Raw genomic sequence first — 57,041 nt, forward strand, 5'->3', positions numbered from 1 at the left:
GGGCCAATCATGCGCAAGAAAACTGATCCGATGACGAAAGATCCGGTTCTCGGCGTCGCCCACAGCGAAATTATTAGCAATGTCCCCCGGGGTGCTTGCGACTGTCACGTCCATGTCTTCGGAAATGATGCCGAGTTTCCGATGTGGAACGGCCGTTCCTACACGCCGCCGCCGGCGCCCGTCGAAGCTTTGGCAGCTCATCAACGCGCCTTGAGCTTCGATCGCGTTGTTATTGTCCAGCCGAGTATCTATGGAACCGACAATCGGTGCACACTCGACGCAGTTGCCAAGATCGGCCCCGGTGCGCGAGCGATCGCAGTGGTGGATAACGAGACGCCTTCGCGCGACCTTCAAGACCTGGCACATGGCGGCGTTGTAGGTATGAGGCTCAATCTGGCGGCCGCCGCGGCCGCAGATCTCGACAGGATTCGAAAGCAACTCTATCAAGCGATTGAAATCGCGGAACCTCTTGGGTGGCATGTCCAGATCTTCACCGAGCTCAAGATCGTGGCTGCGTTGGAGAACGATTTCAGACAGGCACCGACGCCTTTGGTGATCGATCACTTTGGCCGCGCGAACGCTGGTGAAGGTATCGAGCAGCCCGGCTTCGACGTCTTGCTCGATCTTGTCGCAGCGGGGCATGTATATGTGAAACTCTCCGCACCCTACCTCGTGTCGTCATCTCCAACGCAAGACGACGTTATGCCGCTCGTTCGAGCACTGGTTCGCGCCAATAGCTCCAGGCTCCTCTGGGGATCGAACTGGCCACATCCAGGTGCCGGCACCGGGATCCCTGCGGAAGGGATCGTTCCTTTCCGCCCGATCGATGACGGGGCAGCAATCGACAATTTCGCCTCGCAGCTGAACGACCAAGAGGTCTTCAGGCGCATTCTCGTAGACAATCCGGCAAAGCTGTTCGGCTTTTCGGATACGGATGGATTGGTCCCATGAAAAAGGCTCCCGAAACGTTGAGAAGCGCCAGATGGTTCGCTCCTGACGACCTCAAAGGGTTTGGACATCGATCGCGCATCATGCAGATGGGCTACGATGTGGAAGACTGGGCCGGGCGGCCTGTCATCGCGATCATCAATACATGGTCAGATATCAACCCCTGCCACGCCCACTTCAAGACCAGGGTCGACGATATCAAGCGGGGTGTGTTTCAGGCTGGTGGCTTTCCGATAGAGCTGCCTGCGCTTTCGCTGTCAGAAAACTTCGTGAAGCCCACGACCATGCTTTATCGAAACATGCTCGCTATGGATACCGAAGAGCTTATTCGATCGCATCCAGTCGATGGCGTGGTGCTTATGGGCGGCTGTGACAAAACCACGCCCGGATTGATAATGGGAGCGATCAGCGCGGGCGTCCCGGCTATCTATGTTCCTGCGGGACCAATGCTCCGCGGCAATTGGAAAGGCAAGACGCTTGGCTCCGGTTCGGATGCCTGGAAGTTCTGGGATGAACGCCGTGCCGGGAACATTACCGACAAGGACTGGCAGGATATCGAGGGTGGCATCGCAAGAAGCCATGGCCACTGCATGACCATGGGTACGGCGTCAACGATGACGGCCATCGCCGAATCGATAGGCATGACGTTGCCCGGCGCATCGTCTATCCCGGCCGCTGACGTCAACCACATCCGCATGTGTGCCGAAGCCGGGCGCCGCTGCGTCGATATGGTCTGGGACGATCTCACACCTTCCAAGATCTTGACCCGCAACGCCTTCGACAATGCCATTGTGGTTTCGATGGCCATGGGCTGTTCGACCAATGCGGTGATTCATCTGGTCGCCATGGCACGTCGCGCAGGACACGATGTGACCCTCAACGACTTCGACCGGGCAAGCCGCATCATCCCCGTCATCGCCAATGTCCGGCCGAGCGGAGATACTTACCTGATGGAGGACTTCTATTACGCCGGCGGGCTGCCAGCGCTTATGAAGCGTCTGGAGGCCAGTCTGTTTCTTGAAGAACGCACCGTCAACGGCAATACCATCGGTGAGAATATTGCCGGCGCCGAGGTCTACAATGACGATGTCATCCGGCCGCTGGACAATCCGATCTACGCCGAGGGCGCGCTGGCGGTCCTCAAGGGAAATCTTGCCGAGGACGGCGCGGTCATCAAGCCGAGCGCCTGCTCCCCGCAATATCTCAAGCACACCGGTCCAGCTCTCGTCTTCGATGATTTTCCTGCCATGAAGGCCGTCATCGATTCTGATGATCTCGAGGTGACCGCAGATCACGTGCTGATCTTGCGCAATGCGGGACCTCAAGGCGGGCCAGGCATGCCTGAGTGGGGCATGCTTCCAATACCGAAAAAGCTTGTGAAGCAGGGTGTCCGTGACATGGTGCGCATTTCCGATGCGCGGATGAGCGGGACCAGTTATGGAGCATGCATCCTTCACGTGGCGCCGGAAGCATACATCGGCGGCACGTTGGCCCTTGTCAGGACTGGCGATATGATCTCGATCGACGTCCCCAACCGGACGATCAAACTGGAGCTAGACGATGACGAGATCGCTCGCCGCCGCGCCACATATCAACCGCTCCCGCCACGTTTTACCCGAGGGTACGGAGCAATGTTCTCGAAGCACATTCAGCAAGCTGACAAAGGCTGCGACTTTGACTTCCTGGAATCGGCTTACGGCGGCCCGACCGATGAGCCCGCGATATTCTGATTGCGGTTCCAATCGGCTTCAGCTGTCGCAACGGGAAAAGTCCCGGCGCATCGAGCGCCGGAACCGAAGGATTCTTGATTAGCCGGCCTGCTCAGGCAATCGTTTCGAACAACGCCTCAGAGAAGATCGCAGGCTCCTCCCACATGGGATAGTGGCCGCATCCCTTCAGCACGCGGAGTTCGAAATCAGGGAACCAGGAACCGATCGTCTCGCGCAGCCGTTCCGGCACCGCACCTGGATCCTTCTCGCCGACGATCACACGCACTGGCACGCGAGCATTCTGAATTTCTTCGGCAAATCCTTTGCCGGTCCACGATGCCATATAGGCTTCCAGCACGTCGGGACGGGTGCCAGCGAGGCTGGTGTCGCGCAACCTTTCGACCCAGTCATCGGATCGGATGCCGCCGGTGTTTGCACTGATCAGCTTCTTTCTTGCGTCGGGGTCGCGCACCGCGGCCAGCAAAAGCTCCCTGCGCTGGTCATCAATCCTTGCACCCGAAGCTGGCACAGGTGCCAGCAGGATCGCCGAAAGAAGCCTCTCCGGAATATCAATGGCCAGACGCTGCGCCGACATCCCGGCCATTGAGTGTCCAATAACATGAAAGCGGTGCCATCTAAGTCGATCGGCGCAGGCGACAATGTCCGCTGCAATCTGCTCGACAGTATAGGGGCCGTCTTCCTGAATCCGACTGCCATAGCCGCGCGCATCCAGAAGCGCGAAGCTGTAGCGTTGCTTATCGATCAGCGGCAGGAACGGATCAAACAGACGGTGATCGCCCATCCATCCGGTCACCGCTATTATCTGAGTTGTGCCATTCCCGACAACCTGTGCCGGCGAAACGTTTACTGTCATTTTTGATTTTTTCTCCCGTTTCAGTATGTGCTTTTGCCGCCTGATTGCTTCGTGGGCTCGGTTGCCCCGGTTGACCTTGATGCGCTCCTCAGATCACGGAACGTTTTGACACTCGCGGCAGCTGCGCCCGCCAACAACCTGACATCGTTCGAGACCGTGACCATGTCGAATCCCCATTCTGCAGCTTTGGCTGCATAGGTTGGCGTTCCGCAATGAAGTGCCGCGCTGATCCCGGCGCCGTGCGCCGCACTCAAGATCCGCTTGATGTTCTCGATCAACTCTGGTTCTTCCCGATCGAAACCGGTCGGGTATTTCATGCCCGTGAGCCCGATCGTCAGATCGGCAGGTCCGATATAGACACCGTCGAGACCGGGTGTCGCGACGATCTCATCGAGATTTCTCATTGCTTCCGCTGTTTCGATCATCGCAAAGCAAAGTACCTGATCGTCTGCTTCCTGGCCGTAATTGGCGCCCGCCGAGATAGCGGCGCGGGACGGTCCAAAGCTACGAACTCCTTTCGGTGGATAGCGAACGTAGGACACGAGCCTTTCAGCCTCGGCTCGCGAATTGATCATCGGGCAGACAATGCCGTAAGCGCCGGCATCAAGAGCCTTCATGATCAGGGCAGGGTCGAGCCAAGGAACACGAATAAGCGGGACGACGCCGCTTGCTCGCATCGCCTGCAGCATGGAGACCGCCGCCTGGTAGTCGACAATCCCGTGCTGCAGGTCGATCCCGATACTGTCGTAGCCTTGCTCGGCCATAATTTCCGCCGAAAAGGCATTGGCGATTGAAAGCCAGCCGTTGAGGACACAGCCACCCTCCGACCAGATCGTTTTGATGGCGTTGGCCTTCATTGATAGCGGCTCCCTAATACTCGACCGTATTTCTTGACGACATCCAGATCGGGCTCGAAGCCGATTCCGGGTTGGTCCGAGACGCGGATCATGTCGCCGTTACGAATACCCTCTACGTCGGCAAGCCAGGCTTCCGGTTGAACAAAATTGTACTCCAGCGCGGTGATCGATGGACGTGCAGCCGCAACCTGTAGCGAGGCATAAAAGCCTGGGCCGAAGTATGGGGAATGCGGCATGAGCGTCGTATTGGCCGCATCTGCCAGATCCACAATTCTCAGATACTCGGAAATCCCGCCAACTTTGGTCATGCTCGGCTGCAGAAAATCGACAGCGCCTGCGTTCAAAGCTTGCTCGATCTGGAAGCTTGTGCACCAGTTTTCACCGGCGGCGATATTCAACCCCTTGCCGCGGAGCGCAGCCAGTGCCGAAAAATCCTCAGGTGGGTAAATCGGCTCTTCCAGCCACGTGAGAGCGAGCGCCTTCAGTTCGGCAAGGTTGTTCTCAATGAATTCGCGCGACCAAGCACAATTGACATCGACGCAGATATCCGTGTGATTTCCCACCGTCCTCCGGCATGCGGTGATCGCAGGCAGCGTGATCTCATGCAGTTTGATGCGGTTGAAACCCGCGTCCGTCACCTGCTTTGACGCATCGACCACGAGGTCGTGCTCAGCATACCGAACCAGGCTGGCGTAGAAGGGAATTTCGTGGCGGACCTGGCGCTCTCCTGCCAGGAGCTGATAAAGCGGCTTTCCGGCTCGTTTCGCCTTGAGATCCCATAGAGCGATGTCAACACCGGAAATCGCGAAGATCGTCACTCCGTAACGCCCGAACATATGTAACTGGCGCTGCGTCTTTGCATTCCACGCTGGAATGTCATCGATCTCCGTCCCTACCAGAAGCGGCAGGATCAAGCGATCGATCACGGATTTGGTGGCGTCTATCAGCGAATAGCCAAAGCCTTCACCCCACCCGACATTTCCGAGCTCGTCCTCCAATCGCACAAGAGCAAATTCCAATGTCTTCCAGGCGGTAGGCATTATGCCGACCCCCGTTCCGCGCAGTGCAAAGGGTATCTCGACAAGAAAAACTTCGGCCGATATGATCTTCATATATATTCCTCCCCGTGATTAATCTCTTGCTCTAGTCACGCGTCGGTGCGGGCAGCGGGTTAACGGCAAAAAAACCGCCCACTTTCGTCGTCGCCTCGGCGGGCAATTCCGATAGCGATCGAAACTCCTCGGCTCTGTGGTCACCGGCGAAATCCTGCGGCCGATAGCCGAGCTGCTCGGCGCGGATGTTGTCGAACACGGCGTTCGGGCAGTTCGACACGGAATAGACGACGTCACATCCGATCTCGGGATGCATTAATCCGATCTCGATCAGCTGGACCATGTCCCGTCCACTGGTCCAGATCCGTTCGCGCCGGCCGTCCACCACTTTGGGATCAGCATTGCCTATGCGCAGGAGCATGGTCTTGATGCCGTAGCGTTGGGCATACATTGCGCTGGCAGCTTCGCCAAAGGCTTTGCTCAGACCATAATAGCCATCGGGCGCGGGCGTAACAGAATGGTCATATTGACGAGCGGAAGGATACTGACCAACAATATGATGACTGCTGGCGAAAACGAACCGGCCCACTTTCGATGCCCGGCACGCTTCAAGCAGATAAAGAACAGCGCGATAGTTCGGATCAAGCGTATCCTCGAAGTCGACATCGGGCCCGACCAATCCGGCGAGATGCACAACGCCATCGACACCTCGCACGACCTCCCGGCAGAACGCCGCGGATGTGAGGTCACCGATGACTTTCTCCTCTCCGACCTCAGTGGCAAAGTCATTCCGCCCCGTGACCCTGAGCATATAATTATCCTTCATCAGGGGACGGATCAGTCGGCCGACATTTCCAGCGGCTCCGGTAATCAGGATCGTTTTCATGGTGTTGGCCTAGTGCAAGAGCTGTCTGAGGAAGGCCCGCGTACGCGCCTCCCTGGGATTGTCGAAAAACGCGGCGGGCCGCGCGGTCTCCACGATCTTTCCATCTGCCATGAAGATCACACGATCGGCGACCTGTCGTGCAAATCCCATCTCATGGGTGACGCAAAGCATGGTCATTCCGCTCTCAGCGAGATTGACCATGACGTCGAGAACCTCCCGGATCATTTCCGGGTCGAGTGCGGAGGTCGGCTCATCGAAGAGCATGATTCTCGGCTTCATCGCGAGAGAACGGGCAATAGCGACGCGCTGCTGCTGGCCGCCTGAAAGTTGTCCTGGATACTTGTTAGCCTGTTCAGGGATCCTCACCTTTTCAAGGAAGCCCATCGCCACATCGTTGGCCTCGGAACGCGACATGCCCCGCACCGACCTGAGCGCCAGGGTGCAGTTCTCGAGGATCGTCTTGTGTGGGAACAGGTTGAAGTGCTGAAACACCATTCCGACCTCCCGGCGAACGGCTTCAATCTGCTTCCGTTCGTTGGTCAACTGAACGCCCTCGACCAGAATCCGCCCCTTCTGATGTTGCTCGAGATGATTGATGCAGCGGATCATCGTTGATTTGCCCGATCCCGAAGGCCCCGCGATGACAATCCTCTCTCCTTCCTTCACCTGAAGGCTGATGTCCGTCAGGACCTGGTGGTTGCCATACCACTTGGAGACGTTGTCGAACTCCACGGCGCAGTTGGCAGACTTTTCGGCCATCGAAAGCTCCATATTGGTCACGCCTGCACGACAACCGGCGGCTTACTAGCCGGCGCGACACGATGGCGGAGATGTCGGGTAAGATACAATTCGAGAACGCCCCACAGCCGACGGATCGTTTCCACCATCATCAGGTAGAGAACAGCGGCCCATATATAGACCTGGAAATCAAACGATCGCGAGAAGGCCAGCTTCGTGGCCTGCATCAGCTCAGGAACAGTGATAACGCTTGCGAGGGCCGAAGCCTTCAACGAAAGGATCAACTCGTTTCCAAGCGGGCGCAACGCAATGATCATCGCTTGGGGGAGAAGGATCTGGAAGAACGTCGTTGTTTGGCTGAGGCCAAGTGAGTTTGCGGCTTCAAGCTGACCGCGGGGCAGGGAGCTCAGCGCGCCCCGCAGGATTTCAGCCTGGTAGGCGATAGTGTTCAAGGTGAAAGCGAAGAGCGCGCAGAAATACGCATCCCGGAACAGCCACCAGACTCCAAGGGCTGTCAGTTCAGAACGGATCTGACCTGCACCATAGTAGATCAGGAATATCTGCCCGAGCAGCGGGGTTCCGCGAAAGAAGACGATATAGGCCTTGGCCAAATAGCGAGGAATTGCATAGCTGCTGTTGCGCACAATGGCGAGCGGGAGAGCAAACACCGCGCCGATAAGCGCTGAGGTCAGGACAAGCTGGAGCGTGACAACGAGGCCCCAGAGGATTTTCGGACCGTAATTCGACAAAAGCTCGAAATTCATCAACGGCCTCCCACAATCCCGCGATTGGATCGCGCTTCAAGCAGGCCTATGGCGCCCGACGAAATCATCGAGACGGCGAGATAGATCAGACAGGCGACGGCATAGAAAAACAGCGGTTCCTTGGTATTCGCGACGGCAAGATTAGTCTGACGCATTAGATCCGAAAGCGAGATAATGGAGACCAATGACGTATCTTTAAGGAGCACGAACCAAAGATTGCCCAGGCCGGGGAGGGCAAGCCTCCAGAGCTGCGGGCCGATGACGCTTGCAAAAGTGCGCCACCGCGACAGACCAAGGGCTGCGGCAGCCTCGTGCTGCCCACGCGGAATCGAGCGCAGCGCAGCCACAAATGTCTCGGAGGCGAAGGAGGCGAAAACGATACCGAGAGCGATCATACCAGCGATAAATCCGCTGAATTCTCCAAAAGGGACACCGAACAGCAGTTGTGAAACACTTTGCAGGACCATTCCGCCGCCGTAGTAGATGATGAACAGCGTGAGCAATTCCGGCAGCGCGCGAAATGTCGTCGCAAAGACAGTTGCCGCGCCGGCAAGCCATTTCCGCTTGCCGTTGATCAACAGTGCGAGACCCAAGCCGAGCAGAAGTCCGAACGGAAGCGTGGCGAGCGCCAGCCTGATCGTCAACGAAAGCCCTTCGAGCAGCGGTCCGCCCCAACCTTCAGGGTCTAATGAAAGTAAATGAAGAAGATCCACCCGTCGTCTCCCGAAAAGATCAATGCCCGGCCATTGCTGGCCGGGCGCCAGGATGATCGGTCTCAATAAATCGAGAAGGGGAAATACTTCGCATTGATGGTCTTGTAGCTACCATCGGCGAGGATTTCCTTCAGCGCGGCATCGAGCTTCTCACGCAGTGCCGTATCCTCCTTGCGGACACCAACACCCTTGCCGGCGCCAAACAACGGGTCACGCAGATCGTCGCCGACCAGTTCGCAGCAGGACCCGTCCGACGACTTCTTGAGCCATTCGTCGAGCAGGATCTTGTCGGACAGGACAACATCAAGGCGACCAGCGGCCAGGTCGGCGCTTGCATCATCAACGGTTGTGTAGGTCTTGATCGTGGAATCTTTGTATTTCGCTTCAAGGAAATTCTGCTGCGTCGTCGACCCCTGGACCCCGATCGTTTTGCCGGCGAGAGCGGCGGGCGAGATATCGGTGACCTTGGCATCCTTCGGAGCCATGAACTTCGCAGGCGTGTCGTAGTATTTCGCGGTGAAGTCGATCTTCTTCTTGCGCTCTTCGGTGATGTTCATCGAAGCGACAATGGCGTCGAACTTGTGCGCGACAAGAGCGGGGATCATGCCGTCCCATTCCTGAGTGACGATCTCGCACTTGAGCTTCGCCTTTTCGCAGAGCGCGTTGGCGATGTCGACGTCAAAGCCGGTCAGCTTGCCGCCTTCGACATAGTTGAACGGAGGGTAGACGCCCTCGGTGGCGATCTTGATTGTGTCTTCCGCGTGCGCGGTAGAAATCAGCGTGAGCGCCAGCGCGCTGGCAGTAGCGATAAGCGAGAGTTTCATGTCATTCCCCTTTAGGAAGGTTAAGGATGGCGCGGGTTTTCCCGTCTTTTGTTTTTGCGTAGGCCCGAGGGCCTACGAGAGTTCGGCGAGTACCTCGTCCAAAGCGGACAAGAAGAGGTCGGCGTTTTCCACGGTGAACGGCAAGGGAGGACGAATCTTCAGGACATGCCCGAATGAACTCGAAGCGCTGATCAGCATGCGCTTTTCACGAAGTCCATTCACAACGCCAAGCGAGAGTTTGCCGTTCGGCGTCTTCGACTTGCGGTCGGTTACGAACTCCATACCCATGAACAGGCCTGCACCGCGGACCGCGCCGATTTTTTCGTACTTGTCCTGGAGTTTTCGCATGCCGCCGACCATGTATTCACCGATCTTGGCGGAATTCTCCATCAGCTTCTCGTCCTTGATGACGTCGAGAACAGCCTGCGCGGCGGCAATGGAAACCGTATTGGCGCCGAAGGTGTTGAAGTAGCGGATATCGTTGCCGAAGCGCTCCAAAACTTCCGGCTTAGCTGCGACGCCGGCGATCGGCATGCCGTTACCCATCGGCTTGCCCATAACCACGAGATCGGGAACGATGCCGTGGCGTTGGAAGCCCCACCAATGCGTACCGGTGCGGCCGAACCCGGGCTGAACTTCGTCAGCGATGTAAAGGCCGCCGGCGGTGTGAACGACGTCGACCGTCTTCTTGAGGAAACCTGCTGGTTCGGTCAGGATGCCATCGGTCGAGAAGATGCCGTCTGCGATGAAGGCCGCAAGCTTGATACCATGGCGCTGCATCGTCTTGATTGCGTCTTCGACGCGCTGGGCAAACACTTCGCCAACGTCCTCGCCCTCGCTGCGATACTGGTCCGGAGCGTCGACCACATAGACATGCTGGCCGATAGGGACATTCGGACCCATCGAAGGCGAGATCTCGGCGACGGCGGTCGTCAGCCCGTGATAGGCATTGGCGGTGACGATGACACCGGTACCGCCGGTATAGTAGCGAGAGATGCGCAGTGCCAGGTCGACGGCTTCGCTACCCGTGCAGGTATACATGACATTGGCGATTTCGCACGGATACGTCGCGAGCAAGTCCTCGGAATATTTGAGGATCGAGTCATGCAGGTAGCGGGTGTGCGTGTTCAGGATAGCGGACTGCTTGGCTATGGCATCGACGACGCGAGGATGGCAGTGACCGACGGAGGGGACGTTGTTGTAAACGTCCAGGTAAGCATTGCCCTCTGGATCATAGAGCCAAACGCCTTCCCCCCGCACGACATGTACCGGGTGCTCGTAGAAGAGCTTGTAGGAGGGGCCGAGAAGCTTTCTCCGGCGCGCGATCAGCGCCTGTTCATCGGCGGGTAGCTTGTCAACGGTGCTGGGATCGAAACCGTTGATCATATATGCGGAAGCGGATGAGGACATCGAACGTACTCCTAGAACGACAATGCGCGAGCAAGCATGTCTGCTGCCCGGGAATGGGGGATTTCGGCGAGACGGTGAAATTGGAGCCAGGCCTGCGGTGTATTGCGCAGGATGTAGGCGCGGTTTTCCGGGAACCGGACAGCCCGCCATTCGGTTATTGCGATGCGCATGACCGTGCGTGCGACAATGGTCGTAAACAGCACGTCGACTTCCTCGGCCAACAACGCGCGTCTGCCATGGAAACCCGTGAGGAAATCGCAAGCCGCAGCCATAGGATCATCGGCCTCGGTCAACTGGTAGGCCGCGGCCACCGCGGCATCAAAGATAACCGGTGTGCGCACCATGTCGCCAAAATCGATGATGCCAACGACTCGGTCGGTTTCATGAGGGTCGACGACGACGTTGTCGCTGTTGAGATCGTTATGGACCACTTGAGCGCGTAGGGAAGGAATTTTCGGAACGACTTCCATCGCAAAGCGATCCACCCAACTTAGGAGCTCCGCCGCTTTGGACGCATCCTTGATCTCATCGATCATCGGCTTCAGGGAGAGCGTGTTCTTGAGATCCCATGTTGAAAAGTGGTCTTCAGCCGGGTGACGGAAATCTTCGAGCGCTTCTTGCAGACGTGCCAGGCTTGCTCCGATATTCCGGCGCTGCCGACAGGTTTGCGGACTTTTACGCTGCAGCTCGCCCTTGGTGAATGTAACAAGTCGCACGGCGCGACGGTCATCGGGGCCATAATCAATCTCGAAATCCAAACGTCCATCACGAGTAGGGACCACCCGTTGGACCGGCATCCCCGGATCCCGTTCCTCGACATGCCGTAGTGCCATCGTGTGCATGTTCGTGACGGCGGGATCTTCCCCTGGATTAACGACTTTCAGCAAATACTCGTCTCCACCTTCGGTGGAGATACGGAAGTTGCTGTCTTTCTCTCCAGAGAGACGGTGGGCTCGAACTCTGAGACCGTAGTGCTGAAGCGCTATGTCCACGGCCTCGTCAGAAGTCAGCAGAGTTGATTTCGCGGTGAGGGCCGGCGTGACTGGATTTCGCTTTGATTGGAGCATTCATGAGTTCCCTTGCCCTTCGTTACCGATATATTGGTATATAAATATTCTGTTGGCAAGCGAGAATCTCCGGATGCACACCGACAAAAGTTTTGGAGTGTTCCGATGTATTGGTATATTGTTTGGAAAATCGCCGCGTACGCGCGGCTGTCGGAGAGTATCCCAGAGGTGACCGTGGATCAAATCGTGCCGTTGTTTTCCCCCGACCAATTGGATGGTCGGACATCAAAATCGGCGCAGGTGTACGAACTCCTACGCAATGCGATCATCTCGCTGAAGATGCCGCCGGACAGTGCCGTGGTTGAAAAGGATATTTGCGCCCAGTTGGGAATTTCACGAACACCATTGCGCGAGGCAATCTTACAGCTAGCGAAAGAAAGTCTGATCAAAATCGCTCCAAGCGACGGAACTTTCGTGAACAAGATCATCCTCCGGGAAGTGTTGCAGGGCCAGTTGGTCCGGGACACGATTGAGATGCGATTGACACAGCTGGCAGCCCGGAATTTCAAACCGGAGTATGAAAAAGAGTTCGAATTGGCGCTGTTCAAGCAGAAAGCCGCGGCGAAGAGGAAGGATGTTGATGAGTTCTTCGCGCTCGACAACGAGTTCCACAGACTGATATGTGAAACGGCTGGCTTTCCAGATGCGTGGCTGGCGATCCACAACGCAACAGGACAACTCGATCGCGTGCGCAGGCAGGCTTTCCCCCTTGAGAGCCATTATTCGGTCGTTTTCGATGAGCACCGTGAGATCTACGAGCGGATAAGGAAGCGCGACGAGGCGGGCGCTGCAGCGGTTTTCCAGGTGCAACTGGACAGCACTTTTCCGTCCATCCAGATCTTGCGAGAAAAGCGACCGGACCTGATCAGCGGGGACGCCGATATCTCGGTCACCGACATTCGGTGATGCGAGACTTATTGACGGAACTGGGGTGCTGCCGAACATCGCGTCGGCAGGAGAAAGCGACGGTGGCTTCGTTCCCGCGATACTGATGCGACGCCTTTCTCGGCTCTGATCTTAATGCGCGCCCAGCGCATCACGATTTGCGTATAGGCCCCGAGCCCTCGCTTCGATGTTGAATTAAGGCACATATTGAGAATACGGCCTGAGTCCCCACTTTGTTCGCCCATAGGCTCGCCGATAAACGCTTCCAGCAAAAGTACGGTGCGATAATTCGGTTGGAGCGTATCATCGAGGATCACTCGCAAGGCGAACGATCTTCGTAGATCTCCTGGCGGGTAATCTCGTTGAAGCCTTGGACGCGATTTGCGAATTCCTCCCACTGTATATCGAGAAATTTGCGTCAGGAGACGGTTGTGCCTTGCTTGGTTCTGGCCTCAACAACCTTCCGACAGCACTCATGATCCCAGTCATAAGCAATTTCGACGCACGCCATTTCGATGTGACGGTTCAATGAAAATTTACTGGTCATCGTCAGTATATCGATATATCAATACGTGGGGGTGCGTGATGAAAGTATATCTTCTTGAGTGCCTGACAAAGCCGATGACCACCATCTCGCTATCGATGCGTGCAAAAGTCGGGATGGCCATGGGGTTGCTACTTCTCAGCACCATTGGTCTGGGTGTCGCGGGGTTGGATCGATTAAACGCCGTGAACGCGACGGCGACGTTGATAGCGAACAAATGGCTCCCGTCCGCACAAAGCCTTGGAATGCTGGCCGCCCGCTTCGAGACCGTACGGTCACGTCAATTGCAGCTTCTTCTCTCGGGTGAGGATGATCGCACAAAGGCCGAACGGGAACTCGAAACCGGTCTGCTCGATATGTCTGACTCCATTAAGGAGTACGGAGCGCTGGCGGTCGGTGATGATGAAACCAAGAACTCCGATAACATTTCCCTCACTTACGACGCTTACATAAAATTCACAGCGCCTCTGGCTGGAATGCTTTCAGGTGGCGACTCGGCTGGAGCGCATGACCTACTGCTCGGCCAATCGCAGCCCTACCTGAAAGGGATTCGAGATGCGATAAAAAGGGGCCAGCGATACCAGAAAGAAAACTCATCATCCGCTGTTGTCTTAGGCACGAGAGCAGCCAAAGAGGCTAACTTATTCTTTGTAGTCGGTTTGGCTGTGGTGACCAGTTTGTGCATTGGCGCATTCGCGTGGATGCAGTCGCGTGTTGCATTCCCGATCGTTAGGCTCACGAACGCGATGCAGGGTCTGGCCACAGGCAATCGAACGATCGCAATTCCCGGTCTCACGCGGCGAGATGAGATCGGTTCAATGGCTCAGGCGCTGGCATTTTTCCGTAAAGCCCTGGATGAGCGCGAAATTCTTGAAAATGAACAGAGGCGATTACACGATGATACTGATCATCGCTTGCGCTCGACGGAACTGGCATTCGAGGCTGCCAGCATTGAGCAGCGCCGAGCCCTGTCAGTACTTCGTGACGGGCTGGTCCATCTGTCCAGGGGCGATCTAACGATCCGGATCGACCAGATTCTTTCAGCTGAGTACGAGGATCTGAAGACAAATTTTAATGACGCGGTTGAGGCATTGGAACAAACGGTCGCTTCCGTCGTCGAGACGGTCGTCGCTGTAAACCAGACCGCCGCTCAAATGACCGCCATCTCTAATGAACTGGCGAGGCGAACTGAGCAACAAGCAGCTTCTGTCGAGGAGGCCGCGGGTGTACTGTCGGAAATTACCTCTACGATCGGGCGGACCGCGGCCGGAGCCTCCAATGCCAACGAGGTTGTCCGGTCAGTCCAAACGGAGGCGAAGCAATCCGAAGCGGTCGTCGAGGATGCGGTCGCTGCGATGGGCGAGATCGAGGGGTCATCGTCGCAAATGTCGCAAATTATAGCAACAATCGATCAAATTTCGTTCCAAACTAATCTTCTGGCGCTGAATGCTGGCGTTGAAGCAGCGCGGGCCGGAGAGGCCGGAAAAGGATTCGCAGTGGTCGCTGCCGAAGTTCGTTCGCTCGCCCAAAGCTCGGCAAGCGCGGCTAAGGAGATCAATAACCTTATTTCGACCTCGGGAGGGCAGGTTGCGCACGGTGTTGAGCTAGTCGCGAAAGCTGGAACGACTCTGAAGCTCATCGCATCGCGCTTCGAACAAATTGCGCAAATTGTCCACGAAATTTCCGTCGGCTCAAATCATCAGGCGGAAGGCTTGCGCGGCGTTAACGCAGCCGTCGATCACATTGACAAGATGACTCGAGAAAACGCTCATCTGGTGGATGATTGGAACAAAACCGTGCAAGAGATCCTGCGCAGGTCACAAGTTCTAAAGGTTGCCGTGAGCGGCCTCACCCTTCGATCGCGGGCGAGTTTCGAAGAGAGGATGATCGCGTGATCTCCAGGCTGTCCAGCTCCGAGAGTACAACAAGTTCCATAAATCGCATTATGCGAGATGTTATAACGTTACATGAAAAGGAGCGAAGAAGAGATTTCGACTTTCCGAGGCACCTTGGCTGCCGTCGACCAGGTCCCGGCGGCAGCTCTTTTTGTTGGGGCGTCGCCAACTCACCTCCACCGATGTTTCGATGAGGGCACTCGGTGCCACGCTCTCCGCCGACCACGGCGCAACCAACCGCGATTTTTGTCATGAAGGAATGGATACTTTCGCCGCTTGAAAAGAGCTGCATCCGATGGATTTATCGAGGCAGAACCGTCGCCGAGATCGCATCCCTCGAGGGTAAGAGCGTTGTTGATATCGAAAACTGCCTGCGAAGTGCTTTACGCACGCTGGAGGCAAAATCGATCGCGGAGGCGCTCCAGAAGGCGAACCTCCCTAACCCCGATTGAGGGGCAAATCACTCCCGACGCCCGCTCTTGACTTGAAAACGGAAGCGATCTTGTTGCCGAGAGCCGCGGGAAGCGTCTGGCTCAAATGCGAATGCCGTACCCGACAGAGCGTTCCAGCTGGAGCAAACCAATCCCGCTCTTTTGGATGGCGTCCTGGCCCGGTGCCGGATCTTCCACGATCAACCCGCAGGGGGTCCGCTAGCAAGCTGCGGCCGCTCCGGCTTCGCCTCGCGGTGATCGCGCCCGTCCTCGGGCCTTGTGAGGAGCCATCGAGCGGGAATTGGCCCGCTCCCGATGGAGCCACTTCAAATGTCGCACGATCTTTCTCTCGCCCAGTCCCACGCCTTCCAGCTTTCCCGCGACCTGATGGTCCCGGTCACTCTGTTCACGGTCGACGGCGAATACGGCGTCCTTCCGTCCGACGAAATCGACGCCGACGACGATCTGGAGATCGTCCATGAATTTTTCCCATGGGCGGCTCATTGAGCCGCCGTTCCTGAGTGCCGCTTGCGAGCGGCAGGCCGCAAGGGAGGCTTCGCCGCGGCCGACCCAGGCATTGCATGATCCGACAATTGTCAGCCGCGCCCTGGCGGCCTTTGCTCTTCGCGGCTGGTGGAAGCGTGCCCGAGAAGAGACGGGCAAGGAAATGCGAGGAAGAAGAGGCATGGACAGAAGAGAAATAGAGGCGCTCCGCGAACGGGTGAAGTGTGCTGCCGTTCTCGAGCAGACGGGCTTCGCCATCGATATGAAGGAAAGCACGCGGCGGGCAGTGAAGTTTCGACGGGGGAGCGAGATCGTCATCGTCACCCATGAGGGGCGCGGATGGTTCGATCCGCTCAGCGATGCAAAGGGCGACGTGTTCGGTCTCGTCGCGCATCTCGACCATGTCGACTTTCTCGAATGCGCCGGACGTGTTGCCGCGCTCGTCGGTATTTCGATCACGGAACCGGAATGGCGGTCTCCAAAGATAGAGCAAGACTACGACCTCTCTTTATCCGAGCGATGGCAAACACGCCGCCGTCCATGGCCCGGTTCGTCGACCTGGGCTTATCTCGATGGTCAGCGTTTCCTGCCGGCATCTTTGCTTCGCGCCGCGATCCGGCAAGATCGTCTGCGCGAGGGGCCATATGCCAGCATGTGGGCAGCGCATACCGACAGCGCCGGAGCCGTCACCGGTTGGGAGGCGCGGGGTCCCGAGTATCGCGGTTTTGCCTCCGGAGGGACAAAGGTTCTCTTCCGCCTGGGGCAGGACACGGCGTTGCGCCTGGCTGTCACGGAAGCTGCGATCGACGCCATGAGCCTCGCCGCCATCGAGGGGTTGCGGGATGGAACGCTCTATCTCAGCACCGGCGGCGGATGGTCGCCGTCGACGGAGGCGGCGCTGCGGCAGATGGCATCGCGGCCCGAGGCTCTGCTAGTTGCGGCGACAGACGCCAATCCGCAAGGCGAGATGTTTGCCGAGCGGTTACGGGCGCTCGCTGACGACGTCGGCTGCAACTGGTCGCGCCTTCGCCCGCCGGCGGACGACTGGAACGAGGCCCTGAAAATCAGGGAGAAAGAAAGGAGGGAGAGGAAGGAAGGCGGCGTGCCGCATTCGCTTCGCCCGCGTCAAGGGAGGCTTCGCCCGGCGGAGCCGGCCCTTGACCCGGCCGGTCGCGATGCCGGCGGCCCGGAAGGTGTCATGAAGGACTGAAGAGGATGGCAAGGTCGGAAGGACAGTGCCGCACTTCGGTCCGGAACCACTCCGAAGGAGCCGCAGATGAATCCCTCTTCCGCAATCCGCAAAGTCTTCCAGGGCGTCGCCTCACGCCAGCAAATGTACCGGATGTTCGATCGTCACGCCCAGCGTCCGAACCGCTGGGAGGATGACGCTGCCCCGCTCTATGCCGGCGAATGGTTCGAGATCGCCGATACCGAACATGACTACATGTTCGAAATCCTGCCGCCGCTCTGGATCCGTGGATCGATGTTTGCGATGCGCGAGTTTCTGACAGGATCGGTGACATCGGTGTTCTTTGCGCTGCGGATCGACGGCGTCATCCGGCATTTCCATGGCTATTGCGATCTTTCCGACCGCCAGGCCGTTGAACGCATGCGGGTCGAAATCATCGAGCGCGAGAGCCGGCCGGTGCGCGCCATGTCGCGCGAGGAACGGCTTGAGCATATCTGGAGTATGACGGCGGACGACTATCGTGGTTATGCTGGCGAGCGCTGGCCGGAGGAGTCGCGTGGCAAGCGCACGATCATGCTTTACGGCGGCCAGACGGGCAGCACCCTGAAGCTGCTGGACGATCTCTCCGACGACGAAATCGCAGCCAAGCTGCCGGTGCAACTGCGCCACCTCCCCTCGCCGATCGCCGCATGAAGGAGGTCGCGCCATGCTTTCCTTCCCGCTCACATCCGTCCGCGCGGTGATTGCCCGCGGTCGGGCCGATGCGGAGGCCAATGGTGGCTTTCGTGATCTCTATTACGGCCTGCGCCCTGGCAAGGACGAGAAGCCGGGCCTCTGGCTCGTCGGCGATCACGGCGTTTATCTGATGTCCAACGGCAAGCTGCTCGATGGCGCCAAGCCCTTGGTCGTCTATGCCGAGGAGTGCGATCCCAGCACCAATGACGACTGGTTCGACGTCAAACGCCGGACATTCGGCGGCGACGACGGCGTCGATTTCATCGACGCGGAACAGCTGGAACCGATGATGGCGGCGGCTCCAGAGGCGACGCACCTTCGCATCGCATTTCATCAGGACTCGATGCAGCTCACCCTGATCGCGAAGTCCTGATCACTGAGACCACCGGCCCCCGTCAGGCCACCAATCCCTGAACCCAGAGCGTACTTCAATCCCGCGAGCTTTTCCGCGGGTGATGACGCTCGCCTTTCCCGAGGAGAACTTCATGAGCAACGATCCCTTCACTCTCGACATGTTCGGCAGCAGCGCGCTGTCGTCCGGCCTTGGCCTCGGCGGCGTCACAGCATTTGGCGGTTTCGATGCCGTTGCTGCCAATGACGACGACCCCGAACCGACACCGCCCTCTTCTGCCCCGGCCTTGCCGGTCGCGACGGCAAAGCGTCCGGCGCCGCGGCGACAGGGCGGCCGGTCCAACTTCTACCTCGACGATGCCGATCGCGTTCTTGCGGCGACGTGGAAGGAACGGGCGCGCATCAATGTCGCGGCGATCCTGATCGCAAACAACATCGAGAAGCAGGACCGGCCGGCCACTCGCGAGGAGCAGCAGCGGTTGATCCGCTTTACAGGCTTTGGCGCATCGGAACTTGCGAACACGATATTCCGTCGTCCGGGCGAGCCTGACTTCCGCGCCGGCTGGAGCGAGCTTGGCACTTCGCTCCAGAGTGCGGTTTCGGAGGGAGACTACGCGTCCCTTGCCCGCTGCACGCAATATGCGCATTTCACGCCGGAGTTCATCATCCGGTCCATCTGGGCGAGCTTGCAGCGCCTTGGCTGGCGTGGCGGCCGGGTGCTCGAGCCTGGCATCGGCACCGGCCTGTTCCCCGCGCTGATGCCGAAAGCATTGCGCGATCGGAGTTTCTTCACCGGTATCGAGCTTGACCCTGTCACCGCCAGGATCGTCCGCCTGCTACAGCCGAAGGCGCGGATCATCAACGGCGACTTTGCGCGCGCCGATCTGGCGCCGATTTACGATCTCGCCATCGGCAATCCGCCTTTCTCCGACCGGACCGTCCGATCCGACCGGGCCTATCGCTCGCTGGGCTTGCGGCTGCATGACTATTTCATCGCCCGTTCGATCGACCTCCTGAAACCCGGCGCGCTCGGCGCCTTCGTCACCAGCGCCGGCACGATGGACAAGGCGGATGCGACAGCACGCGAACACATCGCCAAAACCGCGGACCTGATCGCCGCGATCCGCCTGCCGGAGGGCACCTTCCGCCGCGATGCCGGCACGGACGTCGTGGTTGACCTGCTCTTCTTCCGCAAGCGCAAGACCGGGGAGGCTGAGGGAGACCTCTCCTGGCTCGCCCTTGAGGAGGTGCGACCGGCGACGCAAGACGACGGCGCAATTCGGGTGAACCGCTGGTTTGCGCGACATCCTGATTTCGTGCTTGGCGATCATGCCCTGACCTCCGGCCCCTTTGGCGAGACCTACACCTGCCGACCGCGTGCCGGCGAGGACCTTGAGGCGGCTTTGCAGCAGGCGATCCTCCTGCTTCCCGAGGGCCGCTATGACGGCGAGCCGACCGAAATCGACATCGACCTCGAGACCGAGCTCGGCGAGATCGTCGACCTTCGCCCCGACAGTCGACAGGTCCGGGAGGGTAGCTTCCTCATCGACATCAGACGCGGTCTCATGCAGATGGTCGACGGCGCGCCGGTCGAAGTCCAGGTGCGCAAGGGCCGCACCGGCGACGGCATGCCGGAAAAGCACGTCCGCATCATCAAGAAACTGATCCCGATCCGCGACGCCGTGCGCGATGTGCTGAAGGCCCAGGAACAGGATCGGCCGTGGCGCGATCTGCAGGTTCGCCTACGAATCGCCTGGTCGAGTTTCGTGCGCGATTTCGGGCCGATCAACCACACCACCGTCAGCATCACTGAGGATCCCGAAACCGGCGAGGTGCGCGAAACGCACCGCCGCCCGAACCTGCAGCCCTTTCTTGACGACCCCGATTGCTGGCTGGTCGCCTCAATCGAGGATTACGATCTCGACACCGACACGGCCAAGCCCGGCCCGATCTTTTCCGAACGGGTGATTTCGCCCCCTGCCCCGCCGGTAATCACCAGCGCCGCCGATGCACTCGCTGTTGTCCTCAACGAACGTGGTCGCGTCGATATCGAGCATATCGCCGAACTGCTGCACAGACATGCCGATGCGGTCGTCGATGAACTCGGCGATTCAATCTTCCGGGATCCTGACGACGGGTCCTGGCAGACGGCCGACGCCTATCTCGCCGGCCCGGTCCGCACCAAGCTCGCTGTCGCTGAAGCGGCCGCGGGACTGGATCCAGCCTATGAGCGCAACGTTCGTGCGCTTCGGGCCGTACAGCCCGGCGACCTTCGCCCCTCCGACATCACCGCACGTCTGGGTGCGCCGTGGATTCCGGCGAGCCATGTCGTGGCTTTCGTCAAGGAGAGGATGGGCGCCGACATCAGGATCCACCATATGCCGGAGCTTGGCAACTGGACCGTGGAGGCGCGGCAGCTTGGCTACAGTGCCGCCGGTACATCCGAATGGGGTACCAGCCGCCGTGATGCCGGTGAACTGCTCGCCGACGCACTGAACAGCCGCGTTCCGCAGATCTTCGACGTCTTCAAGGACGCCGGCGGCGAGCGGCGCGTCCTGAACGTGGTCGATACCGAAGCCGCGCGCGACAAGCTGCAGAAGATCAAGCAGGCCTTCCAGGATTGGGTGTGGACCGACCCGGATCGCACCGACCGGCTGGCGCGGGTCTATAACGACCGGTTCAACAACCTCGCGCCGCGCAAATTCGATGGTTCGCATCTCAAACTTCCTGGCGCCTCAGGCGCCTTTGTTCTCTATGGGCACCAGAAGCGCGGCATCTGGCGGATCATCTCGTCCGGCTCGACCTATCTCGCGCATGCCGTCGGCGCCGGCAAGACGATGACGATGGCGGCCGCAATCATGGAACAGCATCGCCTCGGTCTGATCGCCAAGGCGATGCTGGTCGTGCCCGGCCATTGCCTGGCGCAGGCGGCGCGTGAGTTCCTCGCCCTCTACCCCAATGCCCGCATCCTGGTGGCGGACGAGACCAACTTCACCAAGGACAAGCGGGCGCGATTCTTGAGCCGGGCGGCGACCGCCACCTGGGATGCGATCATCATCACGCACTCGGCGTTCAGGTTCATCGCTGTGCCGTCGGCCTTTGAACAGCAGATGATCCACGACGAGCTCGAACTCTATGAGGATCTGCTGACCAAGGTCGACAGCGAGGATCGCGTCTCGCGCAAGCGCCTCGAACGACTGAAAGAGGGTCTGCAGGAACGCCTGGAGGGCCTCGCGACTCGCAAGGACGATCTTCTCACAATCTCGGAAATCGGTGTCGACCAGATCATTGTCGACGAGGCGCAGGAGTTCCGGAAGCTTTCCTTCGCGACCAACATGTCGACGTTGAAGGGTATCGATCCGAACGGCTCGCAGCGCGCCTGGGACCTCTACGTCAAATCCCGCTTCATCGAAACCAAGAATCCCGGCCGGGCGCTGGTGCTCGCTTCCGGCACGCCGATCACCAACACGCTTGGCGAGATGTTCTCGATCCAACGCCTGCTCGGACACGAAGCGCTTGCCGAGCGCGGTCTGCACGAGTTTGACGCCTGGGCATCGTGCTTCGGCGACACGACGACCGAGCTCGAAATACAGCCCTCCGGCAAATACAAACCGGTCAGCCGGTTCGCGAGCTTCGTCAATGTTCCGGAACTGATCGCGATGTTCCGCGCTTTCGCCGATGTCGTCATGCCGGAGGATCTTCGCGAATTCGTCAGGGTGCCTGATATCTCCACCGGCCGGCGGCAGATCCTCACCGCTAAACCGACGCCGGCCTTCAAGGCCTATCAGCAGATCCTCGATGCCCGTATCAAAGCGATCGAGATGCGCGAGGGACCGGCACAGCCCGGCGACGATATCCTGCTCTCGGTCATCACCGACGGCCGCCATGCGGCGATCGATTTGCGCCTCGTCATCCCGGTAAACGATAACGAAAAGGACAACAAGCTCAACCTCCTCGTCCGCAACGCCTTCCGGATCTGGCAGGAGACCAGCGAGGCCACATTTATTCGCCCGGACGGCAAGGCTTACGAGCTGCCAGGTGCGGCGCAGATGATCTTTTCCGATCTCGGCACCATCAATGTCGAGAAGACCCGCGGCTTTTCGGCTTACCGTTGGATCCGCGACGAGCTCGTGCGGCTCGGTGTTCCCGCTTGCGAAATCGCTTTCATGCAGGACTTCAAGAAAACCGAGGCCAAGCAGCGGCTCTTCGGTGATGTGCGCGCCGGCCGGGTTCGGTTCCTGATCGGCAGTTCCGAGACAATGGGCACGGGTGTCAATGCGCAGCTCCGTCTGAAAGCGCTGCACCATCTCGACGTCCCGTGGCTGCCGTCTCACATCGAGCAACGCGAGGGCCGAATTGTCCGGCAGGGCAATCAGCATGACGTGGTCGATATCTTCGCCTATGCCACGGAAGGGTCGCTCGATGCTTCCATGTGGCAGAACAACGAGCGCAAGGCCCGCTTCATCGCGGCAGCGCTCAGCGGTGATACATCGATCCGCCGGCTCGAGGATCTCGGTGAAGGGCAAGCCAACCAGTTCGCCATGGCGAAGGCCATCGCTTCCGGTGACGAACGGCTGATGCAGAAGGCTGGACTGGAGGCCGATGTCGCCCGTCTGGAACGGCTGCGCGCCGCCCATGACGACGACCAATATGCGGTCCGCCGGCAAATGCGCGATGCGGAAGGCGACATCGAGGTCTCGACCCGCCGCATCGCGGAGATCGGCCAGGATATCGGCCGGCTGGTGCCGACTACCGGCGACGCTTTCGCGATGACCGTTCTCGGCAAAGCCTACCAGGAGCGCAAGGATGCCGGCCGCGCGCTGATGAAGGAAATCCTCACTCTTCTCCAACTGCAGCAGGAGGGTGAGGTTCATCTGGCGAGCATTGGGGGTTTCGATCTTGTCTATGAGGGCGAGCGCTTCGGAAAGGGTGATGGCTATCGTTACCTCACCACGCTCCAGCGCACCGGCGCGGATTACGAGATCGATCTTGCGGTGACGGTGACGCCGCTCGGCGCCGTGTCCCGCCTCGAGCACGCGCTCGACGGGTTCGACGAGGAGCGGGAACGCTATCGCCACCGCTTGGAGGAAGCGCGTCGGCGGCTTGCCTCCTATCGCTCGCGTGAAGGCGGCGTTTTCCCCTTTGCGGATGAACTTGCCGAGAAGCGCAGACAGCTCCGCGACATCGATCAGGCCCTCGCCGATGATGCGAGGCGTACGGACGAAGCCGCTGCTGTTGCCGCTTAGCTTGCCTGTTGCCGCAACTCTTCGATGAGTTCCGGATGCCGGTCGAGAAGGCGCAGCAATTGGCTGGTCGGGCCGCTTGGCTCGACCAAGCCGCGCTCGTATTTGTCGAACGCGCTTTCACCAACCTTCAGGATGCCGCCTGCTTCACGTTGCGACAGTTTTAGTTTTTTGCGCACTCTGCGGATTGTCGACGGAGAGGGAATGCCTTCAACTTCTTCCTTCAACGCCCGCAAGGCCGCGTCCGTTGCCTCCATGTCGTTGCCGACATGAACACCTTCGTCGCCGCTATCGGGATAATATCCCGGCAGGTCGACCGTTTTGCTCTTGCCCTTGTAGGTCACGACAAACGGTCGGACGTCCCGGCGCAGCGTCTCTCCGGTTTCCGGTGAGATCATCGTTTCGGGCAGTATATTTGCTGCAACCGCCATTATCATCTCTCCTTGAATGACATGATCCGGAATTCCGTGATCACGTCCGCCTGGAATTTCACATAAAGCACCATGCCGTGCTCGGGGACCGGCACATGATAAACATCTTGCCATACCCGATGGTCTGCGTTCGCTGTCATCGACTTGTAGAACATACGGCGCTCGATGGTGTCGATGGTCGCGACGATGCCGGCGCGGTCGTAGCCCAATGAGGCGGCATCCCGCAGCGCCGTCGTCGTGATGGCAAGCGTCGAAATCGACCCCAAAACAGCTTTAACGGCCTCGAGATCGTATGTCGGGCGCCTTTTCTCCATGACTTTATATGACACCTTAATGGTGTCAAATCAAGCTTGTCGTTGTGGGGAAAAGATAGAGGAAAATCCGGGAGGAGAACCGGTCGCAGATCGGTCGTCCCGTCGCCGCTTGCGCTCAACCGCCGCCTCCGCATCCCGGCCACTCGTCCCGCGCAGGGCGCGAGGCACCCCGCTTGTCCTTCGAAGCAGGGACGCTCGGCCGCAGTTGCGCCGGTCCGCCCGTCCTGCGGTTCGGAAAGTGTCTTCGGAAAGAGATGAAGACAGGAAGGACCGGCAAGAGGCCGCGTCCCCGCATCCCGGAAGAGGAAAATCCCATGCATATCATGAAGGTCGATCCGCGCTCGTTGAAGGACAATCCGGACAATACCCGGCAATCCAAATCCACCCCGCAGGCCGATGCGCTGCTGCTCGCCACCATCAAGGCCGTCGGCATCATCCAGCCGCCCGTCATTTTTCCCGAAGTTGGTGGTGGGAACGGCTACGTCATTGAAGCCGGTCATCGTCGCACCCGCATGGCCATCGCCGCAGGCCTCGAGGAAATCGAGGTGCTCGTCGTCGAAGCCGCAAACGACAATGGCGCCATGCGGTCGATGGTCGAGAACATTGCGCGCGAACCGCTGAACCCGGTCGACCAGTGGCGCGGCATCGAACGCCTGGTCGCACTCGACTGGACCGAGGAAGCAATTGCGGTGGCACTCGCCCTGCCCGTCCGGCAAATCCGCAAGCTGCGCCTGCTCGCCAACGTCCTACCGGCGATGCTCGACCAGATGGCGTTCGGCGACATGCCGAATGAGCAGCAGCTCCGCACGATCGCGGCAGCACACCTCGATGAGCAGAAGGAGGTCTGGAAGGCGCAGAAGCCGAAGAAGGGCCAGCCCGCCGCATGGTGGCAGATTGCCAACGCGCTGAGCAAGACCCGGATGTATGCCAAGGATGCGAGCTTCGGTGACGATCTCAGAGAAGCCTACGGCATCGAATGGATCGAGGATCTGTTCGCTCCCGCGGACGAGGACAGCCGCTACACCACCAATGTCGAAGCCTATCTCGGCGCCCAGCAGGAGTGGATGACGAACAATCTGCCCAAGAAGGGAATGATCGCCGAGGTTTCTCAATGGGGCGAGGTGAAGCTGCCGCAAAAGGCAAGCCGCGTCTATGGCAAGCCCGGCAAGGGTGACCACACCGCCATGTATCTGGATCGGAACGGCAAGGTTCAAACCGTGCATTACCGGATGCCCGAGGAGAAGAAGACCAAGGGCAAGGGAGCGGTCGTCGGAGGTGGCGACACCGCTGGCGAGGATGCGATCGACGGGCCGAAGCAGCGTCCCGACGTCACGCAGAAGGGCCTCGATATGATCGGCGACCTCAGGACCGACGCGCTGCACGAGGCGCTCGCCCGCGCACCGATCGAGGACGACACGCTGATGGCCCTCCTTGTCCTCGCCTTTGCCGGCATGAATGTCCGGGTTGACTCCGGGGCAAACGACCACGTCTTCGGCGCGAAGCGGTTCGCCCGCCATGCGGCTCGGTTGCTCGACGCTGACGGCAAGCTCGCCTTCGACCGCGACACCTTGCGGGTTTCCACCCGCTCGATGCTGGTCGATGTGCTGTCGTGCCGCCGAGGCATGTCGAACAGCGGCATCGTGTCGCGCATAGCCGGCGACGCCATCGGCGCGGACGGATACCTCCCGAACATGGGCACAGAAGACTTCCTGCTTTGCCTGTCGCGGCAGGCGCTCGAGGCTTCGTGCGAGGGCACCTCGGTTCTCCCCCGCCCGAGGGTCCGCGAGACCCGTGCCGCACTGGTCGAGCACTTCAAGCAAGGGCATTTCGTCCATCCGGCCGCCCTGTTTGCCCCCGATCCGAAGGATCTCGCCGAACTGATCAAGCAGGGCGAGGTCGTGGAGGATTACGATACGGTGACCTCCGAGGAAACAACGGATCGCCTCGAAGGCGAACTTGCTGACGGCAGCGTCGCCGGCGAGGAGGCCGATTTTGCTGTCGCCGATCCGGAAGCCGGTGACGGCGCCGACGACGCGGTCGAGACCGCCTACGGCATCGCGGCCGAATAGCCGAAGCCCTCCCATCTTTTCCGATCGATCCCCCGCCGCCGGCCATCACCGGCGGCGGTTCGTTTCCATGAACACCGCAGAATTTCAAGGAGATGTCCAATGTCTGCGTCCCTGATCTACGATCTCGTCCCGATCGGCTCCATCATTGCCTGGTCCGATGGCACACCCCGCCCGCCCGAGCGCTTCAAGAAGAAGCTCGCGGCCTGGCAGACGCGCAACAGCAAGGGCCGGCTGATCCGCAAGGAGGGTCCGCGCTCCGGAAACTACAACTCGCCTGGCTATTTCACACTGCATGAGGCGGATTTCGGCGGGAAAAACACCATCGTCATGCGCATTCACCGAACCTTCGGCCTCGACTCCGATCTCACCTTCAAGGTGCTCGAGCGCCCCGCCCTCGGTTCGATCCGCGTCTTCGATCGCGCCGGTTCGAACGCGGAACTTGTCCATCTCGCGGACAATCGCGAGGCGGCCGCGGTCTGGCTGCAAGAACACGGCTATCCGAACGCCGTGCTCGAAGAGGTGACCGCCGACGAGGTTGCGGCTGCTCAGGTCGAAGGGAGGGCCGCCGCATGAGGACCTCAGAACTTCAGCATGAGCCGGTATCGGCTTTAGAGGATTTGGACGTGGAATTCGGCGTCAGCGCCGACGGATTTCCGGTCGCCCGGATCGGCGATACGCATCTGGCAATGATGCCGGCGCGCGATGGCGCGAGCTTCCTCGCGAGCGCTTGGCGGCTCGTCCATCCGCTTTCCGAGCTGACGCGCGCAGATTTCTACGGTCACGATGGCCGCCTCGAGGATGAGGCGGCTTTTCGCGCCCGGGTCTTCGAGACGGCCCAGCACAAGCGCGAGTTATCCGCCCTGAGGCGGATCCAGACCCGCATGACGGCCAGTACGCCCTGGGGACCGTCGCAGCTTGCGACCGTCTACGCGGAGGGGATCGTGTCCCATATGACGGCTGGCCATGGCGGGTTTCATCTGTCGGCCGAACGGAATCTTCGCGTCTCCCCGTTGCTGCGAAAGTCCTCGCACTGGTACGAGGAGGATGCCGAATGGGCCATCGTCGCCCTCTCCTTCCCGGAGCTCTTCACCTCATACGAGCGCAAAGGTGCGGACGAGACATTCCGCAACAGCTGGCCGACCGCATGGGAAGAGATCCACGGGCGCGAACTCGGGTCCGGCCAATCCTGGACGAAGGACCGGCAAGCCTTCGAGCGCAGGCATGCCGGCGACTGGGTCGTCGTCTCGGCGATCTATTCCAGCCACTATGCCGATATGACGGAGGTGGTCGCCACGCGCGGCGGCATGCGGGACCAACGTGCCGACGAGCGGCGCTTTCTTGTTCCGAGCGCCGAATATGCAACCCGCGGGCCGTTCGGCTTCGTCATCGATGAACAACGTCACGCCGTCTATGACGGTCCTTCGGACTTCATCGGCTGGCAGTGGCGGAGGACCGGGACATGACCCCGATCAGTCCGTGGGTGCTCCTTTCCCGCATGGAGGCGGCGCGTCGTCAGACGCGCCATCATCTCGATCTCGTCCATCGGCAGATTGCCACACGCGCTGAGCGCCTGGCCGTGACCGAAAAGGCGAAAGCCAAAAACCGCACGCACAAGCGCTCCGGCTCACGATGGACTCGGTCGGATGAGATGCTGTTTCAGGATCACCTCGATCGCCTGTCATTCGAACGTCGCGGCGAACTCGAGGCGCTCATCCGGAAACTGGAGCGTCAGGACCGTGCCATCACCACGCTACGGCTGAAGCTCGGTGACGCGGTTTGGCGAGAGGCAGCGTGAGAGGCAGCCGCCGGCAGCGCATTTGCGGAGTGTGCCCGCGTATTGGTGAGAGGCATTGCGAGGATGGCCATCGTTTCCCACATTCGGTTTCGGGGAGAGTCTCAGCCCCGTGCCGGCCTGCCCTTCGTGTTCGTTGCGGTCTGAACCGGCGGCCGGTCGTTTCAAGGCCGCTTTCGCGCCGCGGTGCGGCCAAAACAGCCTCGCTGCGCAAAGCGAACCCGCGTCCCGCGCAGGGTGCCCCCGCTTGGTCGCAAGCCCGCTCCGCTCGCTCAGCCGCTCCGGACCTGTGAAATCGCCCGTCCCTCGCCGGTTCCTTTTGACCGCACCGAAGGGCAGACCGGCACGGGGCCGGAACCGCTTCGGACCAAACCGAAAAGGAAACCGTTATGGCCAAGCCCGCGACCCCCAACCGCTCTTCCGCCCGCGTCGTGCAACTCCGCAAGGGTGCGACCCTCGAAATGGTCCGCCTCACCTGCCCCGACAGCGCCCAGGCGCTCAAGATCGCCGAAAGCTTCGGAACCGCACTGGTCGACAGCGACGGCATCCGCGACCTGCATGAGCGACTGATCAATGAGACCGCCGACAGCCTGGCGGAGGGCCTCGGCGAACGGGCGATGCAGATCCATCTCCAGCGCATCGTCGGCGCCTTCGTCGGATCGGCACATGGCGCCGGGCAGTTCTACTCTCGTGCGGTCACAGAAGCCCGCGACGCCACGGCGAAGGCGTCCAACGATGCCCGCGACGAGGATCTCGATGGTCCCGTTGGCTACGACAGCGCCGCCCAGCGCAAGCGCGAGTTCGCGGCCGACATGGGTGTCCAGGCTCATGCGCTCAGGATGGCGGCCGAGGGCGCCGTCGCAGCCTACGAGCAGGTCGTCGGCGAGACCTGGAAGCCCTTCGATCGCCCGGTCGAAAACCCCGGCGCCAATCTCGACCGCAAGGCGGCCGAAGCGCAAATGGCCGCCCTCGGGTAAAGCGGCCCGGGCGGCGCCCACGTGCCGCCCTACCCTCATCTTTCCAGCTTCCATCGGCCGGCTCCCAAGAGGGGCCGGCCTTTCCGCATGTCGCGCTGCCCCAGGGGAAAAACAGGCAAGGAAATGAGGAACCGGCCTATCGCGGCCCGTCCCTGTCGGCGGTCCTGCAGGAGCCCGGCTTGTGAGGTGCAACGGCTTCGCCGTCCTCCACGCTGTTTCGGCCGTTCCGGTGCGCTCCAAGCCCTTCCGCTCCTGCCCTCGGACCTCCGCGACGGGCCGCGATAGGCGCGGCTCGGAATAGGAGGTTTGAGACATGAACAGGAAAACCGAAGGCGAACGCGGCGATATCTACACGAGGATCACCGACCGGATCGTTGCCGATCTGGAAAAAGGGGTTCGTCCCTGGATGAAGCCGTGGAGCGTAGCCAACACTCAAGGCAGGATTACGCGGCCGCTACGGCACAACGGGCAGCCCTATTCGGGCATGAACGTTCTCCTTCTATGGTCCGAGGGGATGGCGAGAGGTTTCGCCTCTCCGGTGTGGATGACCTTCAAGCAAGCGCGGGAGCTCGGAGCCGTGGTTCGCAAGGGCGAAACCGGCTCGACTGTGGTGTTCGCGAGCCGCTTCACCAAATCGGAAACCGACGGCAATGGCAAGGAGGTCGACCGGGAGATCCCTTTCCTGAAGGCGTATTCTGTGTTCAATGTGGACCAGATCGACGGTCTGCCGGACCATCACTACCATCGTCCGGAACCGACTCTCGATCCGGTCGAGCGGATAGAGAATGCCGATCGCTTCTTCCGCAACACCGGCGCCGTTATCCGCCATGGCGGGACGCAAGCCTACTATTCGCCGGTGACCGACCATATCCAGATGCCGCCGTTCCAGACCTTCCGCGATGCGGCTTCCTACACGGCAACGCTGAGTCATGAGGCAACGCACTGGACCGCGAACCCGCGGCGCGTGGGCCGCGATCTCAGCCGTTATGCCAAGGACAAGAGCGAGCGCGCCCGCGAGGAACTCATTGCCGAGCTCGGCAGCTGCTTCCTATGCGCCGACCTTGGAATCGTACCGGAGCTCGAGCCACGGCCCGATCACGCGTCGTACCTTGCCTCATGGCTCGCCGTGCTTTCCGAAGACAGGCGGGCGATTTTTCAGGCGGCCGCTCATGCGCAGAGGGCAGTCACCTTCCTGCACGATCTGCAGCCTGATGCAGCTGATGAGAAAGTCGCGGCTTAAAAATCAGCGTCGGTCGTTGCATCCGCCAACGGCCGACACCTCTCTCGGCTCTCTCTGCTTGAGCGCGCCCTGATCTGGTGTCAGGTCCAGCTTGCCCCAGATCGAGGTTTTGCGGTCGGTCGGTTTGAGCTTTCGGGATTGCTTGATTTCGACGGTAAACGGCTTTGTCTGCTGACGCATGTATCCTCCAGGCGACGAATCGCGAGCACACGATACCGGGTTGATTACTGGAGGCAACTCCCACTCTGGCCGGTCCGTCGCCACCGAATTGCGGCTCTGGCATTGCGATAGAGAAACGGTTCGACCACAGCAATGTTCCGCTGGGTGAGGCGGTGGCAGGTTGCCATCAGCGTGTTCCTCTTGACCCGTCGGCATAGGCCACGTCCTTTGCGGGCTCGATGAGGCATGTCTGATCGGGGAGCGGCTTCGCCTCGATCGTCTTCCCGCAACGGCCATGCAAAACTTTCTTCCCCTGGCGGCTACGCCGCCATTCCTCGCGCGGCAACAAAGTTTCTCCCGGCCGCCCTCCATTCCATTCCGGCCTTATCAGGTGCGGTCCGATCGTCCCCGATCCTTGCGACAGCCATCGAGGCCGCGAAGGGCGCGGCCCGAAACCAACGAAAGGAACACGAAAATGGCAACGATCGGCACCTTCACCTCCACCGAAACCGGCTTCAACGGCTCGATCCGCACGCTTGCCCTCAACGTCAAGGCCCGCATCGCCCGCATCGAGAACCCCTCCGACAAGGGCCCGCACTACCGCATCTACGCCGGCAATGTCGAGCTCGGTGCGGCCTGGCAGAAGCGCTCCGAGCAGGACCGCGACTACTTCTCGGTCAAGCTGGACGACCCGAGCTTCCCCGCTCCGATCTACGCAACCCTCACCGAAGTCGAAGGCGAGGACGGCTACCAGCTGATCTGGTCCCGCCCCAACCGGGATTGAGATCCGGACGAGGCCCCGCTCGCCAAGGCGGGGCCTCCTCCCGACAACAGGGCGACCTCCTTCGTGCCGCGGCTTTTTCCCGTTCGTTCTTCCATATTGGATGAAATTGGATGGAAAAATGGATCTCGCTATGTCATACCCCATTTGGATGGAAACGGATGGGAAAATGGATGACGGCGCTCGATCTCTCCAAATTGCGTATCACGCCTGAGATCCTGTCGTTGATCGCCGAGATTGACGAATTCAAAGGCGCCTGGCGAGCGCTTGGTCGCATCGCACCCGATCGGCTGTCCAGCTTGCGGCGGGTTGCGACGATCGAAAGCATCGGATCGTCGACACGTATTGAGGGCGCGAAATTAAGCGACCGCGAGGTCGAAAGGCTGCTCTCGAACCTCCGTATCGGCTCGTTCTCCAGCCGAGACGAACAGGAGGTTGCCGGCTATGCCGAGGTGATGGAGACGATCTTCTCCGCCTTCGACGCAATCCCGCTTAACGAAAATCACATCCGCCAACTGCATCGGGATCTGCTCGCGCACTCGGTCAAAGATGAACGACACAGGGGAAACTGGAAAACCCTTGCCAACAACGTCGAAGCCTTCGACGAGGATGGACGAAGTCTGGGCGTCGTCTTCGCGACAGCCTCCCCTTTCGATACGCCGGGCCGAATGTCGGAACTAGTGGCCTGGCAACAAGCTCAGGAGAAGGATGGCACGTTTCACCCTCTACTCGTCGTCGCTGTCTTCGTCGTCGTCTTTCTGGAAATCCATCCTTTCCAGGATGGCAATGGCCGACTGTCGCGCGCTCTGACCACTTTGCTGCTTCTTCGGGCGGGTTATTCCTATGTGCCGTACAGCTCACTGGAAAGTGTTATCGAGCAGAACAAGGAAGCCTATTATCTCGCGCTTCGCCGAACGCAGGGCACGATACGAACGGACCAACAGGACTGGAATCCGTGGGTCGAGTTTTTCCTGCGGAGCCTGCAACGCCAGAAGCAGCGTCTCGAGCGCAAGATCGAGCGTGAGCGCATTCTCCTCGGCGACCTGCCGGAGTTGTCCGTCGCGATCCTCGAACTGGCGCGTGAGCGCGGGCGCGTCACGGTGATGGATGTGGCCAAAGCGACAGGCGCGAGCCGCAACACCGTCAAGGATCATCTTCGGGCGCTGACCGAGCAGGGACATCTGACCCTCCACGGAGCCGGTCGTGGGACCTGGTACGGCTTAAGCTGACGCCGGAGCGAAGCGTCCCCCGATCAGCCGAAATCGGAGCTATGGTCCAATTGTGCGCAGCCGCCATTGCCACGTGCCTTTGCCTGATATAGCGGGGCTCCATTCGCGGGCTCGATGAGGCATGTCTGACCGGAGACCGGCGTCGCCTCGATCGTCCTCCCGCAACGGCCATCCGAAACTTTCTTCCCCTGCGGACGCAACCCCACTCGACAGGCCGAGTGGGGACCCCGGCGTGCCGCATTCCTCGCGCAGCAACAAAGTTCCTCCCGGCCGCCCTCCATTTCATTGCGGCCCGGCAAGCCACCCCACGGCGCGATGCGCAATGGGGACCCCGGGGGTGCGGTCCGATCGTCCCCGGTCCTTTCGACAGCCATCGAGGCCGCGAAGGGCGCGGCCCGAAACCAACGAAAGGAACACCACAATGGCAACGATCGGCACCTTCACCTCCACCGAAACCGGCTTCAACGGCTCGATCCGCACGCTTGCCCTCAACGTCAAGGCCCGCATCGCCCGCATCGAAAACCCCTCCGACAAGGGACCGCACTACCGCATCTACGCCGGCAACGTCGAGCTCGGTGCGGCCTGGCAGAAGCGCTCCGAGCAGGACCGCGACTACCTCTCGGTCAAGCTGGACGACCCGAGCTTCCCCGCTCCGATCTACGCAACCCTCACCGAAGTCGAAGGCGAGGACGGCTACCAGCTGATCTGGTCCCGCCCCAACCGGGACTGAGATCCGGACGAGGCCCCGCTCGCCAAGGCGGGGCCAAGCGGCCGAATAGAGAAGCCGGGAGCGGGCATCGAGCCCGCTTCCGGCTTTCCTGGTGCCATGCGGAACCGGAAATGTCTGCTCATAGCGCTCCAGTATGCCGTGCCGGCATGGCGGCCTCAAGGACGAGCGGTCAACCCCCAATTTTGCCTCCGCTTCGGTTCCCGCCGCTCCAACAAAATCGGCTCCCCCACTCGCCGCCGCTGGCGGTCGCGTTCGCGATCCCTGACCCCGCCATCCCGTCCCGCCCCGCGTCGTCGTCTTTCACGAACTCAAGGAGATGAGACGATGACGATCGAACAGCACATCGAGGAACTGCGTGCCGAACTGAGGAACGCATGGGGCGCGGCCGAGCGGCGTCAAATCGAGGCGGAGCTCCAACTCGCCGAGGCCGATCTGGCCGTCATGCTTGCCGAACAGGAGGGCGCCGTCGAAGCCGAGCCGCCATTCTGAGCGGCTCGTTCCTCCTGTTATTTGAGCCGGTCCGCCGGCTCGACCGGCCTCCCGGCTGTCAGGGATTTCACCCCTCAACGCTCCCCCCGGCTCCCGCCGGAGACGGTCGCGTCCCCTACGGGTCCGCGGGTCTCTTCTCTCTATGACCTCCCATTCTACTCCAGCAAATCCGGCGTCAAGGACGGCGCGGTCTCCCCCAATTTTTCCGCCGCCAGGCTCTGGAAAAATCGGTTCCCCCGCTTGCGAGCCGCGTCCCGCGGTCCTTGACCCCTCTTTGCTACAGAGTGGCCGATCTCCGTCATCAACGAAGGAGATCACATCATGACAACCGATCAGAACATCATGCTCTACGCCAAGCTTTCAGGCTTCCGTCTCGTCGTCCTCGCAAACCGCATCGGTTGCGACAGCGAATTCTCGCGAGCGCTCCACGATCGCCTGATCAAAGGACTGGAGGCAGCAATTGGCTGCGTGCGGATCATCATGGCGCTGGAGCGGAGCGTTCTCACCGGAGGCGAGGAGTTCGCCGACTATCAGTTGGAGGGGGAGGCCGAGATATTCGGGCGCTTTACTATCAACTTGCTGGACGATCTCGAATTCGATTTCGACACGCATGAATATCGCATCAACGGCGGCGATTGGGCCATCGCTTTGACGGCGGACTATACCGGCGTTGATATCGACTATCCGGAGCTGATCGCGCTCACTGACGACGAACTCGGCTCACTTGCGCCGATCATCACGGCGATCACGCGGGAAACCGGCACCCCGGTAAATGCGTCCCGTATCAGCTACGACGATCACGCAGAATCATAATCAGTCTTGCGGTGCAGTTTCATCCGAGGGGCGGCGAGAGCCGCCTCTCAATAGGGATGTCGAGGAGGCATCGCGATCGTAGCGATGGCGACCAGTTGAGCCTCTTCCTTTCGATCCTGCTGTCATCTCTCATCGGGGATGTTGCAGCCCGTTCGTCACGACGCAACCTGCCGCCGCCAGAATTTTCCCCACAGCACTGCTGCTCCTCGCGGATCAAAATTCAGTCGCCGGCAAGTCCTCCACATTCGTTTCGGTGCGTCCCTCCTTTCCGGTCTGCCGACTATCCCCGCGATGACCGCAATTCGAAAGGAGAAACAACATGCAACAGCTCGCTCAATTCCTCGCCGCCACCGGCCGTCGGCTCCGTACTCTCTGCAAGGTGATCAGCCACTTCTTCCGCAAGGGCAAGCTCGGCTTGAAGCTCGTGATCAAGATCCCCTTCTTCGTCGAGATCGAAGTGTCCCTCGAGACCGACTGGGACCGGCGTCGCTGAAACGCCCTCTTGGCCCGCTTCGGCGGGCCTTTCCCAATTTGCCACAGAGGCGCGCGGGCGGTAACCGCGTTTGCGCTTTTGTCGAAGCAGATCGAGAAACAGTTCGACAGCTTCCTCTTCCCGCCCGAAATGATGGACCATCATTTGACCCTTCGCGCCAATGCGGCCCCACTTCCTGAGTAGGCAAACATCGCCAAAGAGGTTCGGTTCGATCGACATGGCGTAGTAGCGTGCCATGTTCTTCGCGACATCCGTGCGTTCGACATAGAGATGGTAGGGTTGCGCGATCATGAGATCAGAATCGCCGATCGCGGGAATCGCGTCCAACGACACTTTTGAATCGGTCGGGGTGGATCGATTCACATCGGTGATGAAATCGGAAATGTCATGACAGGCTTGGGCGGGACGCCTTCGGCGCACGGCTCTATTCGCGGTGCTCACGGAGCCCGCACACGATCTCCGCCCCATGGTGACGATCCTCTCGCGGCTCTCAGCCGCACCATCCATGTCGAGCGCCGTCCCAGCGCCGGGCGAGGCCCTCGTTGACGAGGGTGTCTCCAAGCGAGCGCCCTGCCCGCGTCACGGTACGGAGCTTGCGGCCATACTTGTCTTCGTCGCACAACCCGGCTGAAAGCGAAAACTTGCCAGCATTGAGCAGCGCCCGCAGGCGTGCTTTCGCGGCCTCGCCCTTGATCCTTTCCGCCTCGCAGCGCGGCGGGCTGAGTTCCGGCGTGTCGATATCCGCGATGCGGATTTTCTCTCCCTCGAACCAGAACGTATCGCCGTCGACGATGCAGTTCACATGGCGATCTGCACCGCAGAATGAAAATGCCGCTGACGATGAATCCGCTGTTGGTGTGTTGGCCGCAGTCACAAACCCAGAAAGCTTATTAATACCCCCGAAGGCAAGCCAGCCTCCCGCAGCAATGACCATGGCGCAGACGATCGCGATCAGGGGTTTGCGCGGGCGGCTCGGTCCCGATCGGGGTGACTTCCCCTGCCAGCGATGTCGATCGTTCCTGCTGCCGGACTTCCTCGGCTTTCTGAACGGAACCACATTCGATTTCGTCACCTCGGTCCTCTCCTGTATTCCCCAACTTATCGGCTTCGGTTCATCCGCGTTTATGAGCAAGCGTGCTATCAGACGGTGTGCGGGAGCGGGGCGCGGTCGGTCCCGCCTCCCCTTCGGGCCTCTTTGTTGAGGCTCCTGCGGCTGCGCTATTTCCCGCTCCTCGCACGACGAGAATTCCCGAAATCCCGCCCTTTCGTGCGACGCTGATTTCTCCGATACTCTTCATTTTTCTGGATCGACCTTGCTCGCTGCTCTGCGCGCCGGCTCGATCAGAGGGGCTTCGGGTGGGCTTCCAAGCTTGTGAAACCTGTTCGTGCCAACACAAGCTTTCATGTCGTCGCGCCGAAACCAGATCGCGCGGCCGCATCGAAGCGGCGCGTTCCCCGCCGTGAAGACGATCTGTTCGTCAGCGCGCATGCGAAGGACTTCGTGCGGCTGGATCAACGGTCGTGCGGCCAACTGCTTCGACCGCGTCCGCGACGATCCTTTCATCTGCGAACTTCGGCTGACCTGGTCGATCTCGGCCGTCGTCATGCCGCAGCGACGCGAGATGTAATCCGCGGTTTCCGTATCGTTGATCGCCGCGAAACTGATCCAGCTCGCGCTCTCGAACCACTTGCTCGCGGCATCGCGGCCGCCGTAGGTTTCCCGCATCTGGCCGATTGACTGGTAGATCATGAGAAGCGTGATGCCATACTTCCGGCCGGCGTCGCGCGCGGTCTCCAGGATCCGCATGTAGCCAAGGCGGGCAACCTCATCGAGGAGGAACAGTGCTCTGCCCTTCATCAAACCATCGCGGTTATAAATTGCATTGAGGAACGAGCCGATGATGACGCGTGCGAGGCCCGCATGCGTCTCCAGGGTCTTGAGATCGATGTTGATGAAGACGTCGGTGTTTCCATCGGCAAGATCCCCCGTCGAAAACGTCTTGCCCGAAACCAGCGCGGCGTAGTTCGGATAGGACAGCCAGTGGGTTTCCTTGATGGCATTCGCATAGACGCCGGAGAAGGTTTCAGGCGTCATGTTCACGAAGGCCGCGACGTTCTCCTTTACGAAATCCGAGTCCGAATTGTCGTAGATTTCCTGCAGGCGTTGGCGCAACTGCGGTTCAGGTTCGGAAAGATTGGCGCGGACCTGGCGAAGCGTCTGGTTCTCCTTCTCAGTATGTCCGGAAAGGCAAACGTCGGCGATCATCGCCGTCAACAACTGCAAGGCCGAGGCCCGGAAGAAGTCGTCGCGCACACCGCGCGTACCGCCGCTATCGCTCATGATCCATGAGGCAACGGATGCGATATCCTCTTCCTTGGTGCCGCCGAATTGCCCGATCCAATCCAGCGCATTGAATCCGGTTTCCGGCTTCTTCGGATCGAGGACGAACAGGTCTCGGTCCGCGCTGGTGCGATGGGCCGACACCATTGGGGCAACCTCATTCGACGGGTCGAGGACGATCAGCGAGGCGCCCCATTTGAGCGCCGTCGGGATCGTCACCGATGTCGTCTTGAAACCGCCGGAACCAGCGAACACGATGCCATGCGACGAACCGAACGAACCGTCGAAGCATAAGAGCGGTGACTTACCACCGGCACCCCATGTGTCGGGATCATCGGCGCGAAACGCGCGCGTCCCTACGCTGTCCTTGTCGACGCGATATCGCTCGCCGACGACGATACCGCCGCCCTCCGCAAACAGGCCCGTCGTCTCCTGCATTTTCATCCAGTCGGCCTCTCCATGCAGCGCCCGCTTGCCGCGTATGCGTTTGGGCTCGGCACTGGCGAAGGCCGCGTTGCCGACGAGCGCAACGCGGAGGGCGAAGCAGGCAGAAAGCGCTGCAGCTGCCGCTCCGATCAGCGTCGCCGGATCGAGATAGGAGAGGAGCGACTTGCCGACCGGAACCTGGTTCGCGAATGCCGACAGCCTGATCGCCTCGCGAACGATGGCGACAATGATCGTCGCTAGCCCTCCGGCGGCGACGCCCCATCCTGCCGTCTTGATCCTGATCGCGCCGGCGCTCGCGAACAGCAACACGATGCCGATGACCGCCGCGGCGACATAAGGCAGGGCAATGCCGGCGCGGCCGAGCGTCTGTCGAGCAGCCTCCGTCTTTCCGAAGCCGGACAGCCAGTGTTCGATCCCGGTCAATCCGATCACGACCAGGATCATCAGCACGACAGGCGCCATGAAAAGAATGATCCTATTCATCGCTGTTGCCAAAGGCCCCCGCGCCGATCGCCAGCAGCCGCGGCCGTTCGGTCTCATCTGCTTTGAGGCGCTGGCTCAAATCGATGAGCGCGCCCAGCAGCAGCGCCCGTTTCTCGTATCGAAGGCCCGCTTTGACGATCAGACCGCCGAGCTCGATCTTTTCCCGCGTGTCCTTCTTGCGGGCGTCGGATGTGGTCGTGCGCGCCATCCGCTCAAGCCTCAGCAGTCCCGCCCGCAGCCGCGCCAGTCGCGTTCTGCGTGGACGGTGCCCTGCTTTCGCCTGCGCCTGCTCCCCTCTTTCCTCCGGTCGTACGAACCTCGCCTCCGCGAAACCGTTTCGCCAGGTCCTCGAAGGCCGCCTGCAGCTCTGCCTCGTCGACCTCGATCTCGCCAAGTCCGGCCTTGAGGGCGATCCGGCCGATGCGCTCGGCCTCACGGGTCTCGGCGATCTTTAGCTGCTCCTGGAGTTTGGCGATTTCGTCGCGGATCTTGGAGGATGGCCTTTTCATTCCGTACGTCTCCTTTGGGTTGGAAAGCTTGTCTTTCGAACCCAGTTTCCCGGAGGAGCGTGCGGAACGCACTACTGTGAATCCTACAATCGCCAAAGCGCCAGCTTTGGTGAATGATCCCGGCCGTTCCGAAGGAGCGGATCCGAAGGGCGCAATTATACGTCGCTGACGCGACGTTCTGCTTTTTGCCCCTGGCGGGGCCTTCCGCTTCCGACGAACCTGTTGATTTCGTTCGCAACCGGGAAAGAATTGCTGTGGCCGTCCCCCATTTCTCCGTCAGCGTTGTCGCCCGCGGCTCCGGCCGCAGCGCCGTGCTGTCGGCGGCCTACCGGCACTGCGCCAAGATGGAGTTCGAGCGCGAGGCTCGAACGATCGACTACACTCGCAAGCACGGATTACTGCACGAAGAGTTCGTTATTCCCGCAGACGCTCCCGAATGGCTGCGAACGATGATCGCGGATCGTTCGGTCGCCGGTGCTTCCGAAGCCTTCTGGAACAAGGTCGAAGATTTCGAGAAGCGCTCCGATGCGCAGCTTGCCAAGGACGTCACCATTGCTCTGCCGATCGAACTGAGCGCTCAGCAGAATATCGCGCTCGTGCGGGATTTCGTCGAACGGCACATCACGTCGAACGGCATGGTGGCCGACTGGGTCTATCATGACGCGCCGGGCAACCCGCACGTTCATCTGATGACAACCTTGCGGCCGCTGACCGAAGACGGTTTCGGCGCCAAGAAGGTCGCGCTGCTTGGACCGGACGGCAATCCGATCCGCAACGATGCCGGCAAGATCGTCTATGAGCTCTGGGCTGGAGGCATCGACGATTTCAACGCGTTTCGCGACGGATGGTTTGCCTGCCAGAACAGGCATCTGGCGCTGGCCGGTCTCGACCTTCGCGTCGACGGCCGCTCCTTCGAAAAGCAGGGGATCGATCTCGAACCGACCATCCACCTTGGCGTCGGGACCAAAGCGATCGAGCGGAAAGCCGATGTTGCTACGAAGCCGGTCGAGCTCGAGCGCATCGAACTGCAGGATGCGCGCAGAGCCGAAAACGCGAGACGGATCGACCGGAGCCCAAAACTCGTCATCGACCTGATCACGCGTGAGAAGAGCGTCTTCGACGAGCGTGATGTCGCCAAGATCCTGCATCGTTATATCGACGATCCCGCCCTGTTCCAAAGCCTCATGGTCCGGATCATCCTGCATCCCGACACGTTCCGCCTTGAGCGCGAGCGGATCGACTTTGCCACTGGTTCCAGATTGCCCGCCAAATACACGACGCGGGAAATGATCCGGCTGGAAGCGCAGATGGCCAATCGCGCCGTCTGGCTATCGCAACGGTCGTCACATGGCGTGCGGGATCCGGTGCTCGCCGCGACTTTTGCCCGTCATGACCGCCTGTCGGATGAGCAGAGAACTGCGATCGAGCACGTCGCGGGAGCCGAGCGGATTGCCTCGGTGATCGGCCGCGCCGGCGCCGGTAAGACGACGATGATGAAGGCGGCACGCGAAGCCTGGGAGGCGGCCGGCTATCGGGTCGTCGGTGGCGCACTTGCCGGCAAGGCGGCCGAAGGGCTGGAGAAAGAAGCGGGAATCCCTTCTCGGACACTTTCGTCCTGGGAGCTTCGCTGGAATGCGGGAAGAAACCAGCTCGACAGCAAGACGGTCTTCGTTCTGGACGAGGCCGGCATGGTGTCGTCGCGGCAGATGGCGCTGTTCGTCGAAGCGGTGACGAAGGCCGGCGCCAAGCTCGTTCTCATCGGCGATCCCGAACAGCTCCAACCGATCGAAGCAGGCGCCGCGTTTCGGGCGATTTCCGATCGCATTGGGTATGCGGAACTCGAAACCATCTATCGCCAGCGCCAGCAATGGATGCGCGATGCCTCGCTCGACCTGGCGCGCGGCAACGTCGGCAAGGCAGTCGACGCCTACCGTGCCAATGGCAAGGTGATCGGGTGGGATCTGAAGGCCGACGCCGTCGACAACCTCATCGCCGCCTGGGACCGCGATTACGATCCGGCGAAGACGTCGCTGATCCTGGCTCATTTGCGCAGGGACGTTCGCATGCTCAACCAGATGGCGCGCATCAAACTCATCGAGCGCGGGGTTCTCGACAAGGGAGCTATGTTCAAGACGGCGGACGGCGATCGCAATTTTGCCGTGGGCGACCAGATCGTGTTCCTCAAGAACGAAGGATCGCTCGGCGTCAAGAATGGCATGTTGGCCAAGGTCGTTGAGACCGGGCCGGGCCGCATCGTCGCGCAGGTTGGCGATGGCGAGCTTGCGCGCCAGGTGCTGGTGGAACAACGCTTCTACAACAACCTCGATTATGGCTATGCCACGACGATCCATAAAAGCCAGGGCGCCACGGTCGATCGGGTCAAGGTGCTGGGTTCTCTTTCTCTTGATCGCCACCTCACCTATGTCGCCATGACTCGTCATCGTGAGGACCTGGCCGTCTATTACGGCCGAAGATCCTTCGCCAAGGCCGGCGGCTTGATCCCAGTCCTCTCGCGCAGGAACGCCAAGGAAACGACCCTCGATTACGCTGGTGGTCCCTTCTACCATCAGGCCCTTCGCTTCGCCGAGGCTCGAGGTCTCAATCTCGTCAACGTGGCCCGCACGCTCCTCCGCGATCGGCTGGAATGGACGGTTGGGCAAAAGCAAAAGCTCATCGATCTTGGTGCGCGGCTGGCCGCGGTCGCCGCCAAGCTCGGGCTCATCATCGGCTCTGTGAAATCCCCAATTCATGACACTGTCAGGAAGGCAAGACCCATGGTTTCCGGCATCACCACCTTCGCAAAATCAATCGACCAGGCGGTGGAGGACAAGGTCACAGCCGATCCCGGTTTGAAGAAACAGTGGGAGGAGGTTTCGACCCGTTTCCACCTCGTCTACGCGCAGCCGGGAATCGCGTTCAAGGCGATCAACGTCGACGCACTGCTGAAGGATGGAGCGGTGGCGAATGCCACCATCGGCAGGATCCGCGATCAACCGGAAAGCTTCGGCGCCTTGAAAGGCAAGACCGGTCTACTGGCAAGCGGCACTGACAAGCAGGCGCGGGCAACAGCGCTGACCAACGCGCCGGCTCTGGCTCGAAATCTGGAACGCTATCTGCGCCAGCGTGCAGAGGCGGAGCGCAAATATGAGGTCGAGGAACGCGCCGTCCGTCTGAAGGTGTCCATCGATATTCCGGCGCTCTCGGCAAACGCAAAGCAGACCCTCGAACGTGTGCGCGATGCGATCGACCGCAACGACCTGCCGGCCGGTCTCGAATATGCGCTTGCCGACAAAATGGTGAAGGCGGAGCTCGAGGGATTTGCGAGAGCTGTATCGGAGCGTTTCGGCGAGCGGACCTTCCTGCCTCTTGCCGCAAAAGGCACCAACGGACAGACATTTAACACCGTCACCGCGGGGATGACGGCCGGACAGAGGGCCGAAGTGCAATCAGCATGGAATTTTATGCGGACCGCGCAGCAGCTGGCCGCGCATGAGCGCACGACGGAGGCTTTGAAACAGACGGAAACCCTGCGTCAGACAAAGAGCCAGGGACTGTCCCTGAAATGACGGCGCAAGTCTCTGTACGTCGGATGCGACCTGCGCGACGATCGAATGCCGTCGTGCTTTTGTTGGTGGCGGCAACCGTCGTTGGGGGCAGTGCCGCTGCCGCCAAGATCGGCGGCTACCGCATCAACCTGACGCCGAGCGAGCCCCTCGGGATATGGCGCATCTCGGCGCTCAATCGAGTGGTATCGGCAGGCGATCTCGTCTTCATTTGCCCTCCGCAAACGCCTGTCATGCGAGAGGCCAGAGCGCGTGGCTATCTCCGCTTCGGAACCTGCCCGGGCGGGGTCGCTCCGCTCATCAAGACGGTCATCGCGGTTCCCGGGCAGCATGTCGAAATCGGTGCGGGCGTAACGATCGACGGGCATGCGATCCCTTTCTCCGATCTGGCTCAGCGCGACGGCAAGGGTCGGCCGATGGTGCCGTATTTCGGCGGCGCCGTGCCGGCACAAAGCGTCTTCCTCCATTCACCGCACAGGAGCTCCTACGACTCCCGCTACTTCGGTCCCCTTCCCGTTTCGGGCATCCTCGGCCTGGCGCAACCGGTGCTCACCTATGTGCCGTAAGCGCGTTCGGCCGGTCCTGTTGATTGCCGCTTCAATCATCGCCGGAACGGTGGCGTGGAGCGGTCACGTCCTTTTCCTTCCGCTCGCATGCACGTTTCCAACCCTCTGGGCGCTTGCGCGGTCACGACTGGCGGCCGCAGCGGTTTCCGCCGGTTATTTCCTCGCTGCATCACGCGGTCTGCCGCAGGGCGTTGCCACCTTCTATTCCTCCGACCTCTGGCCGGGACTGCTGCTCTGGCTCAGCGCATCGCTGGGCTTTGTCGGTGTCCACGCAATGTTCTGGACGAGATGCGAACGTACACGACCGTTTCGCTACCTCGCGGCAGTCTTGCTCATGGCCATTCCGCCAATCGGTATCACCGGCTGGGCGCATCCGATCACGGCCGCGGGCGTGCTGTTTCCGGGATGGGGATGGTGGGGGCTCCTTGCCGCGACAGCCGGCCTCATGGGCCTCGTAACCCGCATGTGGCCAGCTGTCGCGATTGTCCTGGCAGGCTTTTGGATCTGGTCCGCCGCAACCTGGGACGAGCCGAAGCTAACGGAAGCGTGGCGGGGCGTCGATCTCGAATTCGGCGCTTCACTCGGTCGCGACGTCAGCATTAGGCACCACCGTGATCTGATTGCCACGGTGAAGGATCGAGCATCCGGCGGCGCCCTCACCATTGTCCTCCCCGAGAGCGCCCTGGGCTTCTGGACGCCGACCGTCGAGCGGCTCTGGGTAAATGGGCTGCAGGGCACTGACGTCACCGTCATTGCCGGCGCTGCGGTCGTCGATACGGGCGGATACGATAATGTTCTGGTCGCTCTCTCTCGTAACGGTGCTCGCGTCATTTATCGCGAGCGCATGCCGGTCCCGGGCTCGATGTGGCAGCCTTGGCGTCCCCTGCTGGGTCAGAGCGGTGGCGCGCGGGCGCATTTCATCGCGGACCCGGTAGTGGCGGTCGCTGATGCTCGGGTCGCACCGCTGATCTGCTACGAGCAACTGATCGTCTGGCCCGTTCTCCAATCCATGCTCCACGATCCGGACGTCATTGTCGCCGTCGGCAACGGCTGGTGGACCAAGGGGACATCCATCGTCGCCATCCAACGCGCCAATGCGGAAGCCTGGGCGCGTCTGTTCGATAAGCCCCTCTTGATTTCCTTCAACACCTGAAGCCCGAGGAGACCTCATGCTCGACGCTGCCCTGATCCAACAATGCGCCGACCCCTCATTGAAGCCGGCAATCGTCGAACAGTTCGTGACCGCTGCGGGCTCGAACGATCCGCTTGCCGTCACGGTCAAATCGGGTGGCCGATTGATCCTCGTCCCGAAGGCGATGACGCCGGACGAGGCCATGGCGATCGTCCGGCAGTATGTCGGCCAGGCAGTGGTCCGCGTCGGCTTGACACAGTTCCCTGCGGGTGTCGGCGTCAAGGATACGGCCGACTTAAAGGCTGATCTCGTCGATCCTTGCGAAAACCTTCGCAAGGGAACGGCGATGTTCGCGAAGGTCTTGCGGATCGTTGCCAAATGGTACGGCAATCCGAAGAGCGATGACGTCTTCCCTCAGATCTTCGAGGACGCTGTCTACGCCTGGAAGACCGGCGAGTTCGAAGGCGTGAGCGTGTTCCAGGCGGAGGATCCGAGAAAAAGCGTGACGATAGACAATGTATTGCCTCCAGAGGAGGCCGAGGCGAGCAGCGACATACCTCCTGCGGATACAAGCACTGAAGGCGCCGAGAAAAGCGAGAACGTTGGGTCAGCTGAGATGCGGATCGACCTGTCGAGGATCGGAGGAAAATGATTTCCTTGGAAGGTGACTATACTTCCGGAAGCGAATAGCGCGTGAGAACCGCTTCCTCTCCGTCGAGGGTTACTTCGATGACTGCGTTGACCATATCCTGCGCGCCTGCCAGATCCTGCAATATGAGGGCAAACAATTCTCGTTGCAGCACAGGCAGCACCTGCGGGACGATAATCACCAGACCCGCATGCAGCTCTTCCTTGGCATAGAGCTTCCGGAAGTCGCGGGCGTTGTTCGTCACGAAGGTGAAATCTTCCTCGATAATCCGAGGCATTAGGTCCCAATCGGTCTCGCCGCTCAGTCCCAGCCAATTTACATGGAAACAATCGTGGCCGTGCTCTTGAGCCACGGCCACGAGAGACGTGTGAAGGCATTCATCGATAAGAAACTTCACGAGGTCGAGCCAGACGTTTTAGGGACGTTCTCGTTCCGAAGGATCAGGCGCTTCACGGATTTCACCTTCAGGCCCTGCTCCGAAAGCTTCCTCGGACGTCCTCTGGCGGGATGGGCCGCAACCCAGATCTCGGCAAGTTCCACCATGCGCTCGGTGAGCGAAGGATAGCCCTCAACGATTTCCGCTGTACTTGCGCCTTGGGTCTTCATCGCGGCAATCGTTCGCACGGGAACACGGGTTCGCTTGAAAACCGGCTCGCCGCCCACGACGCCTTTCACGCTTTCAATCAGTCGTTCGGCTTCTCGAAGCGCCTCGGCCCGCGCGGCCAGTTGTTCTCGTGCTCGCGCAACGTCGATAATGAGATAATCGTCTGCCCTAACAGTTTCGGCATCGGGGTTCTGGTCGATCGTATCGAATAGGCGCTTGCGGCGCTCGGCAGACAAGATCGATCCGACGCCGTACCAGAGCTTCAACCGAAGCAGATCCTCATCGGTGAGTGCTCGACCCCTGCTACCAACGAGATGAGTCTCGATGATGCGCTTGTCGATCGCATTGTGCACCGACTTCACAGCGATCTCGCTGACAGCCGCCGCCTCGGCGGGTGTGTAGGCGTGTGATGTGCTGGCCATAATCATTCTCCTTGTGGAGAATATATAATGCGGCCCGCCGCTCGTGTAAAGCCTTGACCCATGCTCAATCTCAGTGGTCGAGCTGTCCCAATCGATCGATGCACATCGGCTTCGGAGCGGAAACCGCCTCCGAACCCTAAAATCCAGTCGACCACGGGCGCGATTTGCAGATCAGTTCGATTTGGTCACAAGCTCGGCGGGTTCGACGCCCAGCGCTTCTGAAATCTGGCCAAGGACGGTGAGGGTTGCCGACATTTCGGCGCGTTCAATGGCACCGATATGGCGTGCGCTCAGGCCTGTGCGGTGCGCCAGTTCCTCCTGCGTCAGTTTCTTGCCATGACGTATTCGACGCAAATTGACCGCCATGACCTCGTTGAGATCCATGACGTGAGCGGAACCTGAATCGGAATTATTGTTCTAGGAACTATAGTTCCGATTCGACATGTCCTGTGATATTGGGGGCAATCGATCTTCGACGGATTTGCAATGTTGGTCTTATGATAGTCTGTAGCGCGGCCGCACAGTGCGGGACCAAAGCATCGTTTCGAGTGGTGAAGGAATGAGTTTCGAGGAAAAACGAATGAACGATGCGGAGTCCTCTGAGACCGACAAGAGCGAGCGGGATCCGCGGTTCTGTTCGATGCCGAAGGAAGCGTTGGAGGAATTGGCGGTGTCGGCAATACACGAACACCGCCGGCTGCTCGCCGCGGATGAGGCTGTCTACGAGGAATGGACTCGCGCGAGCGGCGACCCCTCGGTTTCCAGCGACGTCCTGGCAAACCTGCAGGATGAATACATTGCCCGTCAGAAGAAGTCCGAAGCCCAGCAGGAAGAGCTGTCGCAGATCATCGACGCACTTGGCTACATCCCCGACGTCCCATTGGACGATTCAGCACGGTGTTTCGAACATACAATCCGGCCATCAGTATCATCGTATCGGGCGGAGAAGACTGGAAGCTAGCTCGTTGTGTTCATGTTGGTATATTGCCACCCATAAATTCGACGCCCAGTTCATTAAACCTACGCCAACGTATTTCACATTGACGCCGAGAACCGCCTTCCAGCGCCAGCTCGAACACGTTGGGAAGTTCCATCGTCGTTTCCATGACCAACCGGGCGCCACCTGCAGACAGATTGCGGATCGTGCAATCCCGCGTGGCCACGCCGTTGTTATAGATGATACGCGCGCCCTTGAAGGCGCGTATTCTGGGGGACGCCCGCCGCTCATCCACGGCAGAGCAAACCGTCGGGACGTGCAACGTGGTATGGAGCCCCGTGCGGCCACATCAGTAGTTGGTGTAGCATGCTTCGGCTTTCAGCTGAGTGCCGCCCGCCAGGGACGTCAGGAGATTTGGCACAACGGTCGTGAACTCGTATTCGATCCTCGCCTTTGAAAGACCTTCCAAACCGTTGCAGCTGGCACTGCGATCGAGAGTGATCGCCGTCGGATCAAGTTGGATGAGCCACCCCGCCGCTTTGGACTTCGCAAATGCGATCGCATTCTCCGAGCTGTAGGCTCCACCGTCTTCGCATTGGATCTGCGGTATGCCCATGCAACGCGCCGTGGCGATTGCTGTTTCGTGAAGAGCATGGGTCGCCCAGAACAACCGGGCAAATTCGATCATACCAAACAGCAACAACAAAAAGACCGGCGCGACCAACGCAAACTCAACGGCGCTGGCGCCGGAACGTTCACGAATGAACCTGCGTATGGAATACCTCATTTCGTCTGCACCATTGCGTTGGCGGCAATGGAACCGTCCTTGACGACATCGAACATCGTGAAGAACGGGGTATATGCCTGCTTTGCCGTTACAGCGACATAGCGTCCGGCACGCCCGCCGTCAGGGCAAGACGAGTTGCAGGTGACTTGCGACCCCCACTCGACAGATGCGGCATTCCCCTTCGGGCAATAGCAGGCATTGGCCTGACTGGAGACGCCACCGATCTTGATCGTCGCCCCGTCATAACTGGCCTGCGGACCGTTATTGACCTGTATTGCCGCGGTGGCATCGCCCCGATAATTGCTGGCGATCATGAGGGCAAGATTCTTGGCCAGTTCGCTACCGTTGCTGCCATCGACCTGGTCGGCATGGGCGATTGCATAGCTGGCGCTTGCCGAGACGGCCGCCTCCAGTTGAAATCGCGAGAACACCAGCATTCCCAGATCGACACTCGCCACGAAGACGAGAGCGAAGATGGGAACGACCAAGGCAAATTCGATAGCAGCATTGCCCTTTGTGTCTTTCAACACAAAAAGCGGATGGCCAAGGCGAACGCGTGCTCGCAGCGCCATTATTCTCAGAAACGTCTTCATTGGACCAAGGCCACCTTTCGGGTTCCACTCAGTTGCGTACATTCGGACATCGCTTGGGAGCCGCCGGATAGCGAGATGCTCGTGCCGATCAGTTGCAGACAGCCGTTACCCGCGTCCCCGAGCTGACCACCACCGCCAAAATCGATCACGCCATTTGGAAAATAGAAGGCGCCCGAGATTTTCGCTCTGCCGCCGGAGGTGATCTCAGCGCCTGTCGTATTCTTGGAAGACTGCGGACCGATAACCGCCAATTCCGCATAGGGGCCGGATTTCGGGGCGTTGAGCGTGATGGCGTTGCCGCCGGTCAGGCAGAATGACTTTCCGCTACATTCCCAATCAGAAGGTGTTTCGGTGCCTGACAGGACGATGGTGACGTCCTTGCCGGAGACCGCGACGTTGTCGCTGCATGCGGAGCCGCCGGTATTCACCGAGAAGTACCCGTCAACGGTATAGGTACCAGCGCCAAGTCGTGCACCGCCTGCCAGATTGACGTTTCCGGATATGTCATGCTCGGCGCTTGCGGGGATGGTGATGCAGCTACCGCCACCACCGCCGTTCAGATCTCCGTTCAGGCGGAAAACACCCTTTCCGGTGCTGGCATCCGCCATGACCGTGATGGAGCCGCCATCAAGCCCGATGGCGTTGTCGCCGCTGGATTTCCCGATGGTGTAGCTGTTGGACGTACCGGCCCCGAGTTTGAGTGTGGCGCCTGCACCCGTGTAGAAACCTGCGTCAAACACGAAGGCGCTTGGTCCATCTATGGTGACTTTGCCCGAGGCACAGAGGCTATAGCGGGCATCACCACATTTCTCGCCTCCCATGCCGAAGTGGAACGAACCAGTTCCAAATGTCAGGTCCGCACCATAGACCCCCTTCTCGACGTTGAACGTGCCGTCACCGAATTCGAGCTTCGTGCCGAAGTCGTTCTGAATCCTGCCCGAGAAGTTATAGACTGTCGACTTGACCCCCGAGACGTTGAACTTCACCTGGAGGTTGCCGTGGACAAGCAACGAGCCGATGTTGATCTTGGAACCGCTGCAGGTCACATCCCACTTGTCCATCCAGTACTGATTGTAGTTGGCCGGATCGTAGCTGCATCCAATGGCCTGCAGGGCGGCGGCAGTGTCCGGGGGTGAGGTGCTGCCACCGAACTCGATGTCCTTGCCTTTGGTGACCGAAGCCTCAGTCGGCCAGGACGCCTTCCGAATTATGTCGAGGCGAGCATTGAGTTCCGCCACGCCCGCGTGATTTTCCAAGGGATCGGAGGTGTACTGCTTGGTGACGGGAGCTTCGCTGCCGTCGCCTTTCACAATGTTCGCTGTCCACGGACAGGGCTGCGAAGAACCCTCAAAGTAGGTGGCACTCTTGGCTGTGATCTTGGTACCACATGGTGCGATCAGATCGTTGTTAGAGGCCACGTAGCAATTTGGCGCGCCGACCTGGACACCACCGGAAAGCGTCACGCCTGTTCCCGATTTATCAAGCGCGATGATGCAGGCACTTTCCGCCGCGCCAAACGAAGAATAGGCCTCTGCTGCGACGTCAAGCTGAGGTTTCACCCCTAGAACCGGCGCCAGAAACAGCGTGTTCGTCGTCTTCACCTCAACGTATACCGCCTGGAGCTTTTCGTTTTTCGGTGACGCCGCAAGCGAGACGGAAACGTTCGCGGGATCGACGCCGTTGAGCTTCGCAACATTGAGCGCGGCAGACCTCATCCGATCCTGCGAGCTTGTTTCACTATAGGCGAGCGCGCCCGCGTAAGATGCCAGATCAGCAGTGCGCTGATTTTCGTCCCGGACCAGCAACCCGTATCCATACTCGACGGACAAAGCAGCAAAACCAATGATGACCGGCAGCAGTATTGCCGCCATGATCGCGATGCCGCCGTGCCGGTCGGCGCTCAAACGTAAAATAAGGTGGTGAATAATCTTCATGGTCAAAATTCTCTTTGGGAGCCATGGGCCAGTGCAAACCTGATGGCCGGGCGCCTTTGCTCTTCATATTTTTTGTCTGGCAAATGGCGACCCGGCTCCGTTCCACGAGGGACCCCAAAACAGGGTTCTCGCTCCAGCGATGGGACCGAAAAACGAAGTGCTCTGCGCTGTTCCTGGCTGCACTTCACCGCGAACGCGGACAGAGCCCGACGGAATGGACACCACTGAGCAATCGCTCAGTCCGCGTTCTCAGAACGCCTCCCAATCTCCGGTAGCGATTGCTGCATTGCCCTGACTGGCAAATGTTTCACGCAGTTTCGACCGAAGGTCGCGCGCCGGAGAGGACGCCGCGTGCACAGTGGCTTTCCCAACAGGGCGAGGACGCGCGATCGAACCTCGGCCGGTGTTGAAATCGCTGAGCATACCCGTGATACGGCTGACCTCCTGGACCAGAGCATGGCTTGCAGCAGTGGATTCTTCCACCATCGCGGCGTTCTGTTGCGTTCCCTGATCCATCGTGTTGACGGCAGTATTGATCTCCTGAAGAGCGGTCGCCTGCTCGCTGGATGCCCTGACGATCGCCCCGATGTGACGGTCGATCTCTTTCACTTCGCCGACGATCTCCGTCAGAGCTTCACCGGTCTGCCCGACCAGCGATACACCTTCCTTTACCTGCTCGCCGGAATTGTTGATCAGTTCCTTGATCTCCTTGGCGGCCTTGGCCGAGCGTTGCGCCAGTTCGCGGACTTCCTGGGCGACAACGGCAAAGCCCTTACCCGCATCGCCGGCCCTTGCGGCTTCGACACCCGCATTGAGCGCCAGGAGGTTGGTCTGGAAGGCGATCTCGTCGATCACCCCGATGATGCTGGAGATTTCCCGCGATGAGCTGTCGATCGCACCCATGGCGGAGACGGCCTGCTGAACAATCTGGCCGGACTTTTCGGCGCCTGCACGGGCCTTGGCAACAAGGTGCCCAGCCTCTTCCGCGCGTCGGCTCGAATCCTTGACAGTTGTCGTGATCTCCTCCAGCGCCGCCGCCGTCTCCTCGATCGAGGCGGCCTGTTGTTCGGTGCGCTTGGCGAGATCATCGGCGGCAGAGCGGATCTCCTGCGCGCCGGCGCTGATCTGGGTCGCGGCACCATCAATATGCTGGATCGTCGTCGACAGCTGTTCCAGTGCATTGTTGAAGTCGTCTCGCAGCACATGATAGGCCGCCGGTAGATCGTCATCGATCCGGTAGCTCACATCCTTGGCGGCGATTGCCGCCATCGCCTTGCCGAAACAGTTGCAGACGAGCTGACGCTCCGCGTCGATGGCTTCTGTCTGGGCCTTCTGCTTGGCGATCTCCGCCTCGTCGATATAGACGGATATCGCCAGGTCCATGTCCAGCATCACGGCCTTCACGAGACCGGCGAGTGCTTTGCCGAACTCTGCCGGCTTCATCGTCTTCTTCGAGAACATCCCGCCCTTCGGGAATATCTCTTCGACGGCGCTGTTGATCAGATGGTCGAGAATGATGGCGTATCCACCGATATACCATTGTGGCTCCAGGCCGATGCGGGCATGCACCGTGCCAATCGTCCGCACCTTGGCAACATAATCCTCGTTGAAGTTGCCGTCCGCGATATTGACCCAATGACCCATCTGTGCGCCCTTGGCGCGGGAAATGTGATCATCGGAGGAGAAGAAGCGGCTGGCTTCGGGGGTTATTCGCAGTTGCGTGTAGAATTTGTCGAGGCCATGTGGCAGTTCGCGTTCGACGAGGGCCTTCAGCGATCGGATCCCGGCGCGTCCTTCCTGATCGAGTTGCATGAAATCGAGACGACGCTCGACACTCTGACTTTTTGACTTTGAGACTACAGCTGCAGCACTCTGGACGGAGTTGCTGCAGGTATGCATGGCGGACTGGCTCGACATTCCCGACCTCGATTAAAATGGCTGAAACGGTGATCGGGCAGTGCCTCAATCACGTCGAAACCCGTCATCATGTCCGGCTTTGGCGCTCATCCGCCTTTCTCGACGACCCCAAATTTGGCCGACCTGGTTAATTTGGTGTTAACCGAAACCCATAGGTGCTTGACCCTTCACCCTTAGCTGCGCCCATGGGACATCGCGTGCGAATTTCGGATATTATCGGCCGATACTGTCGGGATGAAAAATGAGCGGTCATTCCGACGCGATCAATTGCTTGGCAGGCACACGACCGCCACCGCATGTGCTATGCTCGGCTCATCTACCTCCGCGGCCCGCTCTGGCACTCCGGCCGTTGCGAGTGATCAGCGCTCACTTCCCCTGATGAGCCTATTTCTTGCTTAGGACAGCATAAAGCTGCTCCTGAGCGCTTTCGACGGGTATGCGATCATCGTCGAAAAAGTTCGCAAGAACCGCGATAAATGCTTCGGACATCTGGGCGGGCATTGCCATGGATTGGGCGCTAACGTCGCTGTTCCTTGCGATCATTTCCAATCCAAGACGACCACAGCGATCAAGGTTACTCGGATCCACGTCTGTCCGTACGGGAAGTGATCCCTTGAGCCCGCTGAAAGCAACCTGATTGACCGGGTCCATGACCACGCGGGCAAAATCCCGCTGTGCTTTGATTGAAGCTTCGCGATTTGTAATCGGGAAGGCGAAGGCATCGACGACCATGAAGTAGGCGATTTCCGTACCCGGCACGAGGCTGCATTGGAAGTCCTTGTCCAAGACATAGCCTCTTGTCATCAGTTCTCCCTTGGCCCAATCACCCATGAACTGCATGCCGGCATCCCCGCTTCCCACCGCCGCAGCAGCATCCGCCCAGGTTTTGCCCACCCGCCGCTGCGCAGGCTCAGCATAGCTGGACAGTCGTCGCAACATCGAGAGCGCTTCAGCCATCCGGGGATCACGTATCATCGACGCGTCACCCCGGATTACGCGGGCATATCCTTGCGAACCCAGCTGCTGGTACATGATGTTATTGAATATGAGCGAGATCTCCCAGCGGCCGCCTCCCAGTGCGAGAGCAACATGCCCCTCCTGTTTTATCCTGTCGGCAGCGCCAATAATTTCCTCCCACGTCCTCGGCGCCGGAAGTCCCAGCCGATCAAAGAGGGCCTTGCTGGTCCACAGCCAGTTCTCGGCATGAATGTTCGTTGGTGCGAAGTAGATCTTCCCCTTGAAGCTTATCCGATCAACCACGGTCGCAGGTAGCACCTCACGCCAGCGGTCTGCCGCGGCAACCTCTTCCAGATCCAGGACGATTCCCATTTCCGGCAATTCCCGGGAACCTTCATTGGCGTTCCACTGCATGACCGCGGGTGCGTAGCCGCTGGCGACGCGATCACTCACTGTGCGTTGAACGGCAACCTTGTTTTCCATAGGAAGATCGATCCAACGGTTTCCCGCACGCGACCAAGCATCCCGAAACACGTCGAGCGCTCGTGCCTCACTCTTCGACACCCAATAATGGACGACATCGATGGCGCCGCGCTCGTCTGCCGAAACAGGACTGGAGGGCAGGCCAAATACCAGTGGCGCAAGAACCAGACCAAGATGCTTTGCTTTGTTTGAAAAGGTCATTTTGCATTTGCTCCGGAATGATGCGTCAATGTGCGCCCGCGGCGACCGGGTGGATTGTTTCGACAAACGGTACGAATTGGACCGCAGGAATGTGAGAGACCGCAATCTCAGCGGGCGCGGGTTTGCCGAACAGGTAGCCTTGACCCAGCTCGCAGCCGATCTCGAGAAGGAAGCGGCTTTGGGCATCCGTCTCGATACCCTCGGCGACGCATCGTTTTCCGAGATTGTTGGAGAGGTCCACGATTGCGCGGATGATTTGTGCCGACCGCGGATCCGTTTCGATGCCGGAAACGAAGCTACGATCGATTTTCAGTTCGTCGAAGGGGAAGTCCCGCAGATGGACCAAGGAAGCAAACCCAGTGCCAAAATCGTCGAGCGACACGGAAACGCCCTGTCGACGAAATCCCTCCACAGCGTTGAGAATCCGCTGGGAACCTCGGTTGAGGAATACATCTTCTGTGATCTCGACAGAAAAATCGCTCCATTCAAGGCGGTTTTCTCGGATTACCTTCGCAAAGATATCATAGCTTTCGTCCGTCAGGAGAAGCATCTCTGGCAGGTTGATGGCGACGGTGCCGGGCGCCAAGCCGGAACGCTTCCAGAAACGAAGGTCACGGCCAACAGTCGATATGACTGCCTTGGTCATACCCTTCATGAGTTGGGTGCCATCCATCAATGGCAGGAACCGACCGGGCGGCAGCAATCCGAAACATGGGTGCTGCCAGCGCACCAGCGCCTCAAACCCCACATGCTTGCCTGTGAGGAGGTCGACCTTTGGCTGATAGTGAACGACAAACTCCTGTCGGTCGGCTGCGGTGGCAAGTGCAGCCAAGAGCTGAGTGTCCTCGATCCGGTTGGCAAGTGCAGCTTCGTCGATGACGACGGCGGCACTACGTTCCCCCTTGGCGGCGTACAAAGCCACATCGGCCGCTTGCAGCAGACCGGTGCCATCATTTGCATGAAGAGGCGCGATAGCCCCACCAACGGATGCCGACGTCCGAAGAATTCGCCCCTCGAAGACGATATCTTCGGCAATGGCCTGCCTTATGCGCTCCGCAATAGAAATTAATAATGACGCATCCGTCACGCCAGGAAGAAGCATCGCGAATTCGTCTCCCCCAAGACGCACTGCCGTATCACCTGCACGCACAACCTGCCGAAGCGCCTCTGCGACATGCCGGAGGATCGCATCTCCGGCAGTATGACCGAAGCTGTCGTTGATACCCTTGAAGTGATCGAGATCGACCAGGAGTATTGAAAAACCCGGATCCTTGCGTCCGAGTTCAGAGACAAGATGCGTAAGAACGGTGTTGAACTGGGAGCGATTGCCAAGCCCCGTCAAACCATCCGTATGCGCAAGATGCTCCAGTTTGGACTGGTAGTCTACGGTCCGGAAATGCTCATTGCGCAGTTTCTGCAGCAGGGGGCGGAACACCAGCGTGGCTGTGACGAGGACGGTCATTGCGATGAGCGCAAGAAGACACACGCCCGCAAGTTTCGCGTTGTAGACACTGAGCGTGCTTCGTTCGTGAGTACGCTGACTGAGATCTGAAAATCCGCGCATCAACATGCTGTCGGATGCTGCCGCAAAATCTATCGCTCCCCAGAACGAATATCGATCCCGCCTCTCTTGCGTGCCGGCCGTTGCGATTTGCTCAGCTCGCCCAAGGAATTCCACTACAGACTTGCCCAAATCCTCTCTTGCGCGCTCAAACGCCTCGTCCTGGGGGAGTAGACGTTCAAGGTAGTTCCCCTTGATTTCTGCATGCATGGTTTCCAACCGGCTCGCCACGGAGCGGAGGTCCGTAATTGCCTGGAGGATGTCGTCACGCATCGCATCGACAATATATTCGGGCAGCTTGAGGTCAGCCGAAGCGCGCATCAGAGCACGGGTCTGGTTGGCGAGTTGTTGAAACCGTATGAACTGATTGCTGGTCAGAAAGCTGATGTTCTGCTGCAGCGAGTGGCGGTCCAGCGCCACCAGCACCGTCGCGCACGTAGCCCCGATCAACAACATCATAATGATGACCGTGTTAAGGTATTGCCGGCTGATCGACCGAATATACCGACCCATGGACTTGTTGTGTTCGCTTATGAGCTGTCCAGCAAACGGCATCTCATCAGCCCTCGCCGGCAAGTTCGGAGGCAGCACCCCGCCCGTTCGCGGCCCAGAGACCAAACTCCGTATGATCCAGCAATTGAATTCGAGGTGCGGCAGCGCCTTGCGATGCAGAAGCAGTTATCGCCATGCGGATCTCTTCGAGCTGTGCATAGACCTCCAGAATCTGGTCACGTACAGCCCGCAGCTCAGGGGATGAATGCTGTTGGAACCTGGTACTGGGAAAGGAAATGAGATTAGACATTTTGAGAGTATTCCCCTAAATCATGCAATTCGTTGGTCTTTCAGCGCCACCAGCATTGTGACATTCCATCTCCTTCCCGCACGCCTTCCAGTAGCGAATAGCCCTCACGGCATTTCGCAACGACGCTGTATTAGGAGAAATTGGGAACCGGCGGATCGTAAGGATGAGCTGACGCAGTAGTCTCGATGGCGGTGAAAGTTGATATCGACCAGGCACAGACCCCGGTCGTATCGAAATCCGACATCCTGCCAGCCCCGGCGTTCATCCGCCTTTCCGATAAAGCCCAGAATTGGGCTCAATTGTAAATTTGTGATTAATCAAATATTGGCCAGATGAAGGCGAACAAATAGGTTGCGGATTTCGGATATTCGGCACGCCACAGGGATATCCGGGAAGAAAGCGACCGTCGATGGAAACGGCGCCTATCTAAACGAACCGGCCGGGCAAGGTTGGAAAACCCTTCAAGGTCTCCGCCCGCCTCTTTCAATCGCGCTGGGCTTGGCTTTCCCGACCCCTGCGAATTGTCTCATTAGGCAATTCCCCGAAAGCCGCTTTGTAGAGAGCTGAAAAATGGCCCATGTGGACGAACCCGTAGCGTCTGGCCACAGCTGAGACCGTCAAGTCTCCCGAAACGAGAAAATCGCGCCGGACGGCTTCCAACCGCAATTGCCGCCAGTAGTCGGATGGGGTCGTGTCCTTGAACTGCTGGAATGCTGATTGCAGAGCGCGGATGCTCACACCAGCGGCTATTGCGAGGTCCGCCATCTCTAGCGACGTATCAAGGTGAGCCATCATGAAGTCTATCGCTCGCTTCACGTGGCGAGGCACAGCGGCCGCCGCCGGGTCTTTGAGCGCGCTGGAATAGGTGTGTGGCAACTGTTCCAGCATGCATACGAGCATTGACCGGAACAGAAGCTCCGTTGACCGGAGTGGCAAGGCTTCTTCTTTGTCGTTTGCAAACGTCGACCACAGCAAGCCTCCCAAGGACATGAGATATCCGTGCAAGGTCGTGTTGGC

General features: G+C 59.8%; 54 protein-coding genes and 2 pseudogenes (2 of these 56 only partly in view). 26 read left to right on the plus strand and 30 right to left on the minus strand.

The features are described 5' to 3' along the window. The 3 genes in view from ACST81_RS25905 to araD are tightly spaced (each overlapping or abutting the next) and all read left to right on the plus strand, a layout consistent with a single transcriptional unit that may run on beyond the window. Positions 1-26 carry the final stretch of a Gfo/Idh/MocA family protein gene (locus ACST81_RS25905; protein WP_142859669.1) on the plus strand. It extends 955 nt beyond the left edge of the window, so the window shows 26 of its 981 coding nt (coding positions 956-981); its start codon lies off the left edge, out of view; it ends in the stop codon at positions 24-26. Beyond that, positions 10-951 (plus strand): amidohydrolase family protein, encoded by a 942-nt coding sequence (locus ACST81_RS25910; protein WP_236774489.1) that lies wholly within the window; start codon positions 10-12, stop codon positions 949-951. The genes ACST81_RS25905 and ACST81_RS25910 overlap by 17 nt, the downstream gene beginning before the upstream one ends. Next, the gene (araD, locus tag ACST81_RS25915; RefSeq protein ID WP_142859667.1) at positions 948-2,678 is read left to right on the plus strand and encodes an L-arabinonate dehydratase; all 1,731 of its coding nucleotides are present in this window, start codon (positions 948-950) and stop codon (positions 2,676-2,678) included. The genes ACST81_RS25910 and araD overlap by 4 nt, the downstream gene beginning before the upstream one ends. A gap of 91 nt (positions 2,679-2,769) precedes the next feature. Here the strand turns inward: araD and ACST81_RS25920 are convergent, their stop codons facing one another. The 10 genes from ACST81_RS25920 to ACST81_RS25965 form a co-directional block, all read right to left on the minus strand. Next, the gene (locus ACST81_RS25920; RefSeq protein ID WP_142859665.1) at positions 2,770-3,531 is read right to left on the minus strand and encodes an alpha/beta fold hydrolase; all 762 of its coding nucleotides are present in this window, start codon (positions 3,529-3,531) and stop codon (positions 2,770-2,772) included. Positions 3,532-3,551: 20 nt separating this feature from the next. Next, positions 3,552-4,388 (minus strand): HpcH/HpaI aldolase family protein, encoded by an 837-nt coding sequence (locus tag ACST81_RS25925; RefSeq protein ID WP_142859663.1) that lies wholly within the window; start codon positions 4,386-4,388, stop codon positions 3,552-3,554. Next, positions 4,385-5,500 (minus strand): mandelate racemase/muconate lactonizing enzyme family protein, encoded by a 1,116-nt coding sequence (locus ACST81_RS25930; RefSeq protein WP_269703605.1) that lies wholly within the window; start codon positions 5,498-5,500, stop codon positions 4,385-4,387. The genes ACST81_RS25925 and ACST81_RS25930 overlap by 4 nt, the downstream gene beginning before the upstream one ends. A gap of 31 nt (positions 5,501-5,531) precedes the next feature. Continuing rightward, positions 5,532-6,326 (minus strand): NAD-dependent epimerase/dehydratase family protein, encoded by a 795-nt coding sequence (locus ACST81_RS25935; RefSeq protein ID WP_142859659.1) that lies wholly within the window; start codon positions 6,324-6,326, stop codon positions 5,532-5,534. A gap of 9 nt (positions 6,327-6,335) precedes the next feature. Beyond that, on the minus strand, positions 6,336-7,085 hold the full coding sequence (locus ACST81_RS25940) for an amino acid ABC transporter ATP-binding protein (RefSeq protein ID WP_142859657.1): 750 nt from the start codon (positions 7,083-7,085) through the stop codon (positions 6,336-6,338). A 17-nt stretch (positions 7,086-7,102) separates the two neighbouring features. Beyond that, positions 7,103-7,828: an ABC transporter permease gene (locus ACST81_RS25945; RefSeq protein ID WP_142859655.1), complete on the minus strand. Its 726-nt coding sequence runs from the start codon at positions 7,826-7,828 to the stop codon at positions 7,103-7,105. Beyond that, positions 7,828-8,541, minus strand: a complete 714-nt coding sequence (locus tag ACST81_RS25950) for an ABC transporter permease (RefSeq protein WP_142859654.1) — start codon at positions 8,539-8,541, stop codon at positions 7,828-7,830. Before ACST81_RS25950 ends, ACST81_RS25945 begins: the two co-directional genes overlap by 1 nt. A gap of 62 nt (positions 8,542-8,603) precedes the next feature. Further along, complete coding sequence (locus ACST81_RS25955; protein WP_142859652.1) at positions 8,604-9,365, minus strand: transporter substrate-binding domain-containing protein; 762 nt, start codon at positions 9,363-9,365, stop codon at positions 8,604-8,606. A 72-nt stretch (positions 9,366-9,437) separates the two neighbouring features. Beyond that, positions 9,438-10,775 carry an aspartate aminotransferase family protein gene (locus ACST81_RS25960; protein ID WP_142859651.1) on the minus strand — a complete coding sequence of 446 codons (1,338 nt, stop codon included), beginning with the start codon at positions 10,773-10,775 and terminating at the stop codon, positions 9,438-9,440. Between the two features lie 11 nt (positions 10,776-10,786). After that, positions 10,787-11,842, minus strand: coding sequence for a phosphotransferase (locus ACST81_RS25965; RefSeq protein WP_142859650.1), 1,056 nt, complete (start codon positions 11,840-11,842; stop codon positions 10,787-10,789). A 105-nt stretch (positions 11,843-11,947) separates the two neighbouring features. Between ACST81_RS25965 and ACST81_RS25970 the strand changes: the two genes are divergently transcribed. The 7 genes from ACST81_RS25970 to ACST81_RS26000 all read left to right on the plus strand — a co-directional run bounded on the left by ACST81_RS25970 (position 11,948) and on the right by ACST81_RS26000 (position 23,622). Further along, positions 11,948-12,748 carry a GntR family transcriptional regulator gene (locus ACST81_RS25970; RefSeq protein ID WP_269703612.1) on the plus strand — a complete coding sequence of 267 codons (801 nt, stop codon included), beginning with the start codon at positions 11,948-11,950 and terminating at the stop codon, positions 12,746-12,748. Between the two features lie 564 nt (positions 12,749-13,312). Next, positions 13,313-15,166, plus strand: coding sequence for a HAMP domain-containing methyl-accepting chemotaxis protein (locus ACST81_RS25975; RefSeq protein WP_161991860.1), 1,854 nt, complete (start codon positions 13,313-13,315; stop codon positions 15,164-15,166). A gap of 761 nt (positions 15,167-15,927) precedes the next feature. After that, positions 15,928-16,104, plus strand: a complete 177-nt coding sequence (locus tag ACST81_RS25980) for a hypothetical protein (RefSeq protein ID WP_162854294.1) — start codon at positions 15,928-15,930, stop codon at positions 16,102-16,104. 178 nt (positions 16,105-16,282) lie between these two features. Further along, a complete protein-coding gene (locus tag ACST81_RS25985) occupies positions 16,283-17,311 on the plus strand; it encodes a DUF3991 and toprim domain-containing protein (RefSeq protein ID WP_142859880.1) in 1,029 nt (342 codons plus the stop codon). Between the two features lie 66 nt (positions 17,312-17,377). Then, positions 17,378-17,983, plus strand: a complete 606-nt coding sequence (locus tag ACST81_RS25990; protein WP_142859647.1) for a DUF1419 domain-containing protein — start codon at positions 17,378-17,380, stop codon at positions 17,981-17,983. Positions 17,984-17,996: 13 nt separating this feature from the next. Further along, positions 17,997-18,398 carry a DUF3085 domain-containing protein gene (locus tag ACST81_RS25995; protein ID WP_142859646.1) on the plus strand — a complete coding sequence of 134 codons (402 nt, stop codon included), beginning with the start codon at positions 17,997-17,999 and terminating at the stop codon, positions 18,396-18,398. 112 nt (positions 18,399-18,510) lie between these two features. After that, positions 18,511-23,622, plus strand: coding sequence for a DEAD/DEAH box helicase family protein (locus tag ACST81_RS26000; RefSeq protein ID WP_142859644.1), 5,112 nt, complete (start codon positions 18,511-18,513; stop codon positions 23,620-23,622). Here ACST81_RS26000 and ACST81_RS26005 read toward each other — a convergent pair. Together ACST81_RS26005 and ACST81_RS26010 are read right to left on the minus strand one after the other, a co-directional pair. Next, positions 23,619-24,050, minus strand: a complete 432-nt coding sequence (locus ACST81_RS26005) for a type II toxin-antitoxin system MqsA family antitoxin (protein ID WP_142913686.1) — start codon at positions 24,048-24,050, stop codon at positions 23,619-23,621. The two genes, ACST81_RS26000 and ACST81_RS26005, sit on opposite strands and share 4 nt — an antisense overlap. A 2-nt stretch (positions 24,051-24,052) precedes the next feature. After that, positions 24,053-24,364, minus strand: a complete 312-nt coding sequence (locus ACST81_RS26010) for a type II toxin-antitoxin system MqsR family toxin (protein WP_142859641.1) — start codon at positions 24,362-24,364, stop codon at positions 24,053-24,055. 314 nt (positions 24,365-24,678) lie between these two features. Between ACST81_RS26010 and ACST81_RS26015 the strand changes: the two genes are divergently transcribed. From ACST81_RS26015 to ACST81_RS26040, 6 genes are all read left to right on the plus strand, one after another. Then, positions 24,679-26,433: a ParB N-terminal domain-containing protein gene (locus tag ACST81_RS26015; RefSeq protein WP_142913687.1), complete on the plus strand. Its 1,755-nt coding sequence runs from the start codon at positions 24,679-24,681 to the stop codon at positions 26,431-26,433. A gap of 99 nt (positions 26,434-26,532) precedes the next feature. Next, positions 26,533-27,006: a hypothetical protein gene (locus tag ACST81_RS26020; RefSeq protein ID WP_142859637.1), complete on the plus strand. Its 474-nt coding sequence runs from the start codon at positions 26,533-26,535 to the stop codon at positions 27,004-27,006. Continuing rightward, positions 27,003-27,896, plus strand: coding sequence for a DUF7007 domain-containing protein (locus ACST81_RS26025; RefSeq protein ID WP_142913688.1), 894 nt, complete (start codon positions 27,003-27,005; stop codon positions 27,894-27,896). The genes ACST81_RS26020 and ACST81_RS26025 overlap by 4 nt, the downstream gene beginning before the upstream one ends. After that, complete coding sequence (locus tag ACST81_RS26030; RefSeq protein WP_142913689.1) at positions 27,893-28,228, plus strand: hypothetical protein; 336 nt, start codon at positions 27,893-27,895, stop codon at positions 28,226-28,228. Before ACST81_RS26025 ends, ACST81_RS26030 begins: the two co-directional genes overlap by 4 nt. Before the next feature lie 386 nt (positions 28,229-28,614). Then, positions 28,615-29,202, plus strand: coding sequence for a hypothetical protein (locus ACST81_RS26035; protein ID WP_142859631.1), 588 nt, complete (start codon positions 28,615-28,617; stop codon positions 29,200-29,202). Positions 29,203-29,515: 313 nt separating this feature from the next. Continuing rightward, positions 29,516-30,442, plus strand: a complete 927-nt coding sequence (locus ACST81_RS26040; protein ID WP_142859629.1) for an ArdC family protein — start codon at positions 29,516-29,518, stop codon at positions 30,440-30,442. A gap of 3 nt (positions 30,443-30,445) precedes the next feature. Here ACST81_RS26040 and ACST81_RS26045 read toward each other — a convergent pair whose 3' ends face one another. Next, a complete protein-coding gene (locus ACST81_RS26045) occupies positions 30,446-30,622 on the minus strand; it encodes a hypothetical protein (protein WP_162854295.1) in 177 nt (58 codons plus the stop codon). Positions 30,623-31,076: 454 nt separating this feature from the next. Between ACST81_RS26045 and ACST81_RS26050 the strand changes: the two genes are divergently transcribed. From ACST81_RS26050 to ACST81_RS26070, 5 genes are all read left to right on the plus strand, one after another. Then, positions 31,077-31,385 (plus strand): DUF736 domain-containing protein, encoded by a 309-nt coding sequence (locus tag ACST81_RS26050; RefSeq protein WP_142913690.1) that lies wholly within the window; start codon positions 31,077-31,079, stop codon positions 31,383-31,385. 170 nt (positions 31,386-31,555) lie between these two features. Further along, positions 31,556-32,611, plus strand: a complete 1,056-nt coding sequence (locus tag ACST81_RS26055; protein ID WP_109461990.1) for a Fic family protein — start codon at positions 31,556-31,558, stop codon at positions 32,609-32,611. A 421-nt stretch (positions 32,612-33,032) separates the two neighbouring features. After that, on the plus strand, positions 33,033-33,341 hold the full coding sequence (locus ACST81_RS26060) for a DUF736 domain-containing protein (RefSeq protein ID WP_011427435.1): 309 nt from the start codon (positions 33,033-33,035) through the stop codon (positions 33,339-33,341). 324 nt (positions 33,342-33,665) lie between these two features. Beyond that, positions 33,666-33,830 carry a hypothetical protein gene (locus ACST81_RS26065; RefSeq protein WP_162854296.1) on the plus strand — a complete coding sequence of 55 codons (165 nt, stop codon included), beginning with the start codon at positions 33,666-33,668 and terminating at the stop codon, positions 33,828-33,830. Between the two features lie 321 nt (positions 33,831-34,151). Then, positions 34,152-34,643: a hypothetical protein gene (locus ACST81_RS26070; protein ID WP_142859877.1), complete on the plus strand. Its 492-nt coding sequence runs from the start codon at positions 34,152-34,154 to the stop codon at positions 34,641-34,643. Positions 34,644-35,178: 535 nt separating this feature from the next. Here the strand turns inward: ACST81_RS26070 and ACST81_RS26075 are convergent. From ACST81_RS26075 to traC, 5 genes and pseudogenes are all read right to left on the minus strand, one after another. Next, positions 35,179-35,427: pseudogene (locus ACST81_RS26075) on the minus strand (WGR domain-containing protein); the annotation flags it as partial. A gap of 199 nt (positions 35,428-35,626) precedes the next feature. Beyond that, the gene (locus ACST81_RS26080; RefSeq protein WP_193559327.1) at positions 35,627-36,070 is read right to left on the minus strand and encodes a thermonuclease family protein; all 444 of its coding nucleotides are present in this window, start codon (positions 36,068-36,070) and stop codon (positions 35,627-35,629) included. A gap of 360 nt (positions 36,071-36,430) precedes the next feature. Then, complete coding sequence (traG, locus tag ACST81_RS26085; RefSeq protein WP_269703638.1) at positions 36,431-38,407, minus strand: Ti-type conjugative transfer system protein TraG; 1,977 nt, start codon at positions 38,405-38,407, stop codon at positions 36,431-36,433. Further along, on the minus strand, positions 38,400-38,615 hold the full coding sequence (traD, locus tag ACST81_RS26090) for a type IV conjugative transfer system coupling protein TraD (protein WP_142913692.1): 216 nt from the start codon (positions 38,613-38,615) through the stop codon (positions 38,400-38,402). The genes traG and traD overlap by 8 nt, the downstream gene beginning before the upstream one ends. 4 nt (positions 38,616-38,619) lie before the next feature. Continuing rightward, complete coding sequence (traC, locus tag ACST81_RS26095) at positions 38,620-38,916, minus strand: conjugal transfer protein TraC (RefSeq protein WP_142913693.1); 297 nt, start codon at positions 38,914-38,916, stop codon at positions 38,620-38,622. Between the two features lie 254 nt (positions 38,917-39,170). Here traC and traA point away from each other — a divergent pair, with 254 nt between their 5' ends. The 4 genes from traA to ACST81_RS26115 are packed head-to-tail and all read left to right on the plus strand — an operon-like array spanning position 39,171 to position 44,829. Continuing rightward, entirely contained in the window at positions 39,171-42,482 is a 3,312-nt protein-coding gene (gene traA / locus ACST81_RS26100; RefSeq protein WP_142913694.1) for a Ti-type conjugative transfer relaxase TraA, read from the plus strand. 23 nt (positions 42,483-42,505) lie between these two features. Continuing rightward, positions 42,506-43,045 carry a conjugative transfer signal peptidase TraF gene (gene traF, locus ACST81_RS26105; protein ID WP_142913700.1) on the plus strand — a complete coding sequence of 180 codons (540 nt, stop codon included), beginning with the start codon at positions 42,506-42,508 and terminating at the stop codon, positions 43,043-43,045. Beyond that, positions 43,035-44,198, plus strand: a complete 1,164-nt coding sequence (locus ACST81_RS26110; RefSeq protein WP_142913695.1) for a conjugal transfer protein TraB — start codon at positions 43,035-43,037, stop codon at positions 44,196-44,198. The genes traF and ACST81_RS26110 overlap by 11 nt, the downstream gene beginning before the upstream one ends. A gap of 16 nt (positions 44,199-44,214) precedes the next feature. Next, positions 44,215-44,829: a TraH family protein gene (locus tag ACST81_RS26115; RefSeq protein ID WP_142913696.1), complete on the plus strand. Its 615-nt coding sequence runs from the start codon at positions 44,215-44,217 to the stop codon at positions 44,827-44,829. A 16-nt stretch (positions 44,830-44,845) separates the two neighbouring features. Here ACST81_RS26115 and ACST81_RS26120 read toward each other — a convergent pair whose 3' ends face one another. From ACST81_RS26120 to ACST81_RS26130, 3 genes are all read right to left on the minus strand, one after another. Beyond that, complete coding sequence (locus ACST81_RS26120; RefSeq protein ID WP_142913697.1) at positions 44,846-45,223, minus strand: DUF5615 family PIN-like protein; 378 nt, start codon at positions 45,221-45,223, stop codon at positions 44,846-44,848. Further along, the gene (locus ACST81_RS26125; RefSeq protein WP_142913698.1) at positions 45,220-45,852 is read right to left on the minus strand and encodes a DUF433 domain-containing protein; all 633 of its coding nucleotides are present in this window, start codon (positions 45,850-45,852) and stop codon (positions 45,220-45,222) included. Before ACST81_RS26125 ends, ACST81_RS26120 begins: the two co-directional genes overlap by 4 nt. A gap of 171 nt (positions 45,853-46,023) precedes the next feature. Next, entirely contained in the window at positions 46,024-46,236 is a 213-nt protein-coding gene (locus ACST81_RS26130) for a helix-turn-helix domain-containing protein (protein WP_037094533.1), read from the minus strand. A gap of 196 nt (positions 46,237-46,432) precedes the next feature. Here ACST81_RS26130 and ACST81_RS26135 point away from each other — a divergent pair. Further along, positions 46,433-46,738 (plus strand): annotated as a pseudogene (locus ACST81_RS26135) (transcriptional repressor TraM); the annotation flags it as partial. Positions 46,739-46,823: 85 nt separating this feature from the next. Here the strand turns inward: ACST81_RS26135 and ACST81_RS26140 are convergent. From ACST81_RS26140 to ACST81_RS26180, 9 genes are all read right to left on the minus strand, one after another. Further along, positions 46,824-47,084: a PilZ domain-containing protein gene (locus ACST81_RS26140; protein WP_161596383.1), complete on the minus strand. Its 261-nt coding sequence runs from the start codon at positions 47,082-47,084 to the stop codon at positions 46,824-46,826. A 54-nt stretch (positions 47,085-47,138) separates the two neighbouring features. Beyond that, positions 47,139-47,576, minus strand: coding sequence for a TadE/TadG family type IV pilus assembly protein (locus tag ACST81_RS26145; protein WP_142843320.1), 438 nt, complete (start codon positions 47,574-47,576; stop codon positions 47,139-47,141). Beyond that, a complete protein-coding gene (locus ACST81_RS26150) occupies positions 47,573-48,064 on the minus strand; it encodes a TadE/TadG family type IV pilus assembly protein (RefSeq protein WP_438754664.1) in 492 nt (163 codons plus the stop codon). The genes ACST81_RS26145 and ACST81_RS26150 overlap by 4 nt, the downstream gene beginning before the upstream one ends. 101 nt (positions 48,065-48,165) lie before the next feature. Continuing rightward, on the minus strand, positions 48,166-50,103 hold the full coding sequence (locus ACST81_RS26155; RefSeq protein WP_237681478.1) for a TadE/TadG family type IV pilus assembly protein: 1,938 nt from the start codon (positions 50,101-50,103) through the stop codon (positions 48,166-48,168). 249 nt (positions 50,104-50,352) lie between these two features. Beyond that, a complete protein-coding gene (locus tag ACST81_RS26160; RefSeq protein WP_142843322.1) occupies positions 50,353-52,020 on the minus strand; it encodes a globin-coupled sensor protein in 1,668 nt (555 codons plus the stop codon). A 384-nt stretch (positions 52,021-52,404) separates the two neighbouring features. Then, the gene (locus tag ACST81_RS26165) at positions 52,405-53,661 is read right to left on the minus strand and encodes an ABC transporter substrate-binding protein (protein WP_142843323.1); all 1,257 of its coding nucleotides are present in this window, start codon (positions 53,659-53,661) and stop codon (positions 52,405-52,407) included. A gap of 25 nt (positions 53,662-53,686) precedes the next feature. Further along, positions 53,687-55,681 (minus strand): putative bifunctional diguanylate cyclase/phosphodiesterase, encoded by a 1,995-nt coding sequence (locus tag ACST81_RS26170; RefSeq protein ID WP_237681479.1) that lies wholly within the window; start codon positions 55,679-55,681, stop codon positions 53,687-53,689. A 100-nt stretch (positions 55,682-55,781) separates the two neighbouring features. After that, a complete protein-coding gene (locus tag ACST81_RS26175; protein WP_142843325.1) occupies positions 55,782-56,024 on the minus strand; it encodes a hypothetical protein in 243 nt (80 codons plus the stop codon). A gap of 483 nt (positions 56,025-56,507) precedes the next feature. Further along, positions 56,508-57,041: the 3' portion of an AraC family transcriptional regulator gene (locus tag ACST81_RS26180; RefSeq protein ID WP_161596384.1), read on the minus strand. It continues 420 nt past the right edge of the window; the window shows 534 of its 954 coding nt (coding positions 421-954); the start codon falls outside the window, past its right edge; it ends in the stop codon at positions 56,508-56,510.

The sequence above is a fragment of the Pararhizobium sp. O133 genome (assembly GCF_051669845.1).
Classification (GTDB): domain Bacteria; phylum Pseudomonadota; class Alphaproteobacteria; order Rhizobiales; family Rhizobiaceae; genus Pararhizobium.

Bases quoted from the DNA above. Each gene is read 5' to 3' on its own strand.
- ACST81_RS26175 (WP_142843325.1), bottom strand. From the start codon at position 56,024: ATGTCTAATCTCATTTCCTTTCCCAGTACCAGGTTCCAACAGCATTCA.
- ACST81_RS25945 (WP_142859655.1), bottom strand. From the start codon at position 7,828: ATGAATTTCGAGCTTTTGTCGAATTACGGTCCGAAAATCCTCTGGGGC.
- traC (WP_142913693.1), bottom strand. From the start codon at position 38,916: ATGAAAAGGCCATCCTCCAAGATCCGCGACGAAATCGCCAAACTCCAG.
- ACST81_RS25990 (WP_142859647.1), top strand. From the start codon at position 17,378: ATGAATCCCTCTTCCGCAATCCGCAAAGTCTTCCAGGGCGTCGCCTCA.
- ACST81_RS26000 (WP_142859644.1), top strand. From the start codon at position 18,511: ATGAGCAACGATCCCTTCACTCTCGACATGTTCGGCAGCAGCGCGCTG.
- ACST81_RS26070 (WP_142859877.1), top strand. From the start codon at position 34,152: ATGACAACCGATCAGAACATCATGCTCTACGCCAAGCTTTCAGGCTTC.
- ACST81_RS25965 (WP_142859650.1), bottom strand. From the start codon at position 11,842: ATGCTCCAATCAAAGCGAAATCCAGTCACGCCGGCCCTCACCGCGAAA.
- ACST81_RS26015 (WP_142913687.1), top strand. From the start codon at position 24,679: ATGCATATCATGAAGGTCGATCCGCGCTCGTTGAAGGACAATCCGGAC.
- traD (WP_142913692.1), bottom strand. From the start codon at position 38,615: ATGGCGCGCACGACCACATCCGACGCCCGCAAGAAGGACACGCGGGAA.
- ACST81_RS25995 (WP_142859646.1), top strand. From the start codon at position 17,997: ATGCTTTCCTTCCCGCTCACATCCGTCCGCGCGGTGATTGCCCGCGGT.
- ACST81_RS26130 (WP_037094533.1), bottom strand. From the start codon at position 46,236: ATGGATCTCAACGAGGTCATGGCGGTCAATTTGCGTCGAATACGTCAT.
- ACST81_RS25955 (WP_142859652.1), bottom strand. From the start codon at position 9,365: ATGAAACTCTCGCTTATCGCTACTGCCAGCGCGCTGGCGCTCACGCTG.
- ACST81_RS25975 (WP_161991860.1), top strand. From the start codon at position 13,313: ATGAAAGTATATCTTCTTGAGTGCCTGACAAAGCCGATGACCACCATC.
- traG (WP_269703638.1), bottom strand. From the start codon at position 38,407: ATGAATAGGATCATTCTTTTCATGGCGCCTGTCGTGCTGATGATCCTG.
- ACST81_RS26160 (WP_142843322.1), bottom strand. From the start codon at position 52,020: ATGTCGAGCCAGTCCGCCATGCATACCTGCAGCAACTCCGTCCAGAGT.
- ACST81_RS26125 (WP_142913698.1), bottom strand. From the start codon at position 45,852: ATGGCCAGCACATCACACGCCTACACACCCGCCGAGGCGGCGGCTGTC.
- ACST81_RS25940 (WP_142859657.1), bottom strand. From the start codon at position 7,085: ATGGCCGAAAAGTCTGCCAACTGCGCCGTGGAGTTCGACAACGTCTCC.
- ACST81_RS25930 (WP_269703605.1), bottom strand. From the start codon at position 5,500: ATGAAGATCATATCGGCCGAAGTTTTTCTTGTCGAGATACCCTTTGCA.
- ACST81_RS25910 (WP_236774489.1), top strand. From the start codon at position 10: ATGCGCAAGAAAACTGATCCGATGACGAAAGATCCGGTTCTCGGCGTC.
- ACST81_RS26110 (WP_142913695.1), top strand. From the start codon at position 43,035: ATGTGCCGTAAGCGCGTTCGGCCGGTCCTGTTGATTGCCGCTTCAATC.
- ACST81_RS26170 (WP_237681479.1), bottom strand. From the start codon at position 55,681: ATGATGTTGTTGATCGGGGCTACGTGCGCGACGGTGCTGGTGGCGCTG.
- ACST81_RS26050 (WP_142913690.1), top strand. From the start codon at position 31,077: ATGGCAACGATCGGCACCTTCACCTCCACCGAAACCGGCTTCAACGGC.
- ACST81_RS26005 (WP_142913686.1), bottom strand. From the start codon at position 24,050: ATGGCGGTTGCAGCAAATATACTGCCCGAAACGATGATCTCACCGGAA.
- ACST81_RS26115 (WP_142913696.1), top strand. From the start codon at position 44,215: ATGCTCGACGCTGCCCTGATCCAACAATGCGCCGACCCCTCATTGAAG.
- ACST81_RS26060 (WP_011427435.1), top strand. From the start codon at position 33,033: ATGGCAACGATCGGCACCTTCACCTCCACCGAAACCGGCTTCAACGGC.
- ACST81_RS26020 (WP_142859637.1), top strand. From the start codon at position 26,533: ATGTCTGCGTCCCTGATCTACGATCTCGTCCCGATCGGCTCCATCATT.
- ACST81_RS26080 (WP_193559327.1), bottom strand. From the start codon at position 36,070: ATGGTCATTGCTGCGGGAGGCTGGCTTGCCTTCGGGGGTATTAATAAG.
- traF (WP_142913700.1), top strand. From the start codon at position 42,506: ATGCGACCTGCGCGACGATCGAATGCCGTCGTGCTTTTGTTGGTGGCG.
- ACST81_RS26155 (WP_237681478.1), bottom strand. From the start codon at position 50,103: ATGAAGATTATTCACCACCTTATTTTACGTTTGAGCGCCGACCGGCAC.
- ACST81_RS26065 (WP_162854296.1), top strand. From the start codon at position 33,666: ATGACGATCGAACAGCACATCGAGGAACTGCGTGCCGAACTGAGGAAC.
- ACST81_RS25970 (WP_269703612.1), top strand. From the start codon at position 11,948: ATGTATTGGTATATTGTTTGGAAAATCGCCGCGTACGCGCGGCTGTCG.
- ACST81_RS25980 (WP_162854294.1), top strand. From the start codon at position 15,928: ATGTCGCACGATCTTTCTCTCGCCCAGTCCCACGCCTTCCAGCTTTCC.
- ACST81_RS26145 (WP_142843320.1), bottom strand. From the start codon at position 47,576: ATGAGGTATTCCATACGCAGGTTCATTCGTGAACGTTCCGGCGCCAGC.
- ACST81_RS26045 (WP_162854295.1), bottom strand. From the start codon at position 30,622: ATGCGTCAGCAGACAAAGCCGTTTACCGTCGAAATCAAGCAATCCCGA.
- ACST81_RS26025 (WP_142913688.1), top strand. From the start codon at position 27,003: ATGAGGACCTCAGAACTTCAGCATGAGCCGGTATCGGCTTTAGAGGAT.
- ACST81_RS26030 (WP_142913689.1), top strand. From the start codon at position 27,893: ATGACCCCGATCAGTCCGTGGGTGCTCCTTTCCCGCATGGAGGCGGCG.
- ACST81_RS25985 (WP_142859880.1), top strand. From the start codon at position 16,283: ATGGACAGAAGAGAAATAGAGGCGCTCCGCGAACGGGTGAAGTGTGCT.
- ACST81_RS26040 (WP_142859629.1), top strand. From the start codon at position 29,516: ATGAACAGGAAAACCGAAGGCGAACGCGGCGATATCTACACGAGGATC.
- ACST81_RS25925 (WP_142859663.1), bottom strand. From the start codon at position 4,388: ATGAAGGCCAACGCCATCAAAACGATCTGGTCGGAGGGTGGCTGTGTC.
- ACST81_RS25935 (WP_142859659.1), bottom strand. From the start codon at position 6,326: ATGAAAACGATCCTGATTACCGGAGCCGCTGGAAATGTCGGCCGACTG.
- ACST81_RS26035 (WP_142859631.1), top strand. From the start codon at position 28,615: ATGGCCAAGCCCGCGACCCCCAACCGCTCTTCCGCCCGCGTCGTGCAA.
- ACST81_RS26010 (WP_142859641.1), bottom strand. From the start codon at position 24,364: ATGGAGAAAAGGCGCCCGACATACGATCTCGAGGCCGTTAAAGCTGTT.
- ACST81_RS25920 (WP_142859665.1), bottom strand. From the start codon at position 3,531: ATGACAGTAAACGTTTCGCCGGCACAGGTTGTCGGGAATGGCACAACT.
- ACST81_RS26055 (WP_109461990.1), top strand. From the start codon at position 31,556: ATGACGGCGCTCGATCTCTCCAAATTGCGTATCACGCCTGAGATCCTG.
- araD (WP_142859667.1), top strand. From the start codon at position 948: ATGAAAAAGGCTCCCGAAACGTTGAGAAGCGCCAGATGGTTCGCTCCT.
- ACST81_RS26165 (WP_142843323.1), bottom strand. From the start codon at position 53,661: ATGACCTTTTCAAACAAAGCAAAGCATCTTGGTCTGGTTCTTGCGCCA.
- ACST81_RS25960 (WP_142859651.1), bottom strand. From the start codon at position 10,775: ATGTCCTCATCCGCTTCCGCATATATGATCAACGGTTTCGATCCCAGC.